Below are 56951 nucleotides of genomic sequence, written 5' to 3'. Positions count from 1 at the left end.
CCTCACGCGCGGCACGCCGCACACCGAGGCCATCATCCCGCACCTGGATCGGCATGGCGTCGCCCTCGTGGGCCCCTCCACGGGCGCCATGGTGCTGCACCAGCCCGTGCGCAAGAACGTCTTCAACGTTCGCGCCACTTACCAGCGTGAGGCCGAAAAGGCCATGACCCACCTGGCCACACTGGGCACGGAGCGCATCGCCGTGCTCTATGCCGACGACAGCTTCGGCGCCGACGGTGTGGCCGGTGCGCAAAAGGGTCTGGCCCACGCCAAGCTGCAACCCGTGGTGCTGGAAAAGTTCAATCGCAGCCAGCCCGACTTCGCCCCCCTGGCCACCAAGATCGCCCAGGCGCAGGCCCAGGCCGTGATGATCATCGGCTCGGGCACCACCGTGGTCGATGGCTATGCCGCGCTGCGCAAGGCGGGCTCGACGGCGCAGCTCGTCACACTGTCGAACAATGCGTCGACCGGCTTCATCAAGAGCCTGGGCGAGCATGCGCGCGGCGTCATCGTGTCCCAGGTCTATCCCAACGAGCGCAGCCTGGCCTACCCCCTGGTGCGCGAAGCCATCGAGCTGAACAAGGCCAGCGGCCAGGGCGAGGTCAGCCCCGCGATGCTCGAGGGCTTTGCCGCGGCCAAGGTGCTGGTCGAAGGCCTGCGCCGCGCCGGGGCCAAGCCCACGCGCGACAAGATCCGCACGGCCCTGGAATCCATTCAGCATTTCGACCTGGGCGGCCTGCAGCTCTCCTACGACGCAGGCGAGCATACGGGCCTGGACTTCGCGGACCTGTCGATCATCAGCGCGGACGGCAAGTTCCGTCGCTGACCTGCCGCATGGGGCGGCAAGGACGTGCCGCCGCCCCCCAGGCCTGCGGACAAAAAAAGGCCTCACATTCGCATGTGAGGCCTTTGTAGATTCAGGCACCGGACTGGATGACTCCAATCCGCGCCCCGAGCAGCTCGCGCTGCCGTGAATCAGAAGTTGTGGCGCACGCCCAGGGCGAAGGAGCTGAAGTCGTCGCCGCTGTTCGACACGTTGACGGCGGAGTTATTGCCGTTGTTCACGCGGGTGTAGAAGGTGTAGACCTTGGTGCGCTTGCTCAGGTTGTAGTTGTAGCCCAGGGTCCACTGCGTGGCGGCCGAATCGTTGACCTTGCTCCAGGAGTTGGCACGGCCCACGTTCACGTGGAACTCGGAGGCACCCAGGGCATACATGCCCGACAGGCGGAAGTTGTTGCGCGTGCCGGCGCCGGCGCCGAACTGGTTGTCGTCCTTGTTGCGCTGGTAGTAGCCACCCACGGTGAACTGACCGAAGGTGTACAGGGCGCGCAGGGCAACCTGGTAGTTGCTGTCCACATAGCTGTAGCCGGCGCCCAGGTGCAGGGGACCCATGTTGTAGTTGGCAGCCAGGTCGTAGCCGTACTTGTCGTTGGTACCGGCAGCCTTCTCGTGCATCAGCACGGCGGCGTCAACCGTCAGACCACCGAAGCTGGGGGTGCGGTAACCGATCTTGTTCTTGGTGCCCAGGCCGCCGAACCACACCGGGTCGTAGTACAGCGCGTCGGAAGACGAGCCGGTGTCATGGTTGTGCATGCTGACATAGTCGGCCGTGGCGTAGTAGGACTCGGGCGTGAAGTTGCCCAGGCGCACCATGCCGAAACCACCCGACAGGTTCACTTCGCTCTGACGACCGAAGTTGATGCCGCTGCCGCTGCTCGCCAGGCCGGGCCAGCCCGTGCCGGCACCCGTGTCGGAAGCGAAACCGCTCTCGAGCGCAAAACCCGCCTTCAGGCCACCGCCCAGGTCTTCCGTGCCCTTGATGCCAAAGCGCGAGGCGTTGTTGAACAGGCCGGTGACCTTGGTGTCGCCGTCCTTCTGGTGTTCCACGGTGGTGTTCACACGGCCGTACAGCGTGACGCTGCTTTGGGCGAAAACGGCGGAGGTGCCGACCAGTGCCAGGGTGGCGAGCAGAAGGCGATTGGCTTTATGCATGGGGATGTCCTTGAATGTTCGTGTCTATCAGGAGTAGTAAGCACTGTGAGTGACAGGCATATGACCAACGAAACCCATGCGCTCCTACAGCCCAAATTCTAGGAGCGGGCGGGCAATAAGCACCTCGTTTACCCCATGAAATGACGCTTTAAAACAACAGCCCCGCGCTGGCGGGGCTGTCGTTGCGTCGAAGAGGGCCCATGCGGGCCCCCAGGGTCAGTCGTTGGCGTAGATGTCCACGTCCTTGGTCTCGCGCAGGAACAGCATGCCGATCACCAGGGTCATGCCGGCCACGATGATGGGGTACCACAGGCCGTTGTACATGTTGCCGGTCTGGGCCACGATGGCGAACGACATGGTAGGCAGCAGGCCGCCGAACCAGCCGTTGCCGATGTGGTACGGCAGGCTCATCGAGGTGTAGCGGATGCGCGTGGGGAACAGTTCCACCAGCATGGCGGCAATGGGGCCATAGACCATGGTCACCAAGATCACCAGATAGGTCAGGATGACGACCATCATCACCTTGTTCATCTTGGCGGGGTCGGCCTTGGTGGGATAGCCATCGGCCTTCAGGGTGTCTGCCACGGCCTTCTTGAACTCAGCATCCTTGGCCTTGGCCTCGTCGGCGGAAATGCCCTTGCTCGTGTAGCTGGGGATCACGTCGTCGCCGATCTTGATGACGGCGGGCGTTCCGGCGGGCGCCTCTTCGTTGTCATAGCTGACCGAGCTGGCGGCCAGCACCTGCTTGGCGATGTCGCAGGAGCTCGTGAACTTGGCCGTGCCCGTGGGGTTGAACTGGAACGAGCATTCCTTCGGGTCGGCCACCACCACCACCTTGCTGTGGGCCTGGGCCGCTGCCAGATCCGGGTTGGCGGCCACGGTCAGCGCCTTGAACACGGGGAAGTAGGTCACGATGGCCAGCGCGCAGCCCAGCATGATGATGCTCTTGCGGCCTATCCTGTCGGACAGCGAGCCGAACACCAGGAAGAACGGAGTGCCGATCAGCAGCGCCGCGGCAATCATGAGATTGGCCGTCACCGCATCGACCTTGAGCTGCTGCGTCAGGAAGAACAGCGCGTAGAACTGGCCCGTGTACCAGACCACGGCCTGACCGGCCGTGAGGCCGAACAGGGCGATCAGCACGATCTTCAGGTTCTTCCACTGACCGAAGGACTCCGCCAGCGGCGCCTTGGAGGTCTTGCCTTCGGCCTTCATCTTGCGGAAGGCCGGCGACTCGGACAGCTGCATGCGGATCCACACCGAGATGCCCAGCAGCAGGATGGACACCAGGAAGGGAATGCGCCAGCCCCAGTCGTTGAACACGGCCTCGCCGGTGATGGTGCGCGTGCCCAGGATCACCAGCAGCGACAGGAACAGGCCCATGGTGGCCGTGGTCTGGATCCAGGCCGTGTAGGCGCCGCGCTTGCCGTTGGGGGCGTGCTCGGCCACGTAGGTGGCGGCGCCGCCATACTCACCGCCGAGCGCCAGGCCCTGCAGAAGGCGCAGGATGATGAGGATCACCGGCGCTGCCACGCCGATGCTGGCGTAGTTGGGCAGCACCCCGACGATGAAGGTCGAGAGGCCCATGATCAGGATGGTGACCAGGAAGGTGTACTTGCGGCCGATCAGATCGCCCAAGCGGCCGAAGAACAGCGCGCCAAAGGGCCGGACGATGAAGCCCGCGGCAAACGCCAGCAGGGCGAAGATGAAGGCCGAGGTGGGATCGAGGCCGGCAAAGAACTGCTTGGCGATGATGGCCGCGAGCGAGCCGTAGAGGTAGAAGTCGTACCACTCGAACACCGTTCCGAGGGAAGACGCGAGGATCACCTTGCGTTCCTCGGGCGTCATGGGCCCTGCGGCCACCTTGATGCCCGCGCCCTGTGTAGCGCTGATTGACATTGTTGTCTCCTGTCTATTTCGTTTGGAATCACAGGCACTTACAAGTGCCTGTCATCCCACTATCTGCGTCCCGACTGACGGCGCGCTGACGCCTTTCTTACGCAAGCTGACGCCAATCTGAACGCAGGCTTACAACCCAGGAAGAAACCCGTAGCCATCTTTTTTTGATGCGAAATATGGGGCAAAACACCGCAAATGGCGCGAAATTGCTGCATTGCAGCGCGTAAGCATTTGGTCAGTCGTGCTTCGCAGAATCCGCCCCGTTTGTGCATCGCATCACAGCCTTGCATGACGCATCACCCAAGGAGACAAGCATGACTGACCCCGTCGTTGAGAAGATTCAACGCCACCCGAAGTACCAGGAGCTGCGCGCCAGGCGCAACCCGCTCGGCATCGTCCTGACGATACTGATGCTGGTCGTGTACTACGGCTACATCGGACTGATCGCCTTCGACAAGCCCTTCCTCGCCAAGCCCATTGGCGCGGGCGTGACGTCGCTGGGGATTCCCATCGGCATGGGCGTGATCGTGTTCACGATCATCATCACCGTGTACTACGTGCACGTCGCCAACAGCAAGTTCGACGCACTGACCGAAGAAATCCTGAAGGACGTCACCAAATGAAGCGCGCACAGACATTTGCCAGCGCCGCGCTGGCCCTCGCCGGCCTCGCCGCCACAGGCCTGGCCCATGCCGCAGGTGGCGACCTGGGCGAAGCCGCCAAGCAGGAGACCAACTGGACGGCCATCATCATGTTCGCCGTCTTCGTGGTCGCCACGCTGTGGATCACGAAGTGGGCCGCCTCCAAGACCCGCTCGGCCGCCGACTTCTACACCGCGGGCGGCGGCATCACGGGCTTTCAGAACGGCCTGGCGATCGCGGGCGACTACATGTCGGCCGCGTCCTTCCTGGGCATCTCCGCGGCCGTGATGGCCTCGGGCTATGACGGGCTGATCTACTCCATCGGCTTCCTCGTGGGCTGGCCCATCATCACCTTCCTGATGGCCGACCGGCTGCGCAACCTGGGCAAGTTCACCTTTGCCGACGTGGCAGGCTACCGCTTCGCACAGGCGCCCATCCGCATCTTCGCGGCCTCGGGCACGCTGATCGTGGTGGCGTTCTACCTGATCGCGCAGATGGTCGGCGCGGGCCAGCTCATCAAGCTGCTGTTCGGCCTGGAGTACTGGGTGGCGGTGGTCATCGTCGGCGCGCTGATGATGGTCTACGTGCTGTTCGGCGGCATGACGGCCACCACCTGGGTGCAGATCATCAAGGCCTGCCTGCTGCTGGCCGGCGTGACCTTCATGGCCTTCATGGTCCTGGCCAACTACGGCTTCAGCCCCGAGGCGCTGTTCGCCAAGGGCGTGGAGGTGCGCACGCAGATCGCCGCCAACACCGGCAAGACACCCGAGGAGGCTGCCAAGGCCGGCCTGGCCATCATGGGCCCGGGCGGCTTCATCAAGGATCCGATCTCGGCCATTTCCTTCGGCATGGCACTGATGTTCGGCACCGCAGGTCTGCCCCACATCCTGATGCGCTTCTTCACCGTGCCCAACGCCAAGGAGGCACGCAAGTCCGTGGGCTGGGCCACGGTGTGGATCGGCTACTTCTACGTGCTGATCTTCATCATCGGCTTTGGCGCCATCACCATGGTGCTGACCAACCCCGAGATGGCCGACACCGTCAAGGGCGTGATCCACGGCGGCGCGGGCACGGCCAACATGGCCGCGGTGCTGGTGGCCAAGAGCGTGGGCGGCAACATCTTCTACGGCTTCATCTCCGCCGTGGCCTTTGCCACCATCCTGGCCGTGGTTGCGGGCCTGACGCTGTCGGGCGCCTCGGCCGTGTCGCACGACCTGTACTCCACCGTGATCAAGGGCGGCAAGGCCGACAGCGCGTCCGAGCTCAAGGTCTCGCGCATGACCACCCTGGCCCTGGGCGTGATCGCCGTGCTGCTGGGCATTGCCTTCGAGAAGCAGAACATCGCCTTCATGGTGTCGCTGGCCTTCGCGATCGCCGCCTCGGCCAACTTCCCGGCACTGATCCTGTCCATCCTGTGGAAGAACTGCACCACGCGCGGCGCGGTGATCGGCGGCTTCATGGGCCTGATCTCCTCCGTGGGCCTGACCATCGTGTCGCCCTCGGTGTGGGAGGCCACGCTGGGCAACCCCGCGGGCTCGGCCCTGTTCCCCTACTCGTCGCCGGCCCTGTTCTCCATGGTCATCGGCTTCGTGGGCGTGTGGCTGTTCTCGATCACCGACAACAGCGCCCGCGCCAAGCAGGACCGCGAGGCCTTCCCGGCGCAGCAGGTGCGCTCCGAAACCGGTCTGGGCGCCGCAGGTGCATCGGGCCACTGAGCGATCCACACAACAGAGGGAGGGGCGTGAAAGCCCCCGCCAAGCCGGGCCCCAGGGCCCGGCTTTTTCTTGTGCAGCGCCCAGTGCCTTGCGCCTGGGGTCAGGCCTCGCGGCGCAGGCGCCGCAGCTTGATGAAGGCCATGGCCGCCATCACGGCATCGTTGAGTGCGTCGTGGGCCTCGCGCTCGGGCAGCCGCAGGTCCTGCATGAGGGTGGCAAAGCGCAGGTCGATATCGGCATTGGCCTGCTGCTGGTAGGGCGGCAGCTGGCGGAACTTGTAGTCGTAGTACATGGCCGACACCTCGATCTTCTGCTGCGGCAGGCCCATGCCCAGCAGAGGCCAGATGGCGCGGTTGAGCATGGCCACATCGAACTCGAGGTAGTAGCCGACAAGCGGCCGGCTGCCGATGAAGCGCATGAGCCGGCGCATGGCCTCGTCCTTGGGCAGGCCACCGGCCACGTCACGCTCGCGCAGGCGGTGGATGCGCACGCTGTCGGCGCTCACGCCCTTTTCCGGGCGGATGAGCAGCTCCAGGCGCTCACTTGTCAGGATGCGCTCGCCCACGATGCGCACCGCGCCCACGGAGATGATCTCGTCGCTGCGGGTGTTCAGGCCCGTGGTCTCGCAATCGAGCGCCACCCATTCGTCGTGCGGCGGCGGGTCGAACATGTAGGAAAACTCCGGCTCGCCCAGGTGGTAGACCAGCCACCAGCGGCGCAGCCGCTCCCACCACAGCGGCGCCAGATTGCTGTAATGCCGGCTCATCGCAGGGTCTCCACGGTGCTCATACCGCGTCCATGCGCAGGCGCTGGTGCAGGAAGGCCTTGAAGCGCTTGACCACGGACAGCGTGTCCTTGAGCAGGTCGCGCTGCAGGCTGGTGAGTCTGGCCGGGTCGACATTGCCGGTCACGCTGCGCTGCATTTCCAGCTCGTCGAGGCCGGCCTGCAGGCGCAGCTCCATGAGGAAGTGCAGGCCCTGCAGCAGCTCCTGGCCCAGCTCCGGGTCGAGCTGGCCCTCGCCCTGCAGCGCGGCAATGCGCTCGGCCGTGCTCGTGGCCGTGATGCGCCGCGCCAGCGCCAGGCTGCGCACGCCGTGAACGATGGGGAAGATGCCCGCCTTCTTGAGGTTGACGAGCGTCACGTCCTCGATGCCCAGCAGCCGGCCCCACCAGCCCGCGGGGCTGCCGAAGGCGTCGATGGCCAGCGCGAAGCGGGCGATCAGCGCGTCGTTCTCGGCGCCCAGCTGGAACAGCCGCTGGCGCACCGCCGCCAGCAGCTGCGCGTCGCCGGCGACGGCGTGCGCGTCCAGAAAGATGGCCAGGTTCATCAGGCTGTCGCCCTCGGGCCTGAGCAGCCAGCCGCGCGCACGGTCGCCAAACTCGCTCACCGTGCCGCGCCAGGCCGGGTTGCTGACCATGATGTGGCCCGGGCATTCGGGGTAGCCAAAGCGCGCCAGCGCCTCGGAAAAGCGCTCGCAGATGGCCTGCAGGTCGGCCGGCGGCGCGTAGCCGTCGCGCAGCAGCAGGCCGTTGTCCTGGTCGGTCTTCAAGAGCTGCTCGCCGCGCCCCTCGCTGCCCATGACGAACAGACAGCTGTTGGCCAGCAGATCGGGTGGGGCAATCATCTGCCAGGCGCGCTCGAACAGCCGCGCATTGAGCTGCTGCACCAGCTGCGCCACCAGCGCGATGCGCGTGCCGCTGCGGTGCAACACCGAAACCAGGCGCGTGACCTGGGCCGCGGCCTGCTCGAGCGCGGCCAGGTCGCGCGCCTGCTCGATGTGCACCGTGATCAGGTGCGACTGGTTGGCTAGGAAGCTGAACAGGTCCAGCGCCTCGAGAATGCCCAGCACCCGGTCGTCGTCGCCCAGCACCGCCAGCCGGTGCACGCGCGCGCGCAGCAGCAGGGCCATGGCGTCGCCCAGCTGGTCGCCGGCACGCACGGTGACCAGCGGGTGGCTGGCAAGCTCACCCACGGTGATCTGCGTGAGCGGCCGGCCGTCGAGGATGGCGCGCTGCAGCGTGGTGTTGGAGAAGATGCCCAGGCCATCGGGCAGGCCGCTGACCAGCACGCTGGTCGTGCGCTGCTCCTGGAACACGCGCACCACGGAGACGATGTCCGTGCCCGCATCGACCACATGGGCCGGGCGCAGAAACGCCTGGTCCACGCGCGCGAGCGTGAGCGACTGCATCTCGTGCTGCTCGGCGCGCTGCGCCAGGGTGCTGAGCTTCTGCCCGAGGTCGGAAAACAGCAGCGCGCCGAAGCCGCGGTTGCGCGCGATCAGCTCCTTGACCGTGGCGCGCGCGAGTTGGTAGGCGACAAGCTCCTCGGCCACGGTGAAGCGGCTGCTGACGCGGCCCGCCACCAGGCCGCGGCCGTCGAAACAGTCGTCGGGCCCATATGTGGCCAGCACCTCCTCGCCCTCGGTCTGCGTGACAAAGCCCTTGATGATGACGAACAGATGCTCGGGCGCATCCCCCACGTCGAGCACCACGGCCCCCTCGGGGTAGTAGGCGATGTCCACGCTATCGCGGACCAGGGCCTGCTCCTCGGGGCTCAGGCAGTCGAACGGCGAGGCGGAGAAGTTGAAGGCGTTGGGCATGCGCCCGATTCAAGCGCCCAAGCCTTGCGGCACGCTTGCAGCGCGCTGCCAATGCGTGTCGAACCAGGCGTCGCCGTCGAGGCAGGCGCGCAGCATGGGCAGGCTGTCCAGGCCCCAGAACAGCCGGCCGTCGACCTCGAACGTGGGCACGCCGAACACGCCGCGCGCGGCCGCGTCCTCGGTGTTCTCGCGCAGCAGGCGCTTGGCACGCTCGGGCGCGCCCTCATCCTGGCGCAGCTGTTCGGCCAGTTGTGCGCGCAGGGCATCGAGCCGCGCGGGGTCGAGCGCATCCGCCCCGCCCTGCCAGACATGGCGCAGGATGCTGCCCGCCACGAAGCGGTTGACGAGGCCGTCGTCGCTGCACTCGAGCGCCAGGCGCAGCAGTGGCAGCGGCGGGAAGGGATGGCGCGCCGGCATCTCCAGCCCCACACCCAGACTGTGGCCCAGCCAGCTCACATGGCGGTAGGTCCAGGCACGCTTGGGTTCAATGCCCGCAGGGCCGGGGTTGCCATGCTGCTTGAGCAGCGCGCCCAGCAGCACCGGGCGGTAGCTCAGGCGATAGGACAGGCCCTCGAGCACCTGGGGCAGGCGATCGAAGGCCAGCCAGGCATAGGGCGAGACAAAGTCGAGATAAAAGGTGATGTGCTTCACGACAGCTCCTCAGGCAGCGCCAGCCCGGCGCGGCGCAGCAGCGCGGCCCAGATGGCGCGGCGCTCGTCATTGCCGGCCTGCGACCAGGCGCGGATCTCGTCCAGGGTACGGAAGCACCCCTCGCAATGGCTGCGATCGGGCGACATGCGGCACACCGAGATACAGGGCGATGGCACGGCCGCAGAATCAGATACAAATTGGCCTCCAGCGCTTATCTGGCAAGCGCGAGCAGCTAGCATTTTTGTTGAACTCATGGCTGTTGCGTGACATCTGCCAGGGGCGCACCCGTGAGCCGCTCCAGGTCCTGCGGCCGCAGCTGGAACACGCCATGCGGATGGCCGGCCGCGGCCCAGATGACGTCAAAGCGCAGAAGCTCGCGGTCGATCAGCGTGACCGGCGGCTCGGCATGGGCCAGGGGCGAGACGCCGCCGATGGAAAACCCCGTGCGCGCCTTGACGAACTCGGCATCGGCGCGGCCCGTCTTGCCCACCAGCGCATCCACCTTTTTCTCGTCCACGCGCCGGTCGCCCGAGGTGATGACGAGCACGGCCGCGTCGTCCGCCCGGCGCCGGAAGATGATGCTCTTGGCGATCTGGCCCACGGCAATGCCGAGCGCGTCGGCCGCCTGCTGGGCGGTGCGCGCCGCATCACTGAGCATCACCGGCATGTGCGGGTGACCGGCTGCCTCCAGGGCGGCGGCCACGCGGCGCACGCCCTCGGGCAGCGCCATCAGTTCGGCTCCACACATGACGCCTACCCCTCGCGCTTGTTGATAAGCGCCACGGCCGTGCGCGAATTGGGTTTACGGCCCAGAAAGTCGCTGATGTACGCGCCCGCGTCCACCAGCCTGTCGAGGTCAATGCCCGTGGCTATGCCCATGCCATTCAGCATGAACACGAGGTCCTCCGTGGCCACATTGCCCGTCGCGCCCTTGGCATAGGGGCAGCCGCCCAGGCCGGCGATGGAGGACTGGAAGTTCCACACGCCGAGCTCCAGCGCCGCCAGCGTGTTGGCCAGGGCCTGGCCGTAGGTGTCGTGGAAATGCCCGCTGATCTGGTCGATGCCGAAATGCTGCGCGGCGGCCTCGATCGCGCGCTGCACCTTGGTGGGCGTGCCCACGCCTATGGTGTCGGCCACGTCCACGCGCTCCACGCCTATGCCCTTCATCAGGCCGGCCAGGTAGGCCACGCGCTCGGGGGCGATGTCACCCTCGTAGGGGCATCCCACGGTGCAGCTCATGGCGCCGCGCACGGCCACGCCGGCTGCCTTGGCGGCCGCGACGACGGGCGCGAAGCGCTCGATGCTCTCGGCAATGCTGCAGTTGATGTTCTTCTGGCTGAATGCCTCGCTCGCCGCGCCGAAGACGACGATCTCGTCGGGCCTGTCAAGCGCGGCCGCCTCCCAGCCCTTGAGGTTGGGCGTGAGCACGCTGTAGCGCACGCCGGCCTGGCGCGTGATGCCGGCCATGACCTCGTGGTTGTCGGCCATCTGCGGCACCCATTTGGGGCTCACGTAGCTCGTGACCTCGATTTCCTTGAGGCCCGCGTCCTGCAGGCGCCGCACCAGTTCTATCTTGGTAGCGGCGGGCACGGGTTGCTTTTCGTTCTGCAGGCCGTCGCGCGGGCCTACGTCGATGATGCGGACTTGGGATGGCAGGGGCATGGTGGTTCCTTGGGGTCAGTAGCCGCGGGCATGGTCGACGATGCCCGCGATGGGCTCGCCGCGTTCGAGCGCCGTCATCTTGCGGGCGATCTGGGCAATGCTCTCGTCACGCAGCGTGCGCGCCGAGGTGTGGGGTGTGAGGGTGATGCGCGGATGCTGCCAGAACGGGTGGCCCGCGGGCAGCGGCTCCGTGCGGAACACGTCGAGCGTCGCGCCCGCCACATGGCCGCTTTCGATCAGCGCCAGCAGGTCCTCATCGACCAGATGCGCGCCGCGCGCCACGTTGATCACATAGGCGCCGGGCAGCAGGCGCGAGAGCGTGTCACGGTCGATGATGTCCCGCGTCTCGGGCGTGAGCGGCAACAGGTTGACCAGCACACGGGTCGCGGCCAGGAAGTCGTTGAAACCCTGCTGCCCGCTGTAGCAGCGCACGCCATCGAGCTGGCGCGGTCCGCGGCTCCAGCCCAACACGGGAAAGTCGAACTGCGCCACGGCACGCGCCACGCGCGCGCCGAGCACGCCCAGGCCCATGATGCCGACGGGAAAGTCCTCGCGCAGGCGCGGCCTGCGGTAGCTCCAGCGGCCGGCGCGCATGTCGGCCTCGTAGCCGTCGAACTCGCGAAAGTGCCGCACCAGCGCATGGCACACATATTCGGCCATCTGCACGGCCATGCCCGCATCGTCCAGGCGCACCACGCGCATGGCGGGCGGCAGGCGCAGCCCCAGCAGCGCATCCACGCCCGCACCGATGTTGAACAAGGCCTTGAGGCCCGCCTGCTCGTCGATGAACTGCTGCGGCGGCGCCCAGACCACGGCGTAGTCGGCCTGGGGCGCGCCCGGCTGCCAGACGGAGACATCCGCGCCCGGCAGCGCGGCAGCCAGCCCCTCCAGCCAGGGTTCGGCCTTGGCACCGGTACAGCAAAAGGTGATCTTCATGGCACCGTAGCCTACCCCGCCTGGCCCGTGCCTGCGCTCAGGCCGCGGAAAGCCTGAGCAACTCGGCGCCCTCGGCTACCTGATCGCCGGGCGCGTAGAGCAGCTCGGCCACCACGCCGTCGGCCGGCGCGGCGATGGTGTGCTCCATCTTCATGGCCTCCATCACGGCCAGGGGCTGGCCCTTGGCCACCTTGTCGCCGGCCTTGACGGCGAACGACACCACCTTGCCCGGCATGGGGGCCGTGAGGCGCCCGCCCTCGCCCGCGGCCTCGCCGGCATGGGCCAGCAGATCGAGCGCCTCGATGCGCGTGGCGCCCTGCGGCGTGAAGACATGGTCGCTCTCACCCTGGGCGTAGACCACGGCACGCGTGCGCTGGCCCGCGTACTGCAGGTCGATGGCGCCGCCGGCCGCGGGCGCGAAGGCCAGCGGCCCGCGCACCGCGGACTCGCCCTCGCCCACCTCCAGGCCGTAGCCGCCATCGCGCTCGTAGCTCAGCCAGGCCTTGGCATGCTGGCCGCCGAAGTCGAACTCGAAGCGGCGCCGGCAGGGCGTGAGCGAGCGCCAGCCGTCGCGGCGGCCGAACGGGTCGGCGCCCTGCCCGGCCTGCTCGCGCTGCAGCTGGCTGGCCACGGCGGCGGCGGCGGCCAGCGGCAGGCCGACCTTCTCCTGGCCGAACAGCCGGGCCTCTTCGCGCTGGATCAGCGCCGTATCGAGCCGCGCCTGCGTGAACGCGTCGCTTGCCACCACATGGCGCAGAAACTGCACATTGGTCGCCAGGCCCACGATGTGCGTCTGGGCCAGCGCATCGTCGAGCCGCGCCAGCGCCTGCGCGCGGTCGTCGCCATGCACGATGAGCTTGGCGATCATGCTGTCGTAGAACGGGCTGATGGCGTCGCCCTCGCGCACGCCGTCGTCGATGCGCACCGGGCTGCGCTCAAAGCTGGTGCAGGCGGGCTTGCAGTAGACGGCGAGGCGCCCGGTGGCGGGCAGGAAATTGTTGTCGGGGTTCTCGGCGCAGATGCGCGCCTCGATGGCGTGGCCGATGATGCGCAGCTCGTCCTGGCGCTTTGGCAGCGGCTCGCCGCTGGCCACGCGCAGCTGCCATTCGACCAGGTCTTCGCCGGTGATCGCCTCGGTCACCGGGTGCTCGACCTGCAGACGGGTGTTCATCTCCATGAAGTAGAACTTCATCTGCTCCGGCGCCTCGTAGCCGCCCGGCTGCTCGACGATGAACTCCACCGTGCCCGCGCCCACGTAGCCCACGGCCTGGGCCGCGGCCACGGCGGCCTGGCCCATCTTCTGGCGCATGGCCTCGGTCATGCCGGGAGCTGGTGCTTCTTCCAGCACCTTCTGGTGGCGGCGCTGCACAGAGCAGTCGCGCTCGAACAGGTAGACGCAGTTGCCTTGGCTGTCGCCAAACACCTGGATCTCGATGTGGCGCGGGCGCTGCACGTATTTCTCGACCAGCACGGCATCGTTGCCGAAGCTGTTGATGGCCTCGCGCTTGCAGGATTCGAGCGCAGCGGCGAAGTCCTCGCTTTTCTCCACCAGGCGCATGCCCTTGCCGCCGCCGCCTGCGCTGGCCTTGATGAGCACGGGGTAGCCGATGGCGTCGGCCTCGCGCTGCAAGAGCTGCGGATCTTGATCGACGCCCTGATAGCCGGGCACCAGCGGCACGCCGGCCTTGGCCATGAGGCGCTTGGACTCGGCCTTGAGGCCCATGGCCAGGATGGCGCTGGCGGGCGGGCCTATGAAGACCAGACCGGCCGCGGCGCAGGCATTGGCGAAGTCCTCGTTCTCGCTCAAGAAACCGTAGCCGGGGTGGATGGCCTGTGCGCCCGTTTGCCGGGCGGCCTCGATGATGCGCTCCCAGCGCAGGTAACTGTCCTTGGGCGCGCTGCCGCCGATGTGCACGGCCTCGTCGCAGGCGGCGACATGCTTGGCGTTGGCGTCGGCGTCGGAGTACACGGCAACGGTCTTGACGCCCAGGCGCTTGGCGGTAGCCGCCACCCGGCACGCGATCTCGCCTCTGTTAGCAATCAGGATTTTTTGGAACATTCAGGCCACCTTGGCAGAAGCAGAAAACACGGAGGAAACGCGCCGCAGCACGGCGCGCAGAAACTTGAACAGCACCACCAGCAGCAACACCGATACCAGCAGCGCCACCGCGAGCGCGATGCCGAACGCCAGCGGGTGCTGCGTGGCCAGCCAGACGACGCCCACGACCAGGCCATCCTCCAGAAACGACAGGCCCCAGTTGGAGAACGGCTCGGGCGAGGTGTTGGCCGCCGCGCGCGTGGTCATCTTGGTGGCCAGCGCCGTGGCCGACAGCGTGCCGCCGAGCAGGCCCGCCGCCACGGCCATGGTGGCGTTGTCGGCGCCGAACACGCCGGCCGCCAGCAGCGCGCCCGCGGGCACGCGGATGAAGGCGTGCAACGCATCCCAGGCGCTGTCCAGCCAGGGCAGCTTGTCGGCAAAGAACTCGACCAGCAGCATGAAGCCGCTGGCGGCCAGCACCAGCGGGTGCTGCAGCACGGTCAGGGCCGGCGGCAGCGCCAGCCAGCCCAGCGCGCCCATGCCGCCGACGAGGAACACCACGGCATAGAGCCGCAGCCCGCTGGCCCAGCCCAGGGCCGCGGCCAGCGCCAGCAGGCCGGGCATGTCCAGCTGCTGCGTGGCGCGCGCCGCGCCCTCGGCCACGGCCTGGGCCGTGTCCGCATCGATGTGCAGGCCCACGCGGTGGAGCCATTGCACAAAGGAGAGCCAGAGGGTGTCCATCGCAGCTCAGCTATCAGCCCAACCAGCTCGGCTTGCGCTTTTGCAGGAAGGACTGCACGCCCTCGCGGCCCTCGTCGCTCGCGCGTATGTCGGCAATGCCCTCGACGGTGGCGGCGATCAGGCCGGCGTTGATCTCGCGCTCGGCGACGTGAAGCACCAGCTTCTTGCAGGCGCGCATGGCGTTGGGGCTGGCGCTCGTCAATGCCTTCACCAGGGCGTCGACGCGCGCGTCAAGCTGCTCGGCCGCCACCACCTCGTGCACAAAGCCTATGCGCAGCGCCTCCTGCGCGTCAAAGCGCTCGGCCGTGAGGAAGTAGCGGTGCGCAGCGCGCGCGCCCATGGCGCGGATCACATAGGGGCTGATGGTGGCCGGAATCAGGCCGATCTTCACTTCGCTGAGGCAAAAGCCCACCGTGTCCACGGCCACTGCCATGTCGCAGGCGGCCACCAGGCCCATGCCGCCCGCGTAGACGTCGCCCTGCACGCGCGCCACCGTGGGCTTCTCGCATTCGTAGATCACGCGCAGCATCTCGGCGAGCTTGGCTGCGTCCTGCAGGTTCTCCTCGCGCGTGTAGTCGGCCATGCGGCGCATCCAGTTCAGGTTGGCGCCCGCGCAGAAGGCCGGGCCCTCGGCCGCCAGCACCACGGCGCGCACGTCGGCGCGCGCGCCCACCTCGGTGAATGCCGCGGTGATCTCGGCGATGACCTCGTCGCTGAAGGCGTTGCGCACCTCGGGCTGGGTCAGTGTGATGGTGGCGCGGTGGCCCTCGTAGCGGATGGAAATGGCGCTCATGCTGGCCCCCTTACATGCGGAAGACGCCGAACTTCACGTCCGGTACCGGTGCGTGGCGCGCGGCCGCCAGGCCCAGGGCCAACACGCGGCGCGTGTCGGCCGGGTCGATGATGCCGTCGTCCCACAGGCGCGCGGTGGCGTAGTAGGGATGGCCCTGCTTCTCGTACTGCTGGCGGATGGGTGCCTTGAAGGCCTCCTCCTCCTCGGCGCTCCACTGGCCGCCCTTGGCCTCTATGCCGTCGCGCTTGACGGTGGCCAGCACGCTCGCGGCCTGCTCGCCGCCCATCACGCTGATGCGCGCGTTGGGCCACATCCAGAGGAAGCGCGGCGAGTACGCGCGCCCGCACATGCCGTAGTTGCCGGCGCCGAAGCTGCCGCCGATGATGATGGTGAACTTGGGCACATTGGCCGTGGCCACGGCCGTGACCATCTTGGCGCCATGGCGCGCGATGCCCTCGTTCTCGTACTTGCGCCCGACCATGAAGCCCGTGATGTTCTGCAGGAACACGAGCGGAATCTTGCGCTGGCAGCACAGCTCGATGAAATGCGCGCCCTTTTGCGCGGACTCGGAAAACAGGATGCCGTTGTTGGCCACGATGCCCACGGCCATGCCCTCGATACGCGCGAAGCCGCAGACCAGGGTGTTGCCGTAGCGCGCCTTGAACTCGTCGAAGCGGCTGCCGTCGACGATGCGGGCGATGATCTCGCGCACGTCGAACGGCTTGCGCGTGTCCGTGGGGATCACGCCATAGAGCTCTTCTGCTGCATATTTAGGAGCTTCCGGCGCTTCATCCTCGGGCGCTGCAGGCCGTTTTCTATTGAGATTGGCGACGGCCGAACGGGCCAGTGCCAGCGCGTGCAGATCGCTTTGCGCGAGGTGGTCGGCCACGCCCGACAGGCGCGTGTGCACGTCGCCACCGCCCAAGTCCTCGCTGCTCACCACCTCGCCCGTGGCGGCCTTCACGAGCGGCGGGCCGCCGAGGAAGATGGTGCCCTGGTTCTTGACGATGATGGTCTCGTCGCTCATGGCCGGCACATAGGCGCCACCGGCCGTGCAGGAGCCCATGACCACGGCGATCTGGGCCAGGCCCATGGCGCTCATGTTGGCCTGGTTGTAGAAGATGCGGCCGAAATGGTCGCGGTCGGGGAAGACCTCGTCCTGGTTGGGCAGGTTGGCCCCGCCGGAGTCCACCAGATAGATGCAGGGCAGGTGGTTCTGCTCGGCGATCTCCTGCGCGCGCAGATGCTTCTTGACGGTGACCGGGTAGTAGGTGCCGCCCTTCACGGTGGCGTCGTTGCACACAATCATGCAGTCCACGCCCGAGACGCGGCCTATGCCCGCGATCAGGCCGGCGCCGGGCGCATCGTTGCCATACATGTTGAGCGCGGCCAGCGGCGCGATCTCCAGAAACGGCGTGCCCGGGTCGAGCAGCATCTCCACACGCTCGCGCGGCAGCAGCTTGCGGCGCGCCACATGCTTGGCGCGCGCGGCCTCGCCGCCGCCCTGGGCCACGCGCTCGACATGGGCGCGCAGGTCATCGACCACGGCGCGCATGGCGGCAGCGTTGGCCTGAAAGTCCGCCGAGCGCGGATTGAGTTGGGATTCGAGAATCATGCTGTCTTACCTTCCTGCAGGCCGAGCTCTTCCTTCATGGCGTCCCGGATCTTGAACTTTTGAATCTTGCCGGTCACCGTCATCGGAAAGGCGGTGACGAAGCGGATGTAGCGCGGCACCTTGTAGTGCGCAATCTGCCCTTTGCAGAAGGCGCGGATGTCGTCCTCGGTCGGGCTGCTGCCGGGCTTGGCGATGATCCAGGCGCACAGCTCCTCGCCGTATTTCTCGTCGGGCACGCCCACCACCTGCACGTCCTGCACCTGGGGATGGCGGTAGAGGAATTCCTCGATCTCGCGCGGGTAGAGGTTTTCGCCGCCGCGTATCACCATGTCCTTGATGCGGCCGACGATGTTCACATAGCCCTCGGCGTCCATGGTGGCCAGGTCGCCCGTGTGCATCCAGCCCTCGGCATCGATGGCCTCGCGCGTCTTCTCGACGTCGCCCCAGTAGCCATGCATGACGGAGTAGCCGCGCGTGCACAGCTCGCCGCGCTCGCCGCGGGCCACGACGGCGCCGCTCTCGGGGTCGATGATCTTCACCTCCAGGTGCGGCTGCACGCGGCCCACGGTGGAGACGCGCTTTTCCAGGGGCGTGTCGGCGTCGCTCTGGCAGCTCACGGGGCTGGTCTCGGTCATGCCGTAGGCAATCGTCACCTCGGCCATGTGCATGTCGGCCTGCACGCGCTTCATGACCTCGATCGGGCAGGGACTGCCGGCCATGATGCCGGTGCGCAGCGTGGACAGGTCGAACTCGGCAAAGCGCGGGTGGTCGAGCTCGGCGATGAACATGGTGGGCACACCATGCAGGCCGGTGCAACGCTCGGCCTGCACGGTCTCGAGCACCGCCAGCGGATCGAAGCCGTCGTTCGGGTAGACGATGGTGCTGCCATGCGTGATGCAGGCCAGGTTGCCCAGCACCATGCCGAAGCAGTGGTACAGCGGCACGGGAATGCACAGCCGGTCGGCCGGCGTGAGCCTCATGCACTCGCCGATGAAGAAGCCGTTGTTCAGGATGTTGCGGTGCGTCAGCGTGGCGCCCTTGGGGAAGCCCGTGGTGCCGCTGGTGAACTGGATGTTGATAGGGTCGCTGTTCCTGAGCGTGGCGCCAATGGCGTCAATGCGCGCATCGCCCGCATCGCCGCGCGCCATCAGCTCCGAAAAGCGCAACATGCCGGGCTGCTCGGCGCCCTCGCCCGCGACGTCGATCCAGACCACGCTGCGCAGCGTGGGCAGGCGCTTGGCGGCCAGCATGCCGGGCAGGCACAGGGCGAGCTCGGGCGCGAGCTCGCGCAGCATGCCCAGATAGTCGCTGGTCTTGAAGCTGGGCATGGTGACCAGGGCCTTGCAGCCGACCTTGTTGAGCGCGTACTCCACCTCGGCCGTGCGGTAGGCGGGGTTGATGTTGACCAGCACCAGACCCACCTGCGCCGTGGCCAGCTGCATCAGCACCCATTCGGCGTTGTTGTGCGACCAGATACCGATGCGGTCGCCGGGCTCAAGGCCCATGCCCAGGAGGGCGCTGGCCAGCTGGCGCGCCGCCTGGTGCAGCTCGGCATAGCTGTAGCGCAGGCCCTGGTGGCGGCTCACCAGGGCCTCGTGCCCGGGCTGGCGGCGCGCCATGTCGGCGAAGAAGTCGCCAATGGTGGCCTCGATCAATGGGGTGTCCGTGGTGCCGCGCGCATGACTGGCCGAAGGGTTGGCGAGGTCCATTTCCTGTCTCCTGGGCTGTGGTATGGGCGGCAGGCGCCCATCTGGCGATGGGGCAAAGCATACGCCGCAGGGCGCCCGCAGCAAACACCGATAAGGGCCATGAAGGTTGCAAATTGCGCCACCCATGGGCAGACTTGCGCCATGGCCACGCGACCCCACGGCACCCCATCCTCCTCCGCCCCCTCCACCACCCCCAAGGCGGCCACGCCCATGGCGTTCGTGCAGGCCATCGTGCAGGCCTACAGGGCGCGCGGCATGGACCCCGGCGCGGCCCTGGAACAGGCACAAATCACGCCAGAACAACTGCACGACAGCCAGGCACGCATCACGAGCGGGCAGTTCGAGGCCCTGTCGGCCGCGGCCATGCGCGAGCTCGACGACGAGGCCCTGGGCTGGTTCTCGCGCCGCCTGCCCTGGGGCAGCTACGGCATGCTGGCGCGCGCCTCGCTGAGCGCGCCCTCGCTGGGCCTGGCGCTGGCGCGCTGGTGCCGCCACCACGCGCTGCTCACCGACGACATCCTGCTGCGGCTGACCAGCGAGGGCGAGCAGGCGCGCCTCGTCATCACCGAGCGGCGCGACCTGGGCCGGCTGCGCGAGTTCTGCCTGGTGTCCATGCTGCGCAACGCGCTGGGCCTGGCAAGCTGGTTCATCGACTCGCGCCTGCCGGTGCTGGAGGCCGAGTTCCCGTTTGACGCGCCGGCCCATGCGCCGGCCTATGGCGTGCTGTTCGACGGCCCCACGCGCTTTGCGGCCCCCTGCGCGGCCCTGCGCTTCGACGCGCGCTACCTGGCCCTGCCGCTCACGCGCGACGAGGCCGCCATGAAGCAGATGCTGCAGCACGCGCTGCCGCTCACCGTGCGCCAGTACCGGCGCGACCGGCTGCTCGTGGCGCGCGTGCGCCAGATCCTGACCACGGACCCGGGCAGCGCGCACAACGCCGGGCAATTGGCCGGGCGGCTGCACCTGTCCACGCGCACGCTGCACCGCCAGCTCAAGGAGGAAGGCGCGACGCTGCAGGCACTCAAGGACGAGGCGCGCAAGGCCCGCGCCACCGAGCTGCTGCAGCGCACGCGCCACCCCATCAAGCAGGTGGCCGCCGCCACGGGCTTTGCCAGCGAGAAGAGCTTCATCCGCGCCTTTCGCGCCTGGACCGGCCAGTCGCCCGCCCAGTTTCGGCGCCAGGGCGCATGGCCGGAGGCACAGCCGGACTGACGCGCCCTGGGACAAACCCTCAATTCCTGTAGCACCCCGCGCTTGTCTGGCGCCGCCACCAACGTCATTTCACCCCGATCGAGAGGACAAGACGGCCGCATGCCGCCAGTCACCGGCGGTGGCAGCACACCCCTGTGTCACAAGCCTGCACACCACTGGCCCAATCTGGAACACCCTGGCCGCGCGGCTGTGACAAAACCGGCATGGCGCCCATGCCGGCGGGCTGGCACGAAGCTTGATTACTCCCATGGCAGCCGGCCCATTCATTCCGGCCACAACCTCAATCAGGAGACCACCATGGACATGTTTGAACTCAAGCGCTTCAACCTCGACATCGCCTACCCCTATCGCCAGAAGTACGACAACTTCATCGGTGGCAAGTGGGTGGCGCCTGCGGCCGGCCGCTATTTCGACAATGTCTCCCCGATCACCGGAAAGCCCTTCTGCCAGGTCGCCCAGTCCGACGCCACCGACGTGAACCTGGCGCTCGACGCCGCCCACGCCGCCCAGGCCGCATGGGGCAAGACCTCGGTGACCGAGCGCTCCAACATCCTGCTGAAGATTGCCGACCGCATGGAGCAGAACCTGGAGCTGCTGGCGATCGCCGAGACCATTGACAACGGCAAGCCGCTGCGCGAGACCATGGCTGCCGACCTGCCGCTGGGCATCGACCATTTCCGCTACTTCGCCGGCTGCATCCGCGGTCAGGAGGGCACAATCTCCGAGATCGACGCCAACACCGTCGCCTACCACTTCCATGAGCCCATCGGCGTGGTCGGTCAGATCATCCCCTGGAACTTCCCCATCCTCATGGCCTGCTGGAAGCTCGCGCCCGCGCTGGCCGCAGGCTGCTCGGTGGTGATGAAGCCGGCCGAGCAGACGCCTGCCTCCATCATGGTGCTGATCGAGCTGATCGCCGACCTGCTGCCGCCGGGCGTGGTCAACATCGTCAACGGCTACGGCAAGGAAGCCGGCGAGGCCCTGGCGACCAGCAAGCGCATCGCAAAGATTGCCTTCACCGGATCCACCCCCGTGGGCCAGCGCATCCTGCACGCCGCGGCGGACAACCTGATTCCGTCCACCGTGGAGCTCGGCGGCAAGAGCCCGAACATCTTCTTTGCCGACGTGCTGGACGCCGACGACGAGTTCCTGGACAAGGCGCTCGAGGGCTTTGCCATGTTCGCGCTCAACCAGGGCGAGGTCTGCACCTGCCCCTCGCGCATCCTGGTGCAGGAGTCGATCTACGAGCGCTTCATGGAGCGTGCCGTGGCGCGCGTGCAGGCCATGAAGCAGGGCCACCCGCTGGACAAGAGCACCATGGTGGGCGCGCAGGTGTCGCAGCAGCAGCTCGACCGCATCCTGGGCTACATCGACATCGGCCGCGGCGAGGGTGCCCAATGCCTCACGGGCGGCGAGCGCCTGCGCGCCGGCGGTGAGATCAACGACGGCTTCTTCATCAAGCCCACGCTGCTGTTCGGCCAGAACCACATGCGTGTGTTCCAGGAGGAGATCTTCGGCCCCGTGGCCTCGGTGACCACCTTCAAGGACGTGCAGGACGCCGTGCGCATCGCCAACGACACCGAGTACGGCCTGGGCGCGGGCGTGTGGAGCCGCAACGGCAACGTCGCCTACCACATGGGCCGCGCCATCCAGGCAGGCCGCGTGTGGACCAACTGCTACCACCTGTACCCGGCGCACGCGGCCTTCGGCGGCTACAAGAAGTCGGGCATAGGCCGCGAGACGCACAAGCTCGCCCTGGGCAACTACCAGCAGACCAAGAACCTGCTGGTCAGCTACAACCCCAAGGCGCTGGGCTTCTTCTAAGCCGCCCTGCCACCCGGCCCGCCCTGCGGGCCGGGCCTTTTTTGCGTTTTGTGTCGTCGCAGGGCATGGCCAATGCGGGACGGTGCTGCCCTGCTCCTTGTTCACCTGTTCGGAGCGAAGGATTTGCCATGCCCGTTGCCCGCCCCCTCCCGCCCACCACCCGGCCACTGCGCCTGTCCACCCTGGCCTGCCTCATGGCGCTGGCCCAGGGTGCTGGCGCCCAGACCGGCGCCGGCGCCCCCGCCACCCTGCCCGACGTCACCGTGCGCAGCACCCTGGTGCAGTCGCCCCTGGACTACGCGCCGGCCTCGGTCACCCTCATCGACGGCGAGCGCCTGCGCGACCGCCAATGGCAGGTGAACCTGTCGGAGTCGCTCGCGGGCACGCCGGGGCTGCTGTTGCAGAACCGCCAGAACTACGCCCAGGACCTGCAGCTTTCGATTCGCGGCCATGGCGCGCGCTCGACCTTCGGCGTGCGCGGCGTGCAGGTGTTCGTCGACGGCATTCCCGCCACCATGCCCGACGGCCAGGGCCAGACCAATGCCATCGACCTGCAGTCGGTCGAGCGCATCGAGGTGCTGCGCGGCCCCTATGCGTCGATGTACGGCAACGCCTCGGGCGGCGTCATCAACGCCTACACCGAACGCGGCGAGGGCCGCCCGCGCGTGGACGCGAGCTTCGCCATGGGCAGCAACGGGCAGAAGCGCCTGGGCCTCAAGGCCAGCGGCGAGCGCGGCGGCCTGGGCTATGTGGTCAGCGCCAGCCGCTTTCTGACCGACGGCATTCGCCCGCAGAGCGCGGCCGACAAGAACATGTTCAATGCGCGCCTGGACACCGACCCCAGCGACAGCGGCCACCTGATGCTGGTCGCCAGCCACGTGAACGTGGACGCGCTCGACGCGGGCGGCGTCACGCCCGCCGACTGGGCCGCCAACCCGCGCGCCACAGCGTCCGGGCCGCTGACCTACAACGCGCGCAAATACATGCGCCAGACCCAGGTGGGCCTGAGCTACGACCACCGCGTGGACGGCAGCAACGCGCTGCGCCTCATGGTCTATGCGGGCCGGCGCCACATCACCCAATACCAATCCACACCCGCTGCGGCGCAAAGGCCTGCCACCAGCGCGGGCGGCGTGATCGACCTGGGGCGCGACTACGGCGGCGTGGACCTGCGCTGGGCGCATGACGCGCAGCTGGCCGGCGCCCCGCTGAACCTGGTGCTCGGCCTGTCGGCCAACATGGTCAAGGAGGACCGGCGCGGCTACAACAACTACCTGGGCAGCCAGCTGGGCGTGATGGGCGCGCTGCGCCGCGATGAGCGCAACACGCTGACCAATGCCGACCCCTACCTGCAGGCCAGCTGGGCGTTCGCGCCGCGCTGGAAGCTCGATGCCGGCCTGCGCTGGAGCCGCGTGAAGTTCGACTCGGAAGACCACTACGTCGCCCCCGGCAATGGCGACGACAGCGGCGACACGCGCTTCAGGCGCTGGCTGCCCATGCTCTCGGTGCAGCACGAGCTCAACGCCGCCACCCATGTCTACGCCTCGCTCGGCGGCGGCATGGAGACGCCCACGTTCAACGAGATCTCCTACCGCCCGGATCGCCTGCCGGGCCTGAACTTCGGCCTGCGGCCCGCCACCTCCACGAGCGCGGAGCTCGGCCTGCGCCAGCGCCTGGACGGCGACATGCTGCGCGGCCACTGGTCGGCGGCACTGTTTCGCACCAACACGCGCAACGAGATCGTCACCGCCGACAACACCGGCGGCCGCTCCACCTTCCACAACGCAGGGCGCACGCGCCGCCAGGGCGCCGAGCTGGCCACCGAGCTCTGGCTCGCACCCCAGTGGCAGCTGAGCGGCGCGCTGACGCTGCTGGACGCCAAGCTGCGCGACGGCTTCTGCAACGCGGCCGGCACCAGCTGCGTGGCCGCGGGCAAGCGCATCGCCGGCACGGCGCGCACCCAGGCCGCGCTGGGGCTGGACTGGCGCCCGCACAACGACTGGCGCGTGGGCACGAGCTGGCGCCATGTCAGCGCCGTGGCCGCCAACGACAGCAACAGCGTCGAGGCGCCGAGCTATCACGTTCTGGCCCTGAGCGCGAGCTACACGCGCCAATGGGGCCCGTGGAAGCTCAACGCCTTTGCGCGTATCGACAACCTGAGCGACAAGAACTACGTGGGCTCGGTCATCGTCAACGAGGGCAATGGCCGCTTCTTCGAGGCCGCGCCCGGGCGACAGTGGATGGCCGGCGTGGCGCTGAGCCACGCGTTCTGACGCCGGCGTTTGCTTGTTTTTCGATAGCTTGCGGCGCTTGTCCATCAAGCGCTGCAGGCATTTTTGACCAGTAGAAAAGGAGACACGACATGCGCCCCACATCCCTGCCCCGCACGGCCCTGGCCGTGGCCTGCACCGCCCTGCTGGCGGCCTGCGCCCATGGCCCGGGCGGCAACGCATCGACCGACGCCGATCCCACGGCCCTGGTGGACCAGCTCGAGGCCACGACGGGCAAGTTTGCCGGCCACCGCCGCTCCGGCGCCAAGGGCGTGTGCGCGGCGGGCAGCTTCGTCGGCAGCAGCCAGGCGCGCGCACTGTCGAGCGCCAGCGCCTTCAGCGGCCAGCCCGTGCCGGTGATTGCGCGCTTCTCGCTCACGGGCGCCAATCCCCAGGCACCCGACAACACCCGCGGTCAGCGCAACATGGCGCTGCAGTTCGACCTGCCCAGCGGCGAGCAATGGCGCATGGGCAACATCTCCGCCCCGGTGTTCGGCGCCGAGACACCGGCGCAGTTCCTCGGCCGCCTGGCCTCGCTGCAGCCCGACCCGGCCACCAAGAAGCCCGACGCGGCGCGCGTCAAGGCCTTTGCCGACGCCAATCCCCAGGTGCTGCTGCAGGGCAAGTACTTTGCCGCACAGCCCGTGCCGGCAAGTCTTGCCGGGCTCAACTACTGGGGCGTGCATGGTTTCGGCTTCGTCAACGCCCAGGGCCAGACCACCTGGGGCAAATGGGTGTTCGAGCCCGTGGGCGGCGTGCTGGGCCTGAGCGACGAGGAGGCCAAGGCGCGCGGCGCCAACTATCTGTTCAACGACCTGCGCCAGCGTGCCCAGGCCGGCCAGGTGGCATTCGACTTCAACCTGGAACTGGCCGAGCCCGGCGACCGCATCGACAGCGCCACCACGCCGCTGCCCGCGGGGCGCAGAAAGGTCAACCTCGGGCGGCTGACCATCACCTCCGTGTCCGCCGATGGCGCCGGCCCCTGCGTGGACATCAACTTCAGCCCGCTGGTGCTGCCACGCGGCGTCGTGCCCTCGAAGGATCCGATGCTGACCGCACGCGCGGCGCCCTACGCGATCTCGCTGCAGCGCCGCCTGTCGGAAAAGGCCCAGTAAGCCCACCACCCGGGCACCCGGCCGCCAGGACAGCCCCGGCACGCAGGCGTGCCGGGGCTGTCCTGGCAAACCTTTTGCTACAACCCTGGCGTCTTCCCAGGTTGTCAATCCTTCATTGGCCCGAAACAATTTGCGGTCTTGCCAATGGAGGTATCTTTGGCCCCTGTGTGCATGCCGAGCACGCAGCGATGCAAAGCAAAAGCCTCCGGAACGCCCCGCGATTCCGGATACAGGAGACAACATGGACACCACGGTGGTCAGGCAGACCCACATGGCCGATCAAACGACGCAGGAGCAGGACTGCGCATCGCTGATCGACCAGGCCCACCTGCGCTCCCGGGCCTATGGCATAGCGATCAACGATCGGCCCGATCACACGAGCCCAGGCGTCAGCGCGCTGAAGAACGCGCTCGAGGAAAACCGCTTCCTCTTCCAGCATGCCGTGCCGGTGATGGAGACGCTCTACAGCCAGATCGCCAACACCCACAGCATGGTGCTGCTGACCACGGCCCAGGGCATGGTGCTGCACTCCATGGGCGACCACGACTTTCTGGAGAAGGCCGATCAGGTGGCACTGACGCCCGGCATGGACTGGAGCGAGCAGGCCAAGGGCACGAACGCCGTGGGCACGGCGCTCACGACGCAGCAACCCGTGACAGTCCATGGCGACCAGCATTACCTGGACGTCAACCATGCGCTGACCTGCTCCTGCGCGCCCATCCTCGATCCCTACGGCCAGATCATCGGCGCGCTCGATGTCTCGGGCGACCACCGCAGCTACCACCAGCACACGCTGGCGCTGGTGCGCATGTCGGCGCAGATGATCGAGAACCACATGTTCGCGGGCAGCTTCCCCAAGGCCGTGCGCGTGCATTTCCATTCGCGCCCCGAGTTCCTGGGCACGCTGGTCGAGGGCATCGCGGCCTTCACGGCCGAGGGGCGCTTCGTCTCGGCCAACCGCAGCGCGCAGTTCCAGCTCGGCATGTCGTTCGGCGCGCTGCAGGCGCACACCTTCTCCTCGCTCTTCAACCTGCCGATCTCGGCCCTGTTCGAGCTGTTCGCCAGCCCCGGCGCCGCGCCGCGCCAGCTGTGCCTGCACAACGGCGTCACCGTCTGGTGCCGCACCGAGGTCAAGCCCGCAGGCCCCTGGGCCGCGCCCATCGTCTCGCCCATGCAGCACGAGGAGGCCGCGCCGCCGCCGCGCAGCAGCGCCGGCCCCGGCAGCGCGAGCAGCACGCCCGCACGCAGGGCACAGCTGTCCTGCCTGCAATACCTGGACACGGGCGACGCGCAACTGTCGGCCGTCATAGCCAAGCTGCGCAAGGTGGTCGACCGCGACATTCCCGTCATGATCCTGGGCGAGACGGGCACCGGCAAGGATCTGCTGGCCCAGGCCATACACAACGACTCGGCGCGCGCGCGCCAGCCCTTCGTGGCCGTCAACTGCGCCTCCATCCCCGACACGCTGATCGAGGCCGAGCTCTTCGGCTACGAGGAAGGCGCCTTCACGGGCGCGCGCAAGAAGGGCGCGCAGGGCAAGATCGCCCAGGCCCATGGCGGCACGCTGTTCCTCGACGAGATCGGCGACATGCCCAAGCATCTGCAGGCGCGCCTCTTGCGCGTGCTGCAGGAGCGCAAGGTCAGCCCGCTGGGCTCGGGCAAGGAGGTCGATGTCGACGTCACGGTCATCAGCGCCACGCACAAGAACCTCAAGGAACTGATCGCGCGCGGCGACTTCCGCGAGGATCTCTACTACCGCCTCAACGGTCTCGTGGTGCGCCTGCCCGCGCTGCGCGAGCGCACGGACTTTCATGCCGTGGTGCAGAAGGTGCTGCACGCGCTGTGCGAGGACTGCAGCCACATCCGGATTGCGCCCGATGTCATGGAGCTGCTGCAGGCCTACCACTGGCCGGGCAATGTGCGCCAGCTGCACAACCTGCTGCGCACCGCGGCCGTGATGGTGGACGACGACTGCACCATCCGCCTGGAGCATCTGCCCGATGACTTCCTCGACGAGCTGCGCACGCCCGCGTGCCCCGCGGCCGTCACCCAGCCGCCGGCCGCCGACGAGCTGGCCATGATGCCCGGCGTGGGCGCGCCGCCGCCGCCCGTCATGGATGCGCCAGGCGAGGACGGCCGCAGCCTGCAGGACGTGACCATCAACGCCATGGCACAGATGTTGCGTCTGCACAAGGGCAATGTGTCGGCGGCGGCCAAGGCGCTAGGCGTTTCTCGCAACACCATCTACCGCAAGAAGAACCTGCTGCCGCCTGATCTGCTCGACTGATTGAGGACAGGAGGCTTCCCGTGCCCGCGACGGCCCGCTACGACCGTTTTTCCGTCACCCTGCACTGGCTCATGGCCGTGCTCATCCTGGGCCAGATCGCCCTGGGCCTGTGGATGATCGGCCTGCCCAAGGATGGCACGGGCCTGCGCGCCTCCTGGTTCAACGTGCACAAGTCCTGGGGCATGGTGCTGGGCCTGCTGGTGCTGCTGCGCCTGGCCTGGGCGCTGCTGCGCCCGCGCGTGGCGCCTCTGCCGCAGGCACGCCACCTGCAGCTGGCCGCGCGCGGCGCCCATGGGCTGCTGTATGTGCTGATGCTTGTCATGCCCGTCTCGGGCTTTCTCGGTTCGGTGTTCTCGGGCTACCCCATCCGCTTCTTCGGCATGCAGCTGCCCAAGCTCGCCGAGCGCTGGGATGCGGCCAAGGAGCTGCTGAGCGCCGTGCACCAGGTATCGGCCGTGTCGCTGATCCTGCTCATCGCCCTGCATGTGCTGGCCTTCGTCTATCACCAGTTCGTGAAGAAGGAGCCGCTGCTGCAGCGCATGCGTCTGGGCAGGGACACTGCTCCAGGCACTGCGCCACGATGACACAGCTGCACCCACCCCTGTGACAACCACTGTGACCACCGCGCGGGGCCTGTGCACGCCGCGCGCCACCAACGGAGAACCACGCATGATCCTGCGCCGCCATCTGCTGCTGGCGGGCCTGTGCGGCATGACCGCCCGGGCCTCGCTGGCCAACAATCAGGACGCCACGGGGGGCGACCCCCTGGGCTCCATGCAATGGCCGGGCCTGCGCAAACACTATGCGCAGGACGCGCCGCTGCGCTTCACCGACGAGGTGGTGGTGCGCACACCCACCTTTGCCGAGGACGCGCTCAACGTGCCGCTGCAGGTGGACGCGCGCGCGCTGCAGCAGGTCGGCGGCGGCATTGCGCGCATGGTCGTCGTGGCCGACCGCAACCCCATACGCGAGGTGCTCGGCTTCGAGCCCCTGCGCTCCCTGCCCGTGCTGGCGTTTCGCATCCGACTCGAGCAGGCCTCGCCGATACGCTGCCTGGTGCAGACCCGCGACGGGCATTGGCATGTCGGCGGCGCCATGACCCAGGCCGCCGGCGGCGGCTGCACCGTGCCCGGCGCCTCGCGCACCGATGGCTCGTGGAGCCAGACGCTCAACCAGGTGCAGGCGCGCTTCTTCAGCAACCTCGCGGGCGCGAGCCGCCGCCTGCGCCTGCAGGTCATGCACCCCATGGACACGGGCCTGGTCGCGGGCATCCCCGCGTTCTATATCGAGCAGCTCGAACTGCGCGACGCGGCCGACCAGCCCTGGTGGCGGCTCGCGCTGCACGAACCGGTGTCGGAGAACCCGCTCATCACGCTGGAGATGCCCACCGAGGGCCCGCGCGAGTTCCGACTGCTCGGCCAGGACAACAACGGCAACCGCATCGCCGCAGAGGTGCGCGCATGAGGGCCCCCAGCACCCTGGCCATGGCGCTGGCCTGCGCCCTGTCGGTGTCAGCCCTGACACCCCTGCCTGCCATGGCGCAGGACGCGCATGGCATGCGGCCCGCCCCGCCCGCGCCCGACCAGACGCGCCTGAACTACCACCTGCGGCCGCGCCAGATCGCCGAGGGCACCTGGGTCATCGAGGGCGCCGTGGCCGACTTCCTGCCCGCCAACGGCTGCAACATCATCAACACCGCCTTCATCGCCACGGGCGACGGCGTCATCGTCATCAACACCGGGCCCTCGCGCCTGTATGGCGAGCAGCAGCGCCGCGCCATCGCTGCCGTCACGCCGGAGCCCGTGCGTGCGGTGCTCAACCTCAACCTCCATCCCGACTACTTCTTCGGCAACCAGGCCTGGGACGACGTGCCCACCCAGGCCCTGGCGGGCAGCATCGCGGGCATGCGCGCCGAGGGCGAGAGCTACGCGGACAACCTGTACCGCCTGTGCGGCGCCTGGATGCGCGGCACGCAGGCCACGCCGGCGCGCCAGGCGCTGGAGCCCGGCAGCTTCACGCAGGGCAAGCACCGGCTGGAGCTGCGCCGCCTGCAGGGCCACACGCGCGACGATCTGGTGCTCATCGACCACAGCACGGGCGTGCTGTTTGCCGGCGGCCTGGTGTTTGCCGAGCGCGTGCCCACCACGCCGCACGCCGACCCGGCGCAATGGCTGGCCAGCCTGGACCTGCTCGAGCAATGGCAGCGCCAGGGCCAGTTCACGCAGCTCGTGCCCAGCCACGGCCCCGTCGGCGAGGGACTGCAGGGCATTGGCCAGACGCGCGACTGGCTGCGCTGGCTCACGGGCTGGATGCAGGACAGCGCGCGCCAGGGCCTGGACCTGAGCGAGCTGCTGCGCGCACCCGTGCCCGAGCGCTTCGCGCGCTGGGCCGCCCAGCCCGCCGAGCTGCACCGCAGCCTGGCGCAGTGGTACCCGGCCTACGAGCGGCGCGCGCTGCAGGCGCCATAGTCCTTGCCAGCAAAAAAGGGCCGCTGTCACAGCGGCCCTTGGTGCTTCTGGTCATGGCATTTATTTCTGATCGCGCCGCTCCTCGAGGTAGGTGCGGATGGCCCAGATCGCCTCCTGCGTCAGGGTGCCCTCGAACGGCGGCATGTACACGCGCCCGTCGCGCGTGCGGCCGCGGCGTACCGTGCCGGCGTAGTAGTCGTCCATTTCCTGGAAGCACTGCTTGGCCTTGGCGGCGTCGGCATAGCCCGAGCATTCCTCGTCGAACTTGCGCAGGTCCGGCGCGATGCCGCCGGAGACGGCCTCCAGTCCATGGCAGCGCGCGCAGTTCTGGTTGTAGGCCGAGCTGCCGATGCGCAGCGCCTCCTTGTGCCCGGCCGTGCCGTTGCCGTAGGGATTGGACTCGAGCCATTTCGCGCCCAGCTGGGGCAGGCTGCTGGTGTCCACGGCCTGGGGCACCATGTCGCCGTGCGCCATGGCGGCGCTGGCGCCGGTTGCGAGGGCCAGGGCCAGCAGGCTGCGCCTGGCCGATGTGAGGAATGTGTGTCGCATGGGGTGTCTCCTGATGAATGAAACCTCGGATGACCCAGCGTGCGCAATTTGCGTGCCACCCTCGGCGCCGGCACGGCGGGGCGTGCACCGCTGTACCAGTTTGCGCCACCGGCCATGCGGCTGCTCCTGAAATGAACAGCTCCTGTGACGCAGCGTTGCGTTGATGGTCTTTGACACAGCGCAAACCATGACAAAACCGCGGCCCCAGGCCCGCCTTTGGCTGGCATACCTCTTGCAACGCTGTTGCCGTGATTCATCCACCACAACGCAAGGAGACATCCACCATGGCATCACCGGTATTCAAGCATCTGCGGCTGAGCGCCCTCGCTACCGCAGCCACCCTGGCCCTGACGGCGCATGCCGCCAACGTCAAGCCCGTCACCTGGGAAGACATCGCCAACGACGCCAAGACCACCGGCGACGTGCTCACCTATGGTCTGGGCCTGACGGCGCAGCGCTTCAGCCCGGCCAAGACGCTCAACACCAGGAACGTGGCCGGCCTGGTGCCCGTGTGGAGCTACTCCTTCGGCGGCGAAAAGCAGCGCGGCCAGGAGGCCCAGGCACTGGTCCATGACGGCGTGATCTACGTGACGGCCTCGTACTCGCGCTTCGTGGCGCTGGACGCGCGCACGGGCAAGCGCCTGTGGACCTATGAGCACCGCCTGCCCGAGGACATCCGCCCCTGCTGCGACGTGGTCAACCGCGGCCCGGCCATCTATGGCGACAAGGTGTACTTCGGCACGCTGGACGCGCGCATCGTGGCGCTGGACCGCAACACCGGCAAGGTGGTCTGGAACGAGAAGTTCGGCGACCACAAGGTGGGCTACACCATGACCGGCGCGCCCTTCATCGTGAAGGACCAGAAGAGCGGCAAGATGCTGCTGGTGCACGGCTCCTCGGGTGACGAATTCGGCGTGGTGGGCTGGCTCTATGCGCGCGACCCCGACACCGGCAAGGAAGTATGGGCGCGCCCCATGGTCGAAGGCCATGTGGGCCGCCTGAACGGCCAGCCCAGCACGCCCACGGGCGACCCCAAGGCCCCGACCTGGCCCAACGACCCGAACAGCCCCACCGGCAAGGCCGAGGCCTGGAGCCAGGGCGGCGGCGCGCCATGGCAGACGCCTTCCTACGACATCGAGACCAACACCATCGTCGTCGGCACCGGCAACCCCGCACCCTGGAACACCTGGAAGCGCACGGCCAAGGGCGACGACCCGCGCAACTGGCCCAGCCTGTACACCTCGGGCCAGGCCTACATCGACCCGACCACGGGTGACTTGAAGGGCTTCTTCTCGCACACGCCCAACGATGCCTGGGACTTCTCGGGCAACAACTCGGTGCTGCTGTTCGACTACAAGGACCCCAAGACCGGCAAGACCATCAAGGCCTCGGCCCATGCCGACCGCAATGGCTTCTTCTTCGTGACCGACCGCGAAAAACTCGCCAAGGCGGACGGCGGCCATCCCTGGAAGCAGAACGCCATCATCGGCGCCTACCCCTTCGTCGACGGCATCACCTGGGCCAAGGGCTTCGACCTCAAGACGGGCCTTCCGATCGAGAACAACAACCGTCCGCCCGAGCCCAAGGAGGGCGAGGAAAAGGGCGAGAGCATCTTCGTCTCACCACCGTTCCTGGGCGGCACGAACTGGATGCCCATGAGCTACAGCCCGGACAGCGGCCTGTTCTACATCCCGGCCAACCACTGGGCCATGGACTACTGGGCCGAGCACATCACCTACAAGGCCGGCGCGGCCTACCTGGGCCAGGGCTTCCGCATCAAGAAGCTGTATGACGACCATGTGGGCACGCTGCGCGCCATCAACCCGCAGACGGGCAAGATCGTCTGGGAGCATAAGGAGCAGTTCCCGCTGTGGGCCGGCACGCTGACGACCGCCGGCGGCCTGCTGTTCACCGGCACCTCGGACGGCTATGTCAAGGCCTTCGACAACAAGACGGGCAAGGAGCTGTGGAAGTTCCAGACCGGCTCGGGCGTCGTCTCCGTGCCCGTGACCTGGGAGATGGACGGCGAGCAGTACGTGGGCATCCAGTCGGGCTATGGCGGTGCCGTGCCGCTGTGGGGCGGCGACATGGCCGAGCTGACCAAGCAGGTCTCGCAGGGCGGCTCCATGTGGGTGTTCAAGCTGCCCAAGGCGCAGAAGGTGGCCGGCAAGTAAGCTGCGCACGCTGCGTTCTCCCTCCCCCTCGCCCGGGGAGGTTCGGGGTGGGGCCCGCGTCGACCGGGCCGCCACCCGCAATTGTCTGGAGCTGCCCATGCTTTCGTTCACCCACATCGCCCTGGCAGGGGCGCTCTGCCTGGCCTGGGCCGGCGGCGCCGCGGCCCAGCAGGCGCCGCAGGCCCAGGAGGGCGGGCCCGCCGGCGCGTCCGAGCCCCTGGTCGTCAACGGCTGCCCGATCTGGCCCTATACGCGCTGCCCCGGCGCCGACCTGCGTCACGCCAACCTCGTGGGCAAGAACCTCGCGGGCGCCGACCTGCGCGGCGCCGACCTCACGCGTGCCGACCTGCGCGGCGCCAACCTCTCGGCCGCAGACCTCGAGGGCGCCAACCTCACGGGGGCGCGCATGTCCAAGGCGTCGGCCGCCAATACCGACTTCAAGAACGCGCGCTTCATAGGCACGGACCTGGAGAGCGCGCGCCTCATGCGTTCGGACTTCTCGGGCGCCATCTTCGACGGCGCCAGCCTGGAGATGGCGCGCCTGAACCACGCCTGGTTCGTCGGCACGCGCTTCATCTCCAGCGACCTGCAGGAGGCCAAGTTCGTCGCCACCAACCTCACGAATGCCGTGTTCGAGGGCAACCACATCCTCTACACCCTGGTGTCCGAGTCCGAGCTGGGCGGCTGCAAGGGCTGCAGGCCCGACTGGAGGTGACATGCGGACGCTATCGTTTTACAAGCTGTTTGCGTGCTCCAGTATTGCGCTGGCGGCCATTTTCTCTCTCAATTCCCAGGCCATTGAACGCGTGGCGCCCCAGGTGGACACCACGGCACTTCCCCCCCAGGCCGCCACCTGGCAGGAGCCCAACCCGCTGCGCGGCAACGCCCAGGCAGCGGCCATTGGGCAGATCGCCTTCAACCAGAGCTGCGCGCGCTGCCACGGCCAGGACGCCAATGGCTCGCGCTCGCCCGCGCCGGATCTGCGGCGCATCAGCAAGGGCTGCCGGCGCATCCAGGACGAGGCCCTGCGCGAGCGCTGCCTGGCCGATGGCGACGCGTTCTTCATCAAGTCCGTGCGCTATGGCAAGCAGAAGTTCGGCATCGTCCACATGCCGCCCTGGGAGGGCGTGATCAGCCCCGAACTCGCCTGGGCGCTGCGCAGCTTTGTCGAGACGGCGCCTGCGCGTTAGCACAAAAATCTCTGGTTAGCGACATGTCTCAGGCAAGGTCGCAGGCCCTCACCCCCACCCTCTCCCAGAGGGAGAGGGAGCAAAGCCCGCGTGACCGATCGCCCTCGCCCCTTTGGGGAGAGGGAGGGGTGAGGGGCTTGCAGCGGCATGTCCATAGTCAGACAAAACCGGCCCCATCGCCCTGCAGTCAAGCGCTAACAGCTATTTTTTAGATAGCATCACCCACTCGTCACACAGGCACGCAGACAGGCCACCATGGCCGGCTCATGGCCCAGGTGGCCGCTCGCAGGCCGGTGCAGCCGCCCCCCGCCGGCGCGCGCCCAGCGCGCGCTGTTGGCGGGCGGGCAGATAGCGTCGAAGCGGCCATGCACCCAGTCCACGGTGATCGCCCCATGCGCCAACGCGCGCACAGCGGCGTCGAGCTCGCCCGGCCGCACAAAGCCGCGGCGGCGCAGGTAATGCACCTGCACGCGGTAGCGCACCCACAGCCCCGCATCCCTTGGCGTAGCCTGCGGCCGCTGCAGCGCAGCCTGCGCGCGGCGTTGCTGGCGCCGCAGCTGTGCCCAGGCGCGGCGCCCGGCGGCCGCGGCAGGTCCATCGCGCCCGCTGGCGTGGCGCAGCGCGCGGCGCATGCCGTGCAGGGCGTCGCGCATCTCGCGCAGGGCCCAGCCGCGCAGGGCGTGCAGGGCTGTCACAGAGGCTGCGTCGTAATGGAACAGTTGCTCCAGCCGGGACAGGGCCGCGGGCAGCGGCGCATGGGCGGGCACGGGCCAGCTGGCCTGCGGCGCACCTAGGGTTTTCCCGTGGCGGGCGCTGGGCAGCAGCAGGCCGCCGACCTCGCGCCGCGTGAGCGCAAAGGCCCCGCGCAGCACCAGGCGCTGCACCCGCCCGGGGTGGGCCTCGGCATAGCGCAGCGCCACCACCGTGCCCCAGGAGCCTGCCAGCAACGACCAGCGCTCCAGCCCCAGATGCCGGCGCAGCGCCTCCAGATCGGCCACCAGTGCATCCAGACGGTTGCCCGCCACGGCGCCGCGCGGCCGGCTGGCGCCTGCGCCGCGCTGGTCCGGGGCGATGACGCGCTGGCGCCGCAGATCGAACGGCGCGAGCAGCCCCGGCTGGCAGCCACTGCCGGGCCCGCCGTGCAGCAGCAGCCAGGGCTCGCCGCCTGGTGCGCCCATATCGCGCCAGGCCACGCGGTGCAGCGGCCCGCGCGCCAGCCACCGCGGCGCGGGCCAGGGGGAGGGGTTCAAGGTGGCATCGATCTTGCAGGTCATGGGTGCGGCCGTGTTCCAAGCGATGCACGGCTCGCAAACATGTTTCATGCCAACTCAAGCCTTTAAGGAGACCACCATGCAATGGACCGCACCCGCCTTCACCGATCTGCGTTTCGGTTTTGAGATCACCATGTACATCGCCAACCGTTGAGCCTGCGGCATCCCGGGCGGGGCAACCCGCCCGGGGTTCAAGGAGAAACTGCATCATGTATCTGCGTGTGCTCGGTTCTGCGGCCGGCGGTGGCTTTCCGCAGTGGAACTGCAACTGCCCCCAATGCAAGGGGCTGCGCGACGGCAGCCTGCATGCCCGTGCACGCACCCAGTCATCGATTGCGGTCAGCGCCAATGGGCTGGACTGGCTGCTGATCAACGCCTCGCCCGACATCCTCACGCAGATCCGCGACAACCCGGTGCTGCAGCCGGCGCGCGCGCGGCGCGACAGCGGCATTGCCGCCGTGCTGCTCATGGATGCGCAGATCGACCATGTCACCGGGCTGCTCATGCTGCGCGAGCGCGGCACGCCGCTGCCGCTCCTGGCCACGCCGCAGGTGCTGTCCGACATTGGCTCAGGCTTTCCCATCACCCAGATCCTGTCGCATTACTGCGGCGTGCAGACCCACGCCCTGCAGTGCGACGGCCGCGCCTTCGCCGTGCCCGGCCTGCCAGACATCACGCTGCACGCCGTGGCGCTGGACTCCAAGCCGCCACCGTATTCGCCGTTTCGCGGATCGCCCCGGCCGGGCGACAACATCGGCCTGGTGCTGGCCAATCCGGCCAATGGCCGCCGGGTTTTCTACGCCCCGGGCCTGGGCCAGATGACGCCCCAGCTCCTGGACCTCATGGCCGGCTGCGACGTGGTGCTGGTCGATGGCACCTTCTGGCACATGGACGAGATGCAGCGCCTGGGCCTGTCCTCCAAGACCGCGCTCGACATGGGCCATCTGCCGCAAAGCGGTGCGGGCGGCATGCTCGAACATCTGGCGCGACTGCCCGCCCGCGTGCGCAAGGTGCTCATCCACATCAACAACACCAACCCCATCCTGAACGAGGACTCCCCCGAGCGCGCCGAGCTCACGGCCGCCGGCGTGGAGGTCGCCCATGACGGCATGGAGATCCTGTTCTGACCGAGAGGCCGTCATGATGGACATCGCCACCTCCCCTGCGCCCGACCCCAGCCTGCCCGCCTGGAGCGCGGCCGAGTTCGAGGCGCAGCTGCGCAACAAGGGGCGCGCCTATCACATTCACCACCCGTTCAATGTGCGCATGAACGGCGGCGGCTGCACGCCCGAGGAGCTGCGCTGCTGGGTGGCCAACCGCTTCTACTACCAGGTCTGCATACCGCGCAAGGACGCGGCCATCCTGGCCAACATGCCCGACCGCGCGCACCGGCGCCTGTGGGTGGAGCGCATCCTCGACCATGACGGCTATGGCGACCACCAGGGCGCGGCCGCGGGCGGCATCGAGGCCTGGACGCGCCTGGGCGAGGCCGTGGGCATCGGCCGCGACGAGCTCTGGTCGCTGCGCCGCGTGGTGCCCGGTGTGCGCTTTGCCTGCGATGCCTATGTGAGCTTTGCCGCCCGCGCGCCCTGGCAGGAGGCCGTGTGCTCGTCGCTGACCGAGATGTTCGCGCCCCAGATCCACAAGGACCGGCTGGCCACCTGGCCGCAGCATTACCCGTGGATAGAGGCCGAGGGCCTGCAGTACTTTCGCAGCCGCATCCCGCTGGCCGGCCGCGACGTCGAGCATGGCCTGCGCGTGACGCTGGAACATTTCACCACCCGCGCGCAGCAAGAGCGCGCGCTCGACATCCTGCAGTTCAAGCTCGACATCCTGTGGAGCATGCTCGACGCCATTGAGAAAGCCTGCCATGCAGCCTGACATCACCCCCCGATCCCTGGACCCCGTGGAGCCCCCGGGTCTGCCCCGCCTGTCGCGCCGGCTGCGCCTGCAGTACGAGGCCGCGCAGACGCGCTGGGTGCTGCTCTACCCCGAGGGCATGGTGCAGCTCAACGACAGCGCCGCCGAGATCCTGCGGCGCTGCGACGGGCGCCACAGCGTGAGCGACATCGTGCACGAGCTCGAGGCCTTGTTCGACACCCAGGGCATAGGCGCGCAGGTGCAGGCGCTGATCGACGAGGGCACCAGCCGTGGCTGGCTCGACTGAAACCAGTGCCCCGACGGCCGGGCCACCGCTGTGGCTGCTCGCCGAGCTGACCTACCGCTGTCCGCTGCACTGCGTGTTCTGCTACAACCCGACCGAGCTGCGGCACGCGCGCGCCGAGCTCACCACCGCGCAGTGGGTCGATGTGATGCGCCAGGCGCGCGCGCTGGGCGCGGCGCAGCTGGGCTTCTCGGGCGGTGAGCCGCTGGTGCGCGATGACCTCGAGGAGCTGGTACAGGAGGCGCGCGGGCTCGGCTACTACACCAATCTGCTGACCTCTGGCGTGGGCCTCACGCCCGAGCGCGCCAGGCGATTGAAGGACGCGGGGCTCGATCATGTGCAGCTGTCGTTCCAGGACAGCACGCGCGAGATGAACGACTTTCTGAGCCACACCAAGACCTTCGAGCTCAAGAAAAAGGTCGCCCACATCATCAAGGACAACGACTGGCCCATGGTGATGAACTGCGTGCTGCACCGCCACAACCTGCCGCATGTGGGCGCCATCATCGACATGGCGCTGGAGCTGGGCGCCGAATACCTGGAGCTGGCCAACACCCAGTACTACGGCTGGGCCTGGCGCAACCGCGACCACCTCATGCCCACGCGAGAGCAACTGCAGGAGGCCGAGGCCGTGGTGCAGCGCTACCGCGAGCGCATAGGCAACCGCTGCCGCCTGCTGTTCGTCGTGCCCGACTACTTCGAGGAACGCCCCAAGGCCTGCATGAACGGCTGGGGTTCGGTGTTTCTGTCCATCGCGCCCGACGGCCTGGCCATGCCCTGCCACAACGCGCGCGACCTGCCGGGCATACGGCTGCCCGATGTGCGCGAGCAAAGCATCGCCGACATCTGGCAGCGCAGCCAGGCCTTCAACGCCTACCGCGGCGAGGACTGGATGCAGGAGCCCTGCCGCAGCTGCAGCGAGCGCCACAAGGACTTTGGCGGCTGCCGCTGCCAGGCCTTCATGGTCACGGGCGATGCCGCCGCCACCGACCCGGTGTGCAGCAAGTCGCCCATGCATGGGCACATCGTGCAGTTGCGCGAGCAGGCCGCCACGCGCAGGCAGATACCCATTGTGTTTCGCAGCAATCCCACGGCACCGGCGAGCGAAGGAAACTCGGGTCAAAAATGCCACTAGCCCTTGCCATGCAAGCGCGAAAAGCTATTGTTTCAATAGCTTTGGCGGTCTGCTGCCTGGCGCAGCCCAGGGCTGCTGAACCCTCCGCTGAATCCCCCGCCGCCCAGGCCGCGCCGGCATCCCCGCTGGATACGGCCCTGCTGGCCGGCAACTGCGTCACCTGCCACGGCCCCGACGGCCGGCCGCCGGCGGGCAGCAGCAGCATCCCGGCCCTGCGTGGCCAGACCAGCGCCGCGCTGCTCGAGCGCATGCAGGCCTTCAAGGCGGGACGGGTGGCCGGCGCCACGGTCATGCCGCTGCTCATGCAGGGCTATGACCTGGAGCAGATGCAGGCGCTGGCGCGCTGGTTTGCGGCTCCGCCCGGAGGGCATCCATGAGCACTGCGCTGCAGCGCCGCCAGATCCTGCTCGGCGCCGTCGGCCTGGCCGCGCCCGCCATCGTGCGCGCGCAAGCTTCCAGCGCGCGCGTCGTTGTGGTCGGCGGCGGCTTTGGCGGCGCCACCGTGGCGCGCTATCTGCGTCTGTGGGCGCCGCAGGTCGAGGTGACGCTGGTCGAGCCGGCCGAGCGCTTTGTCACCTGCCCCTTCTCCAACCATTACCTGGCCGGGCTGCGCAGCTGGGACAGCATCGGCCACGGCTTCCACGGCCTGCGCGCCGCGGGCGTGCAGGTGGTGCATGCCCGCGCCGAGGATGTGGACGGCGCGCGGCGCCGGCTGCGGCTGGACACGGGCGATTGGCTGCCATGGGACCGCCTCGTGCTCTCGCCCGGCGTGGACATGCGCTGGGGCGCGCTCGAGGGCTATGACCGGGCCGCGGCGGAGCTGGCACCGCACGCCTGGAAGGCCGGCGCGCAGACGCAGCTGCTGCGCCGTCAGCTCGAGGCCATGCCCGACGGCGGGCGCTTTGTGATGGTCATCCCCGACAACCCCTTCCGCTGCCCGCCCGGGCCCTACGAGCGCGCCAGCCTGGTCGCGCATTACCTCAAGACACACAAGCCGCGCAGCAAGCTGCTGCTGCTGGATGCGAAGAACAATTTCTCGAAGAAGGAGCTGTTCCTGCAGGGCTGGAAGGCCTTGTACGGCGACCTGCTCGAATGGGTGAGCCTGGCGCAGGACGGCCAGGTGGTGCGCGTGGATGCGCGCGCGCTCGAAGTCGAGACGGCCTTTGGCGCGCGCCACCGGGCCGATGTGCTCAACGTCATCCCGCCGCAGAAGGCCGGGCTGATCGCCGAGCGCGCGGGCGTGACCGACGCCAGCGGCTGGGCCCCGGTGCGCGGCGAGAACTTGGCCTCGCCGCGCGCGCCCGGCATCCATGTACTGGGCGACGCGGCCCTGGCCGGGCCGATTCCGAAGTCCGGCTTTGCCGCGAACAACCAGGGCAAGGTGGTGGCCGCGGCCATAGCCGCCGAGCTGTCCGGCCAGGCCGCGCCCACGGCCTGGTACGCCAACACCTGCTACAGCCTGCTGGCGCCGGGCTACGGCATCTCGGTCGTGGGCGTGTACCGCGCGCAGGAGGGGCGCATCATCGATCTGCCGCACAGCGTGGGCGTGAGCCCCCTGGACGCCCCGCCCGCGCACCGCGCGGCCGAGGCGCGCCAGGGCGCGGACTGGTACGCGGCCATCGGCGCGGACATCTGGGATCGCTGAGACGCTATTCGGCGCCACCCACGCCACGCGCCAGGCGGGCGAGCCGGGTCAGCTGCGCCATGGCCTCGTCGTCGCCCTCCTGCGCCAGCGCCTCCCACAGGCGTCGCGCGCGCGGATAGTCGCCCAGCAGGCAGGCGGCATGTGCCTGCAGGTGCCTGCCCTGCGCATCGACTGCGGGCTCGAGCATGGCCAGGGCCGCTCCGAGCAAGGTACGCGGATGGGTGTCCGCCATGACGGCGCAGCTCATGGCTTGGTGCTCAGAACCCAGCCGGCGAGCAGCTTCAGGTCCTGCGTGCTGAGGCTGGAATGCGCGGGCATGGCGGCACGCCCCCATTTGCCCTTGGAGCCCATCTGGATGGACTGCGCGAGCGTGGCCACGGCGTCCTTGTCGCCGGCGTATTTCTCGGCCACCGAACTGAACGCGGGGCCGACGATCTTCTCGGCCGCCGCATGGCAGCTGTAGCAGCCATTGTTCTTGGCGATCTCGGCCGCGGCATTCAGGTCGGTGGAGGCATGGGCCGCAGCGGCGGCCCACAGCGAGGCGATGACGATGAGCTTGCGCATGGAGGAAGACCCTTCAGAGAAATTCAAAGACTAGGCCTCCTGGTAGCGCAACATCCATGCCAGCCTGCGCGTGGAACAGTCACCCCCTTTTGGTGTGCACGAACGTGTCAGATCGGCGCCCAAGTGTTCAGGAATGAAGCAGCGCCCTGTGTCCCTTGCCACGACAGTGGCGGCAAAGCGATGGGGCAGTGAGAGAGCCAGCCCCTCAATGCCTGCACGACCGACCATCCATGTGCGCAAATACAACAACCACGGCAGCGAAATGGTTACGAATTGCACTCCCGCGACGCGCCGTCAAGCGAAAAACATCTGGCAATCATCGAGACGTCACATAGGCGACAGTTACCTGAATTTACGTAACACGACTTGACGCCCAACAGAATTTACCTGTGCCAGTGAAACAGATTCACAACTCCAGGCCAGGCAGGCAGGAATGACCGATCAAAAAGGTGACGCGCGGCATCAGACCGGCGTTGAGGGTGGTACGGGGATGGGACAACGTTTTTCGGGCTCGACCAGTGCATTGCTCTCGCATCGCGCCCCGTTCGGTGCTGCGAAAAAGAGGGAACTTCAACCATTCATCCGCAGACTTGGTCGCCTCAGGCGCCGCGATAGTGGAACACATGGCCTGCATGTCCGACGGGCCGGGAGACCTGAACATGATTTCGCAGTCCGTTGTTCCTCCAGAGCCAGGCGCCCCCGCCCCGCTGGTCTTGCGGCATGCCGCGCCATATGCCTACGACCTTGGCATCAGCCCGGATTCGGGGCCTGTGGCCATGGTTGAGGAGCGGCTTCCATTCTCCGTGCGGGTGGTCGGCGACGCAGAGGCCCTGCACAAGGCGGTCTACATACGCCATGCCGCCTACGCGCGCCATGTGCCCGATCTCGCCCGCAACCTGCAGCAGCCCGAGGCCGCAGACTTCGCCGATGGCGCCGTGGTGCTGCTCGCCGAATCCCATCTCGACGGCTCACCGCTGGGCACCATGCGCATCCAGACCAACCGCTATGCGCCCCTGGCGCTGGAAGAGTCGCTGCCCCTGCCGCCCGAGCTGGGCAGCAGCCTGCTGGCCGAGGCCACACGACTGGGCGTGGCGGAAGGACGCGAAGGCACCCTGGTCAAGACCGTGCTGTTCAAGGCGTTCTACCTCTATTGCCTGCACAGCGGCATCGACTGGATGGTGGTGACGGGGCGCGCGCCCATCGATCGACAGTACCTGCGCATGCTGTTCGAGGACGTGTATCCGGAGCGCGGCTACATCCCGATGAGCCATGTCGGCAACCTGCCCCACCGCGTGCTGAAGTTCGAGGTACGCACGGCGCAGGAGCGCTGGGCGAAGGTGCATCACCCACTGTTCAAGTTCATGGTCGAAACGCACCATCCCGACATCCTCCTTGACATGCCTGTGGAGGATTCGGAGCCTGACTCCGCCCCGGCGCCCGTGGAATTGACGGCCCCGCTGCAAATCATGTGAGCCTGGCGAGCGCTCGACGGCCCGTGGATCACGCCTGCAGTGGCAGGGAATGCAGCAGTTCGGGGTCGTTGACCAGATCGGCCGATGAGCACATTTCCAGCAGTCGCTCCGGAGACTGCGGCCGGGCGATGGCAAAGCCCTGCACATAGTCGATGCCGATCTCGGCCAGGGCCTGCACCGTCGCGCCGTCCTCGGCCCATTCCGCCACCGTCCTCATGCCCAGGTTGCGCGCCAGACCGACGATGGCCTCGACGATGGCCACATTGGCCGGGTGCTGGTTCATGTTCACGATGAAGCTGCCGTCGATCTTGAGCAGATCCCCTCTGAGCTCCTTGAGGTAGGAGAACGAGGTGTAGCCGGCCCCGAAGTCGTCGAGCGCCACCTTGGCGCCGAGTTCATGCACCTGTGCGATGAAACGCCGGGTGTTCTCCAGGTCGTGCAAGGCCACGCTCTCGGTGATCTCCAGGCACAGGTAATGGGCCACGTCGGCGTAGTGCCGCAGCAACTCGACGGCGTCCTGCACAAAGGTCTCGTCGTTGAGCGAGGCGCCACTGAGGTTCATGCAGATGAAGCGCGTGTGCGGCAACCGGCCCTGATGCTCGCGCACCCATGACAGCGTCTGCCTTAATACCCAACGGTCTATCACACTCATGCGCCCGCTCTTCTCGGCCGCGGTGATCAGGCGCGTCGTCGGCACATCCTCACCGCGGGCGTCGCGCATGCGCAGCAGCACCTCGAAATCGAGCGACTGCGCGGGCTCGCGCAGCGACATGATGGGTTGCATGGCCAAGTGCAGGCCTTGGAGATCATCCGAGGCGGACAACTGCCCGGCCAGGCGGATCTCGGCCTCGTGCTCCAGGAGCGCGGGCGAGTGGCGCTCGAACACCACCAAATGGCTGCCGCGGCTTTGCTTGGCCTCGCGGCAGGCACGATCGGCCGTGGAGATGGCATCCTTGGTCGAACTGCCGGCCGCGACCTCCACCAGGCCTATGGAGCCGCGCACGTAGAACGATCGGTCGCCCACGCGGTAGGGTTGACCGGCTATGCTGTCCACAATGGACTGACAAACGGCGCGGGCCTGGGCCATGCCGCGGCCGGGCATCAGCAGAATGAACTCGTCCCCCCCCATGCGCCCCAGGTGCATGCCTTCCTGCAACAAGGCCTTGGTGCGTGCGCAGACCTGGCGCAGCACCTCATCACCGGCATAGTGACCGAACAGGTCATTGATGAGCTTGAAGCGGTCCAGATCCAGAAAGGCCAGCGCCAGTGCGCCGCCCGCGCCAGCGCCGTGCAATGACCAATCGAGCTCGGCGCGGATGGCTTCGCGGTTGAGCACCTGCGTCAGCGGATCATGGTGCGCAAGGTATTGCAGGCGTTCGGTTGCCAGCGAGCGCTCGGTGACATCCTGCAGCGAACCCTCGATGCGCTCGCCCGCGAGCGAGGCACGCACCAGAAAGCGCCTGCCACGGGGAGAGCGGGCGCTGGCGCGGCCCACGAGCTCGAACTCGGCCACAGGCTGAGCCAGCAAGGCCTTGAGCATGTGCTGCCAGTCCACGGAGGTGAAGTAGTGATCCCAGTGGCCTCCCCCTTGCTCCACCACGCGGGCTCCGAGCGCCGCCCGCATGGCCGGATTGGCAGCGACAAACCTACCCTGAAGATCGAGGGTGAACAGCCCCAGCGGCATGACCTCGAAACTCTGCTCGAGCTTGGCCTGGGCCTGCACCCGCTGCTCATGCTCCTGGCGCATCTGGGCCGCGATCGCCATGGTCGCCAGCAGGCTGGACGCGAGCGCCGCGGTGACGCTGTTGATGGAGCCTATCCATTCCTGCAGGCCAAAGGCTGCCGCCACGACCTCGTAAACGCTGGCGAGCAGCATCACGGCAATGGCCGCTCCATACCAAGCCGCGACCGGTGAGCGAGTGAGCACGACGATGCGCACCAGCACAGCGAGCAACACCAGGCTCCCGACCGTGCTCGCGACCCAGACCAGAGGCAAAAACTGCGCGTACGGCAGCGTCACGGACAGCGCCAGCATCAGCACGGTCGACCATTGCGTCACTGCCAGCAGGGCGCGCAGGCCAACCCCCACGACCTCCTTCAGGAACAGTGATCGGAACAGCGCAAACGTCACCACATACAGCAGCGCGATGGTGACTTCGCGCCCGCGCGAAATCCCCTCGACGGGAACGTTGTGCCCCAGCCACTGCAGATCCCAGCCCGTCGACAATGCTCCCATGCGCAGATTGATCACCAGCCACACGGCAAACAGCACATAGGTGGCATTGCGATTGATGAGCGCCGTGATGAACACGAACAACGCCAGCATCAGGATGCCGCCCTCGAGCAAGCCGGCGTTGCGCTCGAACACGCGCCCTGCCATGGCCAAGGCCCCCTCGTCCCACTGCTGCACGGTCAGGCGCGCGGGGCCCACGAAGCTCGCCTCGCACAGCACGGTCGTGCCGGCAGTCAACCCCTCGGGGCGCAACCCGAAACCGGCGCGCGACTCGAACAGCAGTCCCTGTGCATTGACGCGATCCGCACTGCCAAGCGGCGCGAGCCCGTCACCCTCCCAGCAAGCCACATCGATCATGTGCCGCGAGGGAAACTCGATCACCGCCGCCTCGCCGGGCCGCGGCGCAGGCACCGCAAAACTGAACCAGAATGGCTTTTCGGCCAACTGGGTGTCGTGCAGCAGCACCGGCTGCTCCCGTGCCAGGGCACGCAAGGCACCGGCCGGGTCGAGCCTCACATCACCGTCCTGCAGAACACGCACGGGGACTGGCACGGGGTCTTCGAAGGCGTAGCGCGGCACCCAGGTCAGCAGCGCCAGCACCGTCAGCACAAGCATGGCGCAAGGCAGACCGACGATCAGCAACTTCCAATAGATGTGCTCCGCCGCAGCCGACAGGCGGCTCCACGGGCTCGGCACGATAGAGGTGACGGAAGGCTTCACAAGAAAATATTCACAGGCGGGACTCCCGTCCCCGCAAAGGCATCAAACATTTCCTGTTGTTATTTTCGTACCATTTTGCCTGTTGCTTAAATTAATGTCGGCAATTGCCCCATATCGCCAAGCACAACAGTCGCTCCCGCAGCTCTTAGCGACTCATGCGAGTGAGGGCCAACATCCGCGGAGCTGTAGCCCACCACGGTAGCGCCGGCGGCAACACCAGCCATTACACCTGTCACGGTATCCTCGACAACGAGGCAGCGCGCAGGTGCCACGCCCAATGCCGCAGCGGCTGCCAGATAGACGTCGGGCGCGGGTTTGGTGCGCGGCATCTCATGGCCACTGAATATGCGCCCCGCGAACAGCGGGGCCAGTCCGACCTGGCTCAGCTGCATCTCCACCTTCTGGCGATCCGCCCCCGAGGCGCAGGCAATGCGCCCCTGCAGCCGTGCATGCACGACACGCACGGCCTCCACGGCGTTGGGAATGGCGACCAGTTCGGCCCTGAGACGCATGTTCCGACGCGCGTAGAACTCCGCCATCCAGGCATCCGTGAGCGGGCGCCCCGTCTCCGCCTCAATGCGTGCGGCCTCGCTGCGCACCGTCTTGCCTATGAACAGCCGCATGCATTCGGCGCGCGACAGCGGCCAGCCGGCCTCGTTGAGCATGTCGCACAGCACACCGTTGGTGATGGGCTCGCTGTCGACGAGCACGCCGTCGCAGTCGAACAGGATGGCATCGAAGTTCATGGGGTTCGGTCCAGGAGGATAGCGATCATGCCTGGCATCAGTACAGTTCGCCATCCACGTAGTACCAGCGCCCCGCCTCGCGCACGAAGCGGCTGCGTTCGTGCAGCCGATGGGCGCGGCCTGTGGCGTCGCGCTGGCGCGCGACGAACTCGACCACGGCATGGGTCGCGTCCAGCGGCAGGTGGGCGCGCACCTGCAGGCCCAGCCAGCGCACGCCGGGCTCGAAGTCCAGCCGCTCGGGCCGCCGCGCAGTCTGCCAGGTGGCCAATAGATAGGCGGCATCCTCGCGCACGAAGGCGGTGTAGCGCGAACGCATCAGGCTCTCGGCATCGGGTGCCGGGCAGTCCTCCAAATGATCGATGAAACGTCCACAGCAGTCGGCATAGGCCAGCGGACGGCGCCGCGCGTCAACGCGGCCGCAGGGGCAGGGAGACGGCCCCATCACGCCAGCGCGCGCCCGATGATGATTTTTTGCACGTCGCTCGTGCCCTCATAGATCTGGCACACGCGCACGTCGCGGTAGATGCGCTCGACGGGGAAGTCGCTGACCACGCCGTAGCCGCCCAGGGTCTGGATGGCGGCGCTGCACACGCGCTCGGCCATTTCGCTGGCGAACAGCTTGGCCATGGCCGCCTCCTTCAGGCAGGGCCGGCCCGCGTCGCGCAGGGCCGCAGCATGCCAGATGAGCTGGCGCGCGGCCTCGATCTGCGTGGCGCAGTCGGCCAGCCGGAAGCCCACGGACTGGTGGTTGAAGATGGGTGTACCAAAGCTCTCGCGCTCCTTGCTGTAGGCCAGCGCGGCCTCGAAGGCGCTCCTGGCCATGCCCACGCTTTGCGCGGCGATGCCTATGCGCCCGCCTTCGAGTGCGCCCAGCGCGATCTTGTAGCCCTCGCCCTCGGCGCCGATGAGGTTCTGGGCCGGGATGTGGCAGTTGTCGAAGTGGATCTGCGCCGTGTCGCTGCTGTGCTGGCCGAGCTTGTCTTCGAGCCGCGCGACCACGTAGCCCGGCGTATTGGTGGGCACGAGGAAGGCGCTCATGCCCTTCTTGCCCGCGCCCTTGTCGGTCACGGCGATGACGATGGCCACGTGGCCGTTCTTGCCGCTGGTGATGAACTGCTTGACGCCGTTGATCACGTACTCGTCGCCGTCCTTGACGGCCGTGGTGCGCAGGGCCGAGGCGTCCGAGCCCACATGCGGCTCGGTGAGGCAGAACGCGCCGAGCATCTCGCCGCGCGCCAGGGGCGTGAGCCAGTCGCGCTTTTGCTCGGCGTTTCCGTAGCGCATGAGGATGGCGTTGACAGGGCAGTTGGTCACGCTGATGGCGGTGCTGGTGCCGCCGTCGCCGGCGGCGATTTCCTCGAGCACCAGGGCCAGGGTGAGGTAGTCCAGCCCCGCGCCGCCCAGTTCCTCGGGCACGCAGATGCCGTAGGCGCCCAGTGCGGCCAGGCCCTGGTGGGCGTCCCTGGGGAAGTGGTGCTCCCTGTCCCAGCGCGCGGCGTTGGGCCAGAGCTCCTGCTGGGCAAAGGCGCGCACGGCGTCGCGGATCATTTCCTGGTCGGGTGTGAGCAGCATGTTTGTCGTCCTTGTGTGTTGTCTACCAATGCGTGGCGCGGCGGCCGTCGTGGTGCAGCAGCCGGCCCTTGTCCTGGGGCGTGACGCCGGCCAGCACGGCGCGCATGTCGCGCACGCTGTGCGCCACGTCCAGCGGCGCGCCGGCGCCGCCCATGTCGGTGCGCACCCAGCCCGGGTCCATGGTGATCAGGGTGGCCTGGGGATAGTCGTGCTGCGCCGCAGCCACGGCCATGTTGAGCGCGGTCTTGCTCACGCGGTACAGCCAGCAGTCGCTGGCCGGCACGCTGGCAATCTGCGACATGCCGCTGGACAGAAAGGCGAACACGCCGCCCGCAGCCTCGACCAGCGGCGCCACCTGCGGCAGAGCCTGCATGGCGCCGAGCACATTGGTGTGCATGACGGCGTCGAAGTCCTGCTGCGTGGGCGGCGTGCGCGCGCCCGGCTGGCGCAGCACGCCGGCCACGTAGAGCGCGACGTCGATCTTCTCGCCGTCGAGCATCCAGGCCAGGCCGCTGACGCTGGCGCTTTTCGCCACGTCCACCGTCAGCGCCTGCGCGCCCAGGGCCTGCACGCGCGCGCGGCCGGCCTCGTCACGCACGGTGGCCAGCACGCGCCAGCCGTCCTGCGCGTACTGGCGCACAAACTCCAGACCTATGCCGCGCGAGGCGCCTATCACCAAGACCGTTGGCATTGTTGATATAAAAATGGCCGCCAGCGCTTGTCCAGCAAGCGCGAGCAGCTATCAAATCATGAGTATTCCACTCACACCAGTTCGATGGCCATGGCCGTGGCCTCGCCGCCGCCTATGCACAGCGTGGCCAGGCCGCGCTTCTTGCCCTGCTGGCGCAGCGCATACAGCAGCGTGACCAGAATGCGCGCGCCGCTGGCGCCGATCGGGTGGCCCAGCGCGCAGGCGCCGCCATGCACGTTGACCTTGTCGTGCGGCACCTTGAGGTCGTGCATCAGCGCCATGGGCACGACGGCGAAGGCCTCGTTGATCTCCCACAGGTCCACGTCGCCCACCGTCCAGCCGGCCTTTTTCAGCACCTTCTCGGTCGCGCCGATGGGGGCGGTGGTGAACCAGTCGGGCTCCTGCGCGTGCGTGGCGTGGGCAACGATCTTGGCCAGCGGCTTGCAGCCCAGCTGCTGGGCGGTGGACTGGCGCATCAGCACCAGGGCGGCCGCGCCGTCGTTGATGCTGGAGCTGGCGGCCGCCGTGATGGTGCCGTCCTTCTTGAACGCGGGCTTCAAGGTGGGGATCTTGTCCAGGCGGATCTTGAGCGGGCCTTCGTCCTGATCCACCGTGACCTCACCCTTGCGCGTGCTGAACGTCACGGGCGTGATCTCGTCCTTGAACGCGCCGGAGTTGATCGCGTCCTGCGCGCGCTGCACGCTGGCGATCGCAAAGGCGTCCTGCTGCTCGCGCGTGAACTGGTACTTGGCGGCGCAGTCCTCGCCGAAGGTGCCCATGGAGCGGCCGGCCTCGTAGGCGTCTTCGAGGCCGTCGAGCATCATGTGGTCGAAGATCTTGTCGTGGCCCATGCGGTAGCCGCCGCGGCCCTTCTTGAGCAGATAGGGGGCGTTGGTCATGCTCTCCATGCCGCCAGAGACCATCACGTCGCGGCTGCCGGCGACGAGCTGGTCGTGCGCGAGGATGGTGGCCTCCATGCCCGCGCCGCACATCTTGGACAGCGTCACCGCGCCCGTGCTGCGCGGCAGCCCGCCCTTGTGGCCGGCCTGGCGCGCGGGCGCCTGGCCCTGGCCTGCCATCAGGCAGTTGCCGAACAGCACCTCGTCAACCTTCTCGGGCGCAATGCCGGCGCGTGCCACGGCGGCCTTGATGGCGGCGCCGCCCAGGTCATGGGCAGCCAGGTCGGAGAACGCGCCCTGGAAGGCGCCCATGGGCGTGCGCGCGGCGCCGACGATGACGATGGGGTCTTGATGCTGGCTCATTGGGAATCTCCTTGAGTGGGGTTGGATGACGCTGCGCAGCCAAAACGCCGCGCCGCGTCGTAGGGAAACACGTCGTAGACATGGCCGGCCTGGATGCGCTCCTTGTGCGACTGCCAGAAGTCGACATCGAGCAGGTCGGCGTGGTGGCGCATGAAGAGCTCGCGCACGGCGCCGTTGCCGAGCAAAAACGGGCCGAAGGTCTCGGGGAACACGTCGCGCGGGCCCACGGGCCACCAGACCTCGCCCGAGAGCTCGTCCTCCTCGCAGCGCGGCGGCGGCACGCGGCGGAAGTTGCAGTCCGTGAGGTACTCGATCTCGTCGTAGTCGTAGAACACGACCTTGCCGTTGCGCGTGATGCCGAAGTTCTTCCACAGCATGTCGCCTGGGAAGATGTTGGCCGCCACCATGTCCTTGATGGCGTTGCCGTATTCGAGCACCGCATGCTCGAGCGCGCTCGCCGCCTCGGGCTTGTCGAGGCCGGCCTCCAGGCATTCCTGCAGATGGATGTTGAGCGGGACCATGCGCCGCTCGATGTACAGATGCTTGATGATGACCTCCTGCTGGCCGTCGCCGTCGCGGTCGCTGATCTCGAGCTGGCTCGGCGCGTGCCTGCGGATCTCCTCGATGAGCTCGTCGGAGAAGCGGCTGCGCGGAAAGGCCACCAGGCTGTATTCCAGAGTGTCGGCCATGCGGCCCCCGCGGTCGTGCTGCTTGACCAGCAGGTACTTGGCCTGCACCTGCTCGCGCGTGGTCTCCTTGGGCGCCGGGAACTGGTCCTTGATGAGCTTGAACACGTAGGGAAAGCTCGGCAGGTCGAACACCAGCATGACCATGCCCTTGATGCCGGGCGCGATGCGGAACTTGTCGCTGGAGTATTTGAGGTGCTGCAGAAAGTCGCGATAGAAGAGCGTCTTGCCCTGCTTGGCCAGGCCGAGCGCGCTGTAGAGCTCGGCGCGGGGCTTTCTCGGCATCAGGCTGCGCAGGAACTGCACATAGGCGCTCGGTATCTCCATGTCGACCATGAAGTAGGCGCGCGCGAAGGAAAACAGCATCTGCAGGTCGTTCTCGCCGAACAGCGCCGCGTCGATGACCAGGCCGCCCTGCTCGCCATGCAGCACGGGCAGCGCAAACGCCAGTTCGTTGAAGCCATTGATCAGCTTGCCCACCACATACGCACCCTTGTTGCGGAAGAACAGGCTGGAGAGCACCTGGATCTGGAAGTTGCTGCGCAGCTTGGTCGCGCCCAGGCGTTGCTCCATGGCATGCGCCACGCAGCCCACATCGCGCGCCAGGTCTTGGAATGGGCGCTGTAGCCCGAAGTCCTCGATGAGATGGGTCAGCGCCGCCACCAGGCCATCCTGCGCCGGGTAGTAGGCGCGGTAGGTGGGACGCGCCTGAGGGTCGTCGCTCTCTATGTATTCGGTGCTGACCGCGGGCCGCACGAAGATGAAGTCGTTGTGGAAATGCGTGCGGTGCAGGATCTTGGTGGTGACCGAGTTGAAGAAGGTCTCGGCCAGCTCGGGCCGCAGGTGGTTCACCATGAGCCCGATGTAGTGCAGCTTGACCTGGTGCCATACCTCCATGGGCAGGCCACCGGCGCCGAATTCCTTGTCGAGCCGGCGCACGCATTCCTTGACGCGCAGGTCGTAGAACTCGATGCGCTCGCGCTGGGCGCGCTGCTGGCCATGCCAGTCGGCCGTCTCGAAGCGGTGCTTGGCGCGCGCGGACTCGGCGCGAAACAGGCGGTAATGACGGTTGAAGCCGTCCATCATCGCCTTGGCGATGTCATAGGCCTGCGGAGCGTCGAGCCGTTCGGGGAACATTTCCGGGCCTGCGGAACGGCGGGTGAACAGCCCTATTGGCGCACGCGGCTGGCGACCGCGTCGACGGCCTTGCGGTGCGCCTCCTCCAGGCCCGCCACATCGGGCACGGTCATGTGCAAGTTGGTGATCAGGCCGTTGTGCAGGCTGTAGCACCAGCCATGCAGCTGCACCTTCTGGCCGCGCGCCCAGGCGTCCTGTATCACCGTCGAATGCGCGATGTTGAGCACCTGCTCGATGGCGTTGAGTTCGCACAGCGCGTCGTGGCGCCACTGCAGGTCAAGGCCGGCGAGCAGGGCCGCATGCTTGTCGCGCACATCCTTCACATGGCGGATCCAGTTGTCCGCCAGGCCGATGCGCGCGTCCTGCAGCGCCGCGAGCACGCCGCCACAGCCGTAGTGGCCCACGACCATCAGGTGCTCGACCTTGAGCTGGTCCACCGCATACTGGATGGTGGACAGGCAGTTCAGGTCGGTGGGCACGACCACGTTGGCGATGTTGCGGTGCACGAACACCTCGCCCGGCTCCAAGCCCGTGATCTGGTTGGCAGGCACGCGGCTGTCGGAGCAGCCTATCCACATGTAGCGCGGCTTCTGCTGCGCGAGCAAGGCAGTGAAGAAGCCGGGCCGATCGCGCTCCATCCGTGCGGCCCATTCCTGATTGTGGGCAAACAGCTCGTCGATGGAGGCGGTGGTCATGTAGTGGGTCCTTGGTTGGTGGAAGAGTGGGCCGTGACGCCCGGGCTCAGCGCCGGGCTCAGCGGTCTGTCAGCAGGTCTCTGCGAACAGCTCGCGGCCGATCAGCATGCGACGGATTTCGCTGGTGCCGGCGCCGATTTCATAGAGTTTCGCATCGCGCCACAGGCGGCCCAGCGGATATTCGTTGATATAGCCGTTGCCGCCGTGGACTTGGATGCCCTCGCCCGCCATCCAAGTGGCCTTCTCGGCCGTCCACAGGATGACGCTGGCGCAATCCTTGCGCACCTGGCGCACATGCTCGGTGCCCAGCATGTCCAGATTCTTGGCGACCGTGTAGGCAAAGCTGCGCGCCGCCTGCAGCACGGTGTACATGTCGGCCACCTTGCCCTGGATGAGCTGGAATTCACCAATGCTCTGGCCGAACTGCTTGCGGTCGTGGATGTAGGGAATCACGTTGTCCATCACCGCCTGCATGATGCCCAGAGGCCCGCCGGTCAGCACGGCGCGCTCGTAGTCCAGGCCGCTCATGAGCACCTTGGCGCCGCCGTTGACCTGGCCGAGCACGTTCTCCGCCGGCACTTCGACGTCCTGGAACACCAGCTCGCCCGTGTGGCTGCCGCGCATGCCGAGCTTGTCGAGCTTCTGCGCGATGGAAAACCCGGGCATGCCCTTTTCGATCAGAAAGGCCGTGACGCCGCGCGCGCCCAGCTCGGGCTCGGTCTTGGCGTAGACCACCAGGGTGTCGGCATCGGGGCCGTTGGTGATCCACATCTTGCTGCCGTTGAGCAGGTAGTAGCCACCCTTGTCCTCGGCCTTGAGCTTCATGCTGATGACGTCCGAGCCGGCGCCGGGCTCGCTCATGGCCAGCGCCCCGACATGCTCGCCGCTGATCAGCTTGGGCAGGTATTTCGCCTTCTGCGCGGCGTTGCCGTTGCGGTTGATCTGGTTCACGCACAGATTGCTGTGTGCGCCATAGGACAGACCCACCGAGGCGCTGGCACGCGAGATCTCCTCCATGGCCACCATATGGGCCAGGTAACCCATGTTGGCGCCGCCAAACTCCTCGGGCACGGTGATACCAAGCACGCCAAGGTCACCCATCTTGCGCCACAGGTCCATGGGGAACTGATCGGTGCGGTCGATCTCGCCGGCACGCGGCGCAATCTGGTCCTGCGCAAACTCACGCACGGCGTCGCGCAGTGCATCGATGTCGTCGCCCAACTGGAAGTTCAGGCCTGGCAACTGGGTGGCAATGCTCATCGGTAGTCTCCTGGATCGAAATTGGCTGGGAACGTGCCTGGCAGGCGCCCTGATGCTGCCTTCAACGGGCAGGGCCGGCAACGCCCACAAATGACGTTTACGTAAACGTCAATTATGCCAACATTACTGTGGCTGCGGTTCAACTTTTGCGAGCAGTTCCATGGCCTCGCGTTCATGTTCGCGTACCTCGTCGAGATTGGCCTGAAGATCCCTCATCTGCGCCTCGAGCTGTTTGCGATGGATGGCCAGAACCTCGAGGAATTTGCGCAGTTGCACGCCCGTGTCGCGCGGGCTGTCGTAGAGGTCGATGATTTCCTTGGCCTCGTTCAACGACAGGCCAAGCCGCTTGGCGCGCAGCGTCAGCTTCAGGCGCGTGCGGTCGCGTGCGCTGTAGACACGGTTGCGCCCCCCGGGGCCCGTGCGCTCGGGCCGCACGAGACCCATGTCTTCATAAAAACGCATCGCACGGGTGGTGAGATCAAACTCCCGGGCAAGATCACTGATGGTGTAGGTAGCCATTTATTGACGTTGACGTGAACGTCAATGGTACACCGGAAGCACAAAGCAAAACGCCCTCCCACTCGTAGGAGCGGGAGGGCGGTTTGGGCTGTAAGAGCCTGACGATGACCTACTTTCACACGGGGACCCGCACTATCATCGGCGCGAAGTCGTTTCACTGTCCTGTTCGGGATGGGAAGGAGTGGGACCGACTTGCTATGGTCATCAGGCATAACTTGGTGCTGGGCAGTGATGGAGCACTGCCTGGCGAATTCATAGAGTCAGGAATCAGGGGTAATTTGATTGCGTGCTTGGCACAACAGTCCTTGTTCGTTGGAACGATCAAAGTTATAGGGTCAAGCCGCACGGGCAATTAGTACTGGTTAGCTTAATGCATTGCTGCACTTCCACACCCAGCCTATCAACGTCGTGGTCTACAACGACCCTTCAGGGGGCTCGAGGCCCCGGCAGATCTCATCTTGAAACGAGTTTCCCGCTTAGATGCTTTCAGCGGTTATCTCTTCCACACTTAGCTACCCTGCGATGCCACTGGCGTGACAACAGGTACACCAGAGGTGTGTCCACTCCGGTCCTCTCGTACTAGGAGCAGGCTTCCTCAAATCTGCAGCGCCCACGGAAGATAGGGACAAAACTGTCTCACGACGTTTTAAACCCAGCTCACGTACCTCTTTAAATGGCGAACAGCCATACCCTTGGGACCGACTACAGCCCCAGGATGAGATGAGCCGACATCGAGGTGCCAAACACCGCCGTCGATATGAACTCTTGGGCGGTATCAGCCTGTTATCCCCAGAGTACCTTTTATCCGTTGAGCGATGGCCCTTCCATACAGAACCACCGGATCACTATGTCCTGCTTTCGCATCTGCTCGACTTGTCAGTCTCGCAGTTAAGCACGCTTATGCCATTGCACTATCGTCACGATGTCCGACCGTAACTAGCGTACCTTCGAACTCCTCCGTTACGCTTTGGGAGGAGACCGCCCCAGTCAAACTGCCTACCATGCACTGTCCCCGATCCCGATAAGGGACCTGGGTTAGAACCTCAAACGCACCAGGGTGGTATTTCAACGTCGGCTCCATGAGATCTAGCGACCTCACTTCAAAGCCTCCCACCTATCCTACACAGATCCGTTCAAAGTCCAATACAAAGCTACAGTAAAGGTTCATGGGGTCTTTCCGTCTTTCCGCGGGGAGATTGCATCATCACAAACATTTCAACTTCGCTGAGTCTCAGGAGGAGACAGTGTGGCCATCGTTACGCCATTCGTGCAGGTCGGAACTTACCCGACAAGGAATTTCGCTACCTTAGGACCGTTATAGTTACGGCCGCCGTTTACTGGGACTTCAATCAAGAGCTTGCACCCCATCATTTAATCTTCCAGCACCGGGCAGGCGTCACACCCTATACGTCCACTTTCGTGTTTGCAGAGTGCTGTGTTTTTATTAAACAGTCGCAGCCACCGATTTTTTGCAACCGCTTTGGGCTCCCTTTGTACAAGTTCACCTACTTGCGGCATACCTTCTCCCGAAGTTACGGTATCAATTTGCCGAGTTCCTTCTCCTGAGTTCTCTCAAGCGCCTTAGAATACTCATCTCGCGCACCAGTGTCGGTTTGCGGTACGGTCGTCAATAGCTGAAGCTTAGTGGCTTTTCCTGGAAGCAGGGTATCACTCACTTCAGGTGCAAGCACCCTCGTTATCACCTCTCATCTCAGCCCGGCGGATTTGCCTACCAGGCACGACTACAGGCTTGAACCAACATATCCAACAGTTGGCTGAGCTAACCTTCTCCGTCCCCACATCGCACTATTGATCGGTACAGGAATATTGACCTGTTTCCCATCAGCTACGCATCTCTGCCTCGCCTTAGGGGCCGACTCACCCTACGCCGATGAACGTTGCGTAGGAAACCTTGCGCTTACGGCGAGCGGGCTTTTCACCCGCTTTAACGCTACTCATGTCAGCATTCGCACTTGTGATACCTCCAGCATCCGTTACCAGACACCTTCACAGGCTTACACAACGCTCTCCTACCACGTGCAATAAATTGCACATCCGCAGCTTCGGTAACTGGCTTAGCCCCGTTACATCTTCCGCGCAGGACGACTCGATCAGTGAGCTATTACGCTTTCTTTAAATGATGGCTGCTTCTAAGCCAACATCCTGACTGTTTTAGCCTTCCCACTTCGTTTCCCACTTAGCCAATTTTAGGGACCTTAGCTGGCGGTCTGGGTTGTTTCCCTCTTGAGTCCGGACGTTAGCACCCGGTGCTCTGTCTCCCAAGCTGTACTCTGCAGTATTCGGAGTTTGCCTTGGTTTGGTAAGTCGCCATGACCCCCTAGCCAAAACAGTGCTCTACCCCCGCAGGTAATACTTGAGGCACTACCTAAATAGTTTTCGGAGAGAACCAGCTATTTCCAAGTTTGTTTAGCCTTTCACCCCTATCCACAGCTCATCCGCTAATTTTGCAACACTAGTCGGTTCGGACCTCCAGTACCTGTTACGGCACCTTCATCCTGGCCATGGATAGATCACTTGGTTTCGGGTCTACACCCAGCGACTCGATCGCCCTGTTCGGACTCGATTTCTCTACGCCTCCCCTACTCGGTTAAGCTCGCCACTGAATGTAAGTCGCTGACCCATTATACAAAAGGTACGCCGTCACCCCGAAGGGCTCCGACTTTTTGTAAGCATGCGGTTTCAGGATCTATTTCACTCCCCTCCCGGGGTTCTTTTCGCCTTTCCCTCACGGTACTGGTTCACTATCGGTCGATGATGAGTATTTAGCCTTGGAGGATGGTCCCCCCATGTTCAGACAGGGTTTCTCGTGCCCCGCCCTACTTTTCTCTAGCTCAGTACCACCAGTCGGTTTTCACATACAGGGCTATCACCTACTATGGCCGGCCTTTCCATGCCGTTTTGTTAACCGTCTGACTATCACTAGAAGGCTCCTCCGATTTCGCTCGCCACTACTTTCGGAATCTCGGTTGATGTCTTTTCCTCGAGCTACTTAGATGTTTCAGTTCACTCGGTTCGCCTCGTTGACCTATGTATTCAGTCAACGATACCCTTGCGGGTGGGTTTCCCCATTCAGAGAC

At 66.8% G+C, this 56951-nt stretch carries 50 protein-coding genes and 2 rRNA genes (2 of these 52 only partly in view); 22 read left to right on the top strand and 30 right to left on the bottom strand.

Translation table 11 applies throughout. From position 1 onward, the window contains the following. Positions 1 to 826: the 3' portion of an ABC transporter substrate-binding protein gene (locus ABUE11_RS02805; protein ID WP_367067546.1), read on the top strand. Its footprint begins 287 nt before the window's first position; the window shows 826 of its 1113 coding nt (coding positions 288–1113); its start codon lies off the left edge, out of view; its stop codon occupies positions 824 to 826. A 149-nt stretch (positions 827 to 975) separates the two neighbouring features. Here ABUE11_RS02805 and ABUE11_RS02800 read toward each other — a convergent pair whose 3' ends face one another. Both ABUE11_RS02800 and ABUE11_RS02795 read right to left on the bottom strand, forming a co-directional pair. Continuing rightward, the gene (locus tag ABUE11_RS02800) at positions 976 to 1992 is read right to left on the bottom strand and encodes a porin (protein WP_367067545.1); all 1017 of its coding nucleotides are present in this window, start codon (positions 1990 to 1992) and stop codon (positions 976 to 978) included. A 216-nt stretch (positions 1993 to 2208) separates the two neighbouring features. Beyond that, positions 2209 to 3891: an MFS transporter gene (locus ABUE11_RS02795; protein ID WP_367067544.1), complete on the bottom strand. Its 1683-nt coding sequence runs from the start codon at positions 3889 to 3891 to the stop codon at positions 2209 to 2211. A gap of 314 nt (positions 3892 to 4205) precedes the next feature. On the opposite strand from ABUE11_RS02795, the gene ABUE11_RS02790 reads away from it, so the two are divergent. Further along, positions 4206 to 4514 carry a DUF485 domain-containing protein gene (locus ABUE11_RS02790; RefSeq protein WP_367067543.1) on the top strand — a complete coding sequence of 103 codons (309 nt, stop codon included), beginning with the start codon at positions 4206 to 4208 and terminating at the stop codon, positions 4512 to 4514. Next, positions 4511 to 6247: a cation acetate symporter gene (locus tag ABUE11_RS02785; protein WP_367067541.1), complete on the top strand. Its 1737-nt coding sequence runs from the start codon at positions 4511 to 4513 to the stop codon at positions 6245 to 6247. The genes ABUE11_RS02790 and ABUE11_RS02785 overlap by 4 nt, the downstream gene beginning before the upstream one ends. A gap of 100 nt (positions 6248 to 6347) precedes the next feature. Here the strand turns inward: ABUE11_RS02785 and ABUE11_RS02780 are convergent, their stop codons facing one another. From ABUE11_RS02780 to ABUE11_RS02725, 12 genes are read right to left on the bottom strand one after another with little or no spacing between them, the layout of a single operon-like run. Beyond that, positions 6348 to 7013, bottom strand: a complete 666-nt coding sequence (locus ABUE11_RS02780) for a 3'-5' exonuclease (RefSeq protein ID WP_367067540.1) — start codon at positions 7011 to 7013, stop codon at positions 6348 to 6350. Positions 7014 to 7032: 19 nt separating this feature from the next. Continuing rightward, a complete protein-coding gene (locus tag ABUE11_RS02775) occupies positions 7033 to 8847 on the bottom strand; it encodes a DUF294 nucleotidyltransferase-like domain-containing protein (RefSeq protein WP_367067539.1) in 1815 nt (604 codons plus the stop codon). Positions 8848 to 8856: 9 nt separating this feature from the next. Next, positions 8857 to 9498: a 2-hydroxychromene-2-carboxylate isomerase gene (locus tag ABUE11_RS02770; RefSeq protein WP_367067537.1), complete on the bottom strand. Its 642-nt coding sequence runs from the start codon at positions 9496 to 9498 to the stop codon at positions 8857 to 8859. Beyond that, a complete protein-coding gene (locus ABUE11_RS02765) occupies positions 9495 to 9752 on the bottom strand; it encodes a DUF1289 domain-containing protein (RefSeq protein WP_367067535.1) in 258 nt (85 codons plus the stop codon). Before ABUE11_RS02765 ends, ABUE11_RS02770 begins: the two co-directional genes overlap by 4 nt. After that, positions 9749 to 10246, bottom strand: coding sequence for a YbaK/EbsC family protein (locus ABUE11_RS02760; protein WP_367067533.1), 498 nt, complete (start codon positions 10244 to 10246; stop codon positions 9749 to 9751). The genes ABUE11_RS02765 and ABUE11_RS02760 overlap by 4 nt, the downstream gene beginning before the upstream one ends. A 5-nt stretch (positions 10247 to 10251) precedes the next feature. Continuing rightward, positions 10252 to 11160 (bottom strand): hydroxymethylglutaryl-CoA lyase, encoded by a 909-nt coding sequence (locus ABUE11_RS02755; protein ID WP_367067532.1) that lies wholly within the window; start codon positions 11158 to 11160, stop codon positions 10252 to 10254. 15 nt (positions 11161 to 11175) lie between these two features. Continuing rightward, the gene (locus ABUE11_RS02750; RefSeq protein ID WP_367067530.1) at positions 11176 to 12096 is read right to left on the bottom strand and encodes a glyoxylate/hydroxypyruvate reductase A; all 921 of its coding nucleotides are present in this window, start codon (positions 12094 to 12096) and stop codon (positions 11176 to 11178) included. A 37-nt stretch (positions 12097 to 12133) separates the two neighbouring features. Continuing rightward, positions 12134 to 14155, bottom strand: a complete 2022-nt coding sequence (locus ABUE11_RS02745) for an acetyl/propionyl/methylcrotonyl-CoA carboxylase subunit alpha (protein WP_367067528.1) — start codon at positions 14153 to 14155, stop codon at positions 12134 to 12136. After that, positions 14156 to 14875 carry a DUF4126 domain-containing protein gene (locus tag ABUE11_RS02740; RefSeq protein ID WP_367067527.1) on the bottom strand — a complete coding sequence of 240 codons (720 nt, stop codon included), beginning with the start codon at positions 14873 to 14875 and terminating at the stop codon, positions 14156 to 14158. It lies immediately after the preceding gene. 13 nt (positions 14876 to 14888) lie between these two features. Further along, the gene (locus ABUE11_RS02735; protein WP_367067526.1) at positions 14889 to 15668 is read right to left on the bottom strand and encodes an enoyl-CoA hydratase/isomerase family protein; all 780 of its coding nucleotides are present in this window, start codon (positions 15666 to 15668) and stop codon (positions 14889 to 14891) included. A gap of 10 nt (positions 15669 to 15678) precedes the next feature. Continuing rightward, positions 15679 to 17283, bottom strand: a complete 1605-nt coding sequence (locus tag ABUE11_RS02730) for a carboxyl transferase domain-containing protein (protein ID WP_367067525.1) — start codon at positions 17281 to 17283, stop codon at positions 15679 to 15681. Continuing rightward, positions 17280 to 18992 carry an AMP-binding protein gene (locus ABUE11_RS02725; RefSeq protein WP_367067524.1) on the bottom strand — a complete coding sequence of 571 codons (1713 nt, stop codon included), beginning with the start codon at positions 18990 to 18992 and terminating at the stop codon, positions 17280 to 17282. The genes ABUE11_RS02730 and ABUE11_RS02725 overlap by 4 nt, the downstream gene beginning before the upstream one ends. A gap of 141 nt (positions 18993 to 19133) precedes the next feature. Here ABUE11_RS02725 and ABUE11_RS02720 point away from each other — a divergent pair, with 141 nt between their 5' ends. From ABUE11_RS02720 to ABUE11_RS02685, 8 genes are all read left to right on the top strand, one after another. Next, on the top strand, positions 19134 to 20204 hold the full coding sequence (locus ABUE11_RS02720; RefSeq protein WP_367067523.1) for an AraC family transcriptional regulator: 1071 nt from the start codon (positions 19134 to 19136) through the stop codon (positions 20202 to 20204). A gap of 297 nt (positions 20205 to 20501) precedes the next feature. Beyond that, the gene (locus ABUE11_RS02715) at positions 20502 to 22028 is read left to right on the top strand and encodes an aldehyde dehydrogenase family protein (RefSeq protein WP_367067522.1); all 1527 of its coding nucleotides are present in this window, start codon (positions 20502 to 20504) and stop codon (positions 22026 to 22028) included. 128 nt (positions 22029 to 22156) lie between these two features. Continuing rightward, complete coding sequence (locus tag ABUE11_RS02710; protein WP_367067521.1) at positions 22157 to 24301, top strand: TonB-dependent receptor; 2145 nt, start codon at positions 22157 to 22159, stop codon at positions 24299 to 24301. An 89-nt stretch (positions 24302 to 24390) separates the two neighbouring features. After that, positions 24391 to 25413 carry a catalase family peroxidase gene (locus ABUE11_RS02705; RefSeq protein ID WP_367067520.1) on the top strand — a complete coding sequence of 341 codons (1023 nt, stop codon included), beginning with the start codon at positions 24391 to 24393 and terminating at the stop codon, positions 25411 to 25413. A 271-nt stretch (positions 25414 to 25684) separates the two neighbouring features. After that, a complete protein-coding gene (locus ABUE11_RS02700) occupies positions 25685 to 27700 on the top strand; it encodes a sigma-54-dependent Fis family transcriptional regulator (protein WP_367068729.1) in 2016 nt (671 codons plus the stop codon). 20 nt (positions 27701 to 27720) lie between these two features. Beyond that, on the top strand, positions 27721 to 28284 hold the full coding sequence (locus ABUE11_RS02695; RefSeq protein ID WP_367067519.1) for a cytochrome b: 564 nt from the start codon (positions 27721 to 27723) through the stop codon (positions 28282 to 28284). Between the two features lie 85 nt (positions 28285 to 28369). Further along, complete coding sequence (locus ABUE11_RS02690) at positions 28370 to 29164, top strand: quinoprotein dehydrogenase-associated SoxYZ-like carrier (protein WP_367067518.1); 795 nt, start codon at positions 28370 to 28372, stop codon at positions 29162 to 29164. Continuing rightward, positions 29161 to 30168 carry a quinoprotein relay system zinc metallohydrolase 1 gene (locus ABUE11_RS02685; RefSeq protein WP_367067517.1) on the top strand — a complete coding sequence of 336 codons (1008 nt, stop codon included), beginning with the start codon at positions 29161 to 29163 and terminating at the stop codon, positions 30166 to 30168. The genes ABUE11_RS02690 and ABUE11_RS02685 overlap by 4 nt, the downstream gene beginning before the upstream one ends. A 60-nt stretch (positions 30169 to 30228) precedes the next feature. Here the strand turns inward: ABUE11_RS02685 and pedF are convergent, their stop codons facing one another. After that, entirely contained in the window at positions 30229 to 30642 is a 414-nt protein-coding gene (gene pedF, locus ABUE11_RS02680) for a cytochrome c-550 PedF (protein ID WP_367068728.1), read from the bottom strand. 359 nt (positions 30643 to 31001) lie between these two features. On the opposite strand from pedF, the gene ABUE11_RS02675 reads away from it, so the two are divergent. The 3 genes from ABUE11_RS02675 to ABUE11_RS02665 all read left to right on the top strand — a co-directional run bounded on the left by ABUE11_RS02675 (position 31002) and on the right by ABUE11_RS02665 (position 34081). After that, positions 31002 to 32891, top strand: a complete 1890-nt coding sequence (locus ABUE11_RS02675) for a methanol/ethanol family PQQ-dependent dehydrogenase (RefSeq protein ID WP_367067516.1) — start codon at positions 31002 to 31004, stop codon at positions 32889 to 32891. Between the two features lie 97 nt (positions 32892 to 32988). Continuing rightward, positions 32989 to 33606, top strand: a complete 618-nt coding sequence (locus tag ABUE11_RS02670) for a pentapeptide repeat-containing protein (RefSeq protein WP_367067515.1) — start codon at positions 32989 to 32991, stop codon at positions 33604 to 33606. Position 33607: 1 nt separating this feature from the next. After that, on the top strand, positions 33608 to 34081 hold the full coding sequence (locus ABUE11_RS02665) for a c-type cytochrome (RefSeq protein ID WP_367067514.1): 474 nt from the start codon (positions 33608 to 33610) through the stop codon (positions 34079 to 34081). A gap of 218 nt (positions 34082 to 34299) precedes the next feature. On the opposite strand, the gene ABUE11_RS02660 is transcribed toward ABUE11_RS02665, so the two are convergent. Next, complete coding sequence (locus ABUE11_RS02660) at positions 34300 to 35355, bottom strand: alpha/beta fold hydrolase (protein ID WP_367067513.1); 1056 nt, start codon at positions 35353 to 35355, stop codon at positions 34300 to 34302. 76 nt (positions 35356 to 35431) lie between these two features. Between ABUE11_RS02660 and pqqA the strand changes: the two genes are divergently transcribed. Genes pqqA through ABUE11_RS02625 form a run of 7 tightly spaced genes read left to right on the top strand, consistent with a single transcriptional unit; the run spans position 35432 to position 40296 of the window. Further along, complete coding sequence (gene pqqA, locus ABUE11_RS02655) at positions 35432 to 35506, top strand: pyrroloquinoline quinone precursor peptide PqqA (protein ID WP_084301274.1); 75 nt, start codon at positions 35432 to 35434, stop codon at positions 35504 to 35506. A gap of 52 nt (positions 35507 to 35558) precedes the next feature. Next, positions 35559 to 36479: a pyrroloquinoline quinone biosynthesis protein PqqB gene (gene pqqB / locus ABUE11_RS02650; RefSeq protein WP_367068727.1), complete on the top strand. Its 921-nt coding sequence runs from the start codon at positions 35559 to 35561 to the stop codon at positions 36477 to 36479. A gap of 16 nt (positions 36480 to 36495) precedes the next feature. Beyond that, positions 36496 to 37233 (top strand): pyrroloquinoline-quinone synthase PqqC, encoded by a 738-nt coding sequence (pqqC, locus tag ABUE11_RS02645; RefSeq protein WP_367068726.1) that lies wholly within the window; start codon positions 36496 to 36498, stop codon positions 37231 to 37233. Further along, positions 37223 to 37519 (top strand): pyrroloquinoline quinone biosynthesis peptide chaperone PqqD, encoded by a 297-nt coding sequence (gene pqqD, locus ABUE11_RS02640; RefSeq protein WP_367067512.1) that lies wholly within the window; start codon positions 37223 to 37225, stop codon positions 37517 to 37519. Before pqqC ends, pqqD begins: the two co-directional genes overlap by 11 nt. Then, entirely contained in the window at positions 37503 to 38651 is a 1149-nt protein-coding gene (gene pqqE / locus ABUE11_RS02635; protein ID WP_367067511.1) for a pyrroloquinoline quinone biosynthesis protein PqqE, read from the top strand. The genes pqqD and pqqE overlap by 17 nt, the downstream gene beginning before the upstream one ends. Positions 38652 to 38659: 8 nt before the next feature. Continuing rightward, positions 38660 to 39028 (top strand): c-type cytochrome, encoded by a 369-nt coding sequence (locus ABUE11_RS02630; RefSeq protein ID WP_367067510.1) that lies wholly within the window; start codon positions 38660 to 38662, stop codon positions 39026 to 39028. Then, positions 39025 to 40296: an FCSD flavin-binding domain-containing protein gene (locus tag ABUE11_RS02625; RefSeq protein ID WP_367067509.1), complete on the top strand. Its 1272-nt coding sequence runs from the start codon at positions 39025 to 39027 to the stop codon at positions 40294 to 40296. Before ABUE11_RS02630 ends, ABUE11_RS02625 begins: the two co-directional genes overlap by 4 nt. A 4-nt stretch (positions 40297 to 40300) precedes the next feature. On the opposite strand, the gene ABUE11_RS02620 is transcribed toward ABUE11_RS02625, so the two are convergent. Then, positions 40301 to 40543 (bottom strand): hypothetical protein, encoded by a 243-nt coding sequence (locus ABUE11_RS02620; protein ID WP_367067508.1) that lies wholly within the window; start codon positions 40541 to 40543, stop codon positions 40301 to 40303. Further along, entirely contained in the window at positions 40540 to 40860 is a 321-nt protein-coding gene (locus ABUE11_RS02615) for a c-type cytochrome (RefSeq protein WP_367067507.1), read from the bottom strand. The genes ABUE11_RS02620 and ABUE11_RS02615 overlap by 4 nt, the downstream gene beginning before the upstream one ends. Positions 40861 to 41519: 659 nt before the next feature. On the opposite strand from ABUE11_RS02615, the gene ABUE11_RS02610 reads away from it, so the two are divergent. Continuing rightward, complete coding sequence (locus tag ABUE11_RS02610) at positions 41520 to 42332, top strand: hypothetical protein (RefSeq protein WP_367067506.1); 813 nt, start codon at positions 41520 to 41522, stop codon at positions 42330 to 42332. 28 nt (positions 42333 to 42360) lie between these two features. On the opposite strand, the gene ABUE11_RS02605 is transcribed toward ABUE11_RS02610, so the two are convergent. The 12 genes from ABUE11_RS02605 to ABUE11_RS02550 form a co-directional block, all read right to left on the bottom strand. Then, entirely contained in the window at positions 42361 to 45285 is a 2925-nt protein-coding gene (locus ABUE11_RS02605) for an EAL domain-containing protein (RefSeq protein ID WP_367067505.1), read from the bottom strand. Between the two features lie 86 nt (positions 45286 to 45371). Continuing rightward, a complete protein-coding gene (locus ABUE11_RS02600; protein ID WP_367067504.1) occupies positions 45372 to 46031 on the bottom strand; it encodes an HAD family phosphatase in 660 nt (219 codons plus the stop codon). A 37-nt stretch (positions 46032 to 46068) separates the two neighbouring features. After that, positions 46069 to 46473, bottom strand: coding sequence for a YchJ family metal-binding protein (locus ABUE11_RS02595; protein WP_367067503.1), 405 nt, complete (start codon positions 46471 to 46473; stop codon positions 46069 to 46071). Beyond that, a complete protein-coding gene (locus ABUE11_RS02590; protein ID WP_367067502.1) occupies positions 46473 to 47603 on the bottom strand; it encodes an acyl-CoA dehydrogenase family protein in 1131 nt (376 codons plus the stop codon). The genes ABUE11_RS02595 and ABUE11_RS02590 overlap by 1 nt, the downstream gene beginning before the upstream one ends. 22 nt (positions 47604 to 47625) lie before the next feature. Next, on the bottom strand, positions 47626 to 48294 hold the full coding sequence (locus tag ABUE11_RS02585) for an SDR family oxidoreductase (protein ID WP_367067501.1): 669 nt from the start codon (positions 48292 to 48294) through the stop codon (positions 47626 to 47628). A 71-nt stretch (positions 48295 to 48365) separates the two neighbouring features. Next, positions 48366 to 49556, bottom strand: a complete 1191-nt coding sequence (locus ABUE11_RS02580) for an acetyl-CoA C-acyltransferase (RefSeq protein ID WP_367067500.1) — start codon at positions 49554 to 49556, stop codon at positions 48366 to 48368. After that, positions 49553 to 51379: a bifunctional isocitrate dehydrogenase kinase/phosphatase gene (gene aceK / locus ABUE11_RS02575; protein WP_367067499.1), complete on the bottom strand. Its 1827-nt coding sequence runs from the start codon at positions 51377 to 51379 to the stop codon at positions 49553 to 49555. Before aceK ends, ABUE11_RS02580 begins: the two co-directional genes overlap by 4 nt. 32 nt (positions 51380 to 51411) lie before the next feature. Continuing rightward, a complete protein-coding gene (can, locus tag ABUE11_RS02570; RefSeq protein WP_367067498.1) occupies positions 51412 to 52074 on the bottom strand; it encodes a carbonate dehydratase in 663 nt (220 codons plus the stop codon). Between the two features lie 69 nt (positions 52075 to 52143). Then, the gene (locus tag ABUE11_RS02565; RefSeq protein ID WP_367067497.1) at positions 52144 to 53334 is read right to left on the bottom strand and encodes an isovaleryl-CoA dehydrogenase; all 1191 of its coding nucleotides are present in this window, start codon (positions 53332 to 53334) and stop codon (positions 52144 to 52146) included. A gap of 123 nt (positions 53335 to 53457) precedes the next feature. Further along, complete coding sequence (locus ABUE11_RS02560) at positions 53458 to 53853, bottom strand: MerR family DNA-binding transcriptional regulator (RefSeq protein ID WP_367067496.1); 396 nt, start codon at positions 53851 to 53853, stop codon at positions 53458 to 53460. Positions 53854 to 53949: 96 nt separating this feature from the next. After that, positions 53950 to 54062 (bottom strand): 5S ribosomal RNA (gene rrf, locus ABUE11_RS02555). Positions 54063 to 54184: 122 nt separating this feature from the next. Next, positions 54185 to 56951: ribosomal RNA gene (locus tag ABUE11_RS02550) — 23S ribosomal RNA — on the bottom strand; it runs 110 nt beyond the window's last position.

The organism is Oryzisolibacter sp. LB2S (genome assembly GCF_040732315.1).
In the GTDB taxonomy this organism is placed as follows: Bacteria; Pseudomonadota; Gammaproteobacteria; order Burkholderiales; family Burkholderiaceae_C; genus Alicycliphilus; species Alicycliphilus soli.
Note: the sequence above shows the minus strand (reverse complement) of the source record. Positions and strands in the feature narration are given on the sequence as shown.

Bases quoted from the DNA above. Each gene is read 5' to 3' on its own strand.
- ABUE11_RS02800 (WP_367067545.1), bottom strand. From the start codon at position 1,992: ATGCATAAAGCCAATCGCCTTCTGCTCGCCACCCTGGCACTGGTCGGC.
- ABUE11_RS02795 (WP_367067544.1), bottom strand. From the start codon at position 3,891: ATGTCAATCAGCGCTACACAGGGCGCGGGCATCAAGGTGGCCGCAGGG.
- ABUE11_RS02790 (WP_367067543.1), top strand. From the start codon at position 4,206: ATGACTGACCCCGTCGTTGAGAAGATTCAACGCCACCCGAAGTACCAG.
- ABUE11_RS02785 (WP_367067541.1), top strand. From the start codon at position 4,511: ATGAAGCGCGCACAGACATTTGCCAGCGCCGCGCTGGCCCTCGCCGGC.
- ABUE11_RS02780 (WP_367067540.1), bottom strand. From the start codon at position 7,013: ATGAGCCGGCATTACAGCAATCTGGCGCCGCTGTGGTGGGAGCGGCTG.
- ABUE11_RS02775 (WP_367067539.1), bottom strand. From the start codon at position 8,847: ATGCCCAACGCCTTCAACTTCTCCGCCTCGCCGTTCGACTGCCTGAGC.
- ABUE11_RS02765 (WP_367067535.1), bottom strand. From the start codon at position 9,752: ATGAGTTCAACAAAAATGCTAGCTGCTCGCGCTTGCCAGATAAGCGCT.
- ABUE11_RS02760 (WP_367067533.1), bottom strand. From the start codon at position 10,246: ATGTGTGGAGCCGAACTGATGGCGCTGCCCGAGGGCGTGCGCCGCGTG.
- ABUE11_RS02755 (WP_367067532.1), bottom strand. From the start codon at position 11,160: ATGCCCCTGCCATCCCAAGTCCGCATCATCGACGTAGGCCCGCGCGAC.
- ABUE11_RS02750 (WP_367067530.1), bottom strand. From the start codon at position 12,096: ATGAAGATCACCTTTTGCTGTACCGGTGCCAAGGCCGAACCCTGGCTG.
- ABUE11_RS02745 (WP_367067528.1), bottom strand. From the start codon at position 14,155: ATGTTCCAAAAAATCCTGATTGCTAACAGAGGCGAGATCGCGTGCCGG.
- ABUE11_RS02740 (WP_367067527.1), bottom strand. From the start codon at position 14,875: ATGGACACCCTCTGGCTCTCCTTTGTGCAATGGCTCCACCGCGTGGGC.
- ABUE11_RS02735 (WP_367067526.1), bottom strand. From the start codon at position 15,668: ATGAGCGCCATTTCCATCCGCTACGAGGGCCACCGCGCCACCATCACA.
- ABUE11_RS02730 (WP_367067525.1), bottom strand. From the start codon at position 17,283: ATGATTCTCGAATCCCAACTCAATCCGCGCTCGGCGGACTTTCAGGCC.
- ABUE11_RS02725 (WP_367067524.1), bottom strand. From the start codon at position 18,992: ATGGACCTCGCCAACCCTTCGGCCAGTCATGCGCGCGGCACCACGGAC.
- ABUE11_RS02720 (WP_367067523.1), top strand. From the start codon at position 19,134: ATGGCCACGCGACCCCACGGCACCCCATCCTCCTCCGCCCCCTCCACC.
- ABUE11_RS02715 (WP_367067522.1), top strand. From the start codon at position 20,502: ATGGACATGTTTGAACTCAAGCGCTTCAACCTCGACATCGCCTACCCC.
- ABUE11_RS02710 (WP_367067521.1), top strand. From the start codon at position 22,157: ATGCCCGTTGCCCGCCCCCTCCCGCCCACCACCCGGCCACTGCGCCTG.
- ABUE11_RS02705 (WP_367067520.1), top strand. From the start codon at position 24,391: ATGCGCCCCACATCCCTGCCCCGCACGGCCCTGGCCGTGGCCTGCACC.
- ABUE11_RS02700 (WP_367068729.1), top strand. From the start codon at position 25,685: ATGGCCGATCAAACGACGCAGGAGCAGGACTGCGCATCGCTGATCGAC.
- ABUE11_RS02690 (WP_367067518.1), top strand. From the start codon at position 28,370: ATGATCCTGCGCCGCCATCTGCTGCTGGCGGGCCTGTGCGGCATGACC.
- ABUE11_RS02685 (WP_367067517.1), top strand. From the start codon at position 29,161: ATGAGGGCCCCCAGCACCCTGGCCATGGCGCTGGCCTGCGCCCTGTCG.
- pedF (WP_367068728.1), bottom strand. From the start codon at position 30,642: ATGGCGCACGGCGACATGGTGCCCCAGGCCGTGGACACCAGCAGCCTG.
- ABUE11_RS02675 (WP_367067516.1), top strand. From the start codon at position 31,002: ATGGCATCACCGGTATTCAAGCATCTGCGGCTGAGCGCCCTCGCTACC.
- ABUE11_RS02670 (WP_367067515.1), top strand. From the start codon at position 32,989: ATGCTTTCGTTCACCCACATCGCCCTGGCAGGGGCGCTCTGCCTGGCC.
- ABUE11_RS02665 (WP_367067514.1), top strand. From the start codon at position 33,608: ATGCGGACGCTATCGTTTTACAAGCTGTTTGCGTGCTCCAGTATTGCG.
- ABUE11_RS02660 (WP_367067513.1), bottom strand. From the start codon at position 35,355: ATGACCTGCAAGATCGATGCCACCTTGAACCCCTCCCCCTGGCCCGCG.
- pqqC (WP_367068726.1), top strand. From the start codon at position 36,496: ATGGACATCGCCACCTCCCCTGCGCCCGACCCCAGCCTGCCCGCCTGG.
- pqqD (WP_367067512.1), top strand. From the start codon at position 37,223: ATGCAGCCTGACATCACCCCCCGATCCCTGGACCCCGTGGAGCCCCCG.
- ABUE11_RS02630 (WP_367067510.1), top strand. From the start codon at position 38,660: ATGCAAGCGCGAAAAGCTATTGTTTCAATAGCTTTGGCGGTCTGCTGC.
- ABUE11_RS02625 (WP_367067509.1), top strand. From the start codon at position 39,025: ATGAGCACTGCGCTGCAGCGCCGCCAGATCCTGCTCGGCGCCGTCGGC.
- ABUE11_RS02620 (WP_367067508.1), bottom strand. From the start codon at position 40,543: ATGAGCTGCGCCGTCATGGCGGACACCCATCCGCGTACCTTGCTCGGA.
- ABUE11_RS02615 (WP_367067507.1), bottom strand. From the start codon at position 40,860: ATGCGCAAGCTCATCGTCATCGCCTCGCTGTGGGCCGCCGCTGCGGCC.
- ABUE11_RS02610 (WP_367067506.1), top strand. From the start codon at position 41,520: ATGATTTCGCAGTCCGTTGTTCCTCCAGAGCCAGGCGCCCCCGCCCCG.
- ABUE11_RS02600 (WP_367067504.1), bottom strand. From the start codon at position 46,031: ATGAACTTCGATGCCATCCTGTTCGACTGCGACGGCGTGCTCGTCGAC.
- ABUE11_RS02595 (WP_367067503.1), bottom strand. From the start codon at position 46,473: ATGGGGCCGTCTCCCTGCCCCTGCGGCCGCGTTGACGCGCGGCGCCGT.
- ABUE11_RS02590 (WP_367067502.1), bottom strand. From the start codon at position 47,603: ATGCTGCTCACACCCGACCAGGAAATGATCCGCGACGCCGTGCGCGCC.
- ABUE11_RS02585 (WP_367067501.1), bottom strand. From the start codon at position 48,294: ATGCCAACGGTCTTGGTGATAGGCGCCTCGCGCGGCATAGGTCTGGAG.
- ABUE11_RS02580 (WP_367067500.1), bottom strand. From the start codon at position 49,556: ATGAGCCAGCATCAAGACCCCATCGTCATCGTCGGCGCCGCGCGCACG.
- aceK (WP_367067499.1), bottom strand. From the start codon at position 51,379: ATGTTCCCCGAACGGCTCGACGCTCCGCAGGCCTATGACATCGCCAAG.
- can (WP_367067498.1), bottom strand. From the start codon at position 52,074: ATGACCACCGCCTCCATCGACGAGCTGTTTGCCCACAATCAGGAATGG.
- ABUE11_RS02565 (WP_367067497.1), bottom strand. From the start codon at position 53,334: ATGAGCATTGCCACCCAGTTGCCAGGCCTGAACTTCCAGTTGGGCGAC.
- ABUE11_RS02560 (WP_367067496.1), bottom strand. From the start codon at position 53,853: ATGGCTACCTACACCATCAGTGATCTTGCCCGGGAGTTTGATCTCACC.